General features: G+C 72.2%; 45 protein-coding genes (2 of these 45 cut by a window edge). 29 read left to right on the forward strand and 16 right to left on the reverse strand.

Annotated elements, in window-relative coordinates:
• A protein-coding gene (locus AB0K07_RS13285; RefSeq protein ID WP_363754456.1) for a DUF4873 domain-containing protein crosses the window boundary here: on the reverse strand, nt 1–185 show its 5' portion. The gene continues 88 nt to the left of window position 1, outside the view; only the first 185 of its 273 coding nucleotides appear in the window; its start codon is at nt 183–185; its stop codon lies beyond the left edge, outside the window.
• Complete coding sequence (locus AB0K07_RS13290; protein ID WP_363754458.1) at nt 182–910, reverse strand: TetR/AcrR family transcriptional regulator; 729 nt, start codon at nt 908–910, stop codon at nt 182–184. Before AB0K07_RS13290 ends, AB0K07_RS13285 begins: the two co-directional genes overlap by 4 nt.
• A 48-nt stretch (nt 911–958) precedes the next feature.
• On the opposite strand from AB0K07_RS13290, the gene AB0K07_RS13295 reads away from it, so the two are divergent.
• Complete coding sequence (locus AB0K07_RS13295; protein WP_363754460.1) at nt 959–1,855, forward strand: diiron oxygenase; 897 nt, start codon at nt 959–961, stop codon at nt 1,853–1,855.
• Between the two features lie 53 nt (nt 1,856–1,908).
• Here the strand turns inward: AB0K07_RS13295 and AB0K07_RS13300 are convergent, their stop codons facing one another.
• Nucleotides 1,909–2,460 carry a winged helix-turn-helix domain-containing protein gene (locus tag AB0K07_RS13300; protein ID WP_363754463.1) on the reverse strand — a complete coding sequence of 184 codons (552 nt, stop codon included), beginning with the start codon at nt 2,458–2,460 and terminating at the stop codon, nt 1,909–1,911.
• Nucleotides 2,461–2,783: 323 nt separating this feature from the next.
• On the opposite strand from AB0K07_RS13300, the gene AB0K07_RS13305 reads away from it, so the two are divergent.
• The gene (locus AB0K07_RS13305) at nt 2,784–7,154 is read left to right on the forward strand and encodes a S8 family serine peptidase (RefSeq protein WP_363754466.1); all 4,371 of its coding nucleotides are present in this window, start codon (nt 2,784–2,786) and stop codon (nt 7,152–7,154) included.
• A gap of 74 nt (nt 7,155–7,228) precedes the next feature.
• Here AB0K07_RS13305 and AB0K07_RS13310 read toward each other — a convergent pair whose 3' ends face one another.
• Nucleotides 7,229–7,744 (reverse strand): winged helix-turn-helix domain-containing protein, encoded by a 516-nt coding sequence (locus tag AB0K07_RS13310; protein ID WP_363754469.1) that lies wholly within the window; start codon nt 7,742–7,744, stop codon nt 7,229–7,231.
• Between the two features lie 346 nt (nt 7,745–8,090).
• Between AB0K07_RS13310 and AB0K07_RS13315 the strand changes: the two genes are divergently transcribed.
• From AB0K07_RS13315 to AB0K07_RS13330, 4 genes are all read left to right on the forward strand, one after another.
• Nucleotides 8,091–9,077 (forward strand): phosphatase PAP2 family protein, encoded by a 987-nt coding sequence (locus AB0K07_RS13315; protein WP_363754472.1) that lies wholly within the window; start codon nt 8,091–8,093, stop codon nt 9,075–9,077.
• A 61-nt stretch (nt 9,078–9,138) separates the two neighbouring features.
• On the forward strand, nt 9,139–9,834 hold the full coding sequence (locus AB0K07_RS13320; protein WP_363754475.1) for a response regulator transcription factor: 696 nt from the start codon (nt 9,139–9,141) through the stop codon (nt 9,832–9,834).
• A 29-nt stretch (nt 9,835–9,863) separates the two neighbouring features.
• The gene (locus AB0K07_RS13325; RefSeq protein WP_363754625.1) at nt 9,864–11,297 is read left to right on the forward strand and encodes a HAMP domain-containing sensor histidine kinase; all 1,434 of its coding nucleotides are present in this window, start codon (nt 9,864–9,866) and stop codon (nt 11,295–11,297) included.
• Nucleotides 11,294–11,800: a hypothetical protein gene (locus AB0K07_RS13330; RefSeq protein WP_363754628.1), complete on the forward strand. Its 507-nt coding sequence runs from the start codon at nt 11,294–11,296 to the stop codon at nt 11,798–11,800. Before AB0K07_RS13325 ends, AB0K07_RS13330 begins: the two co-directional genes overlap by 4 nt.
• A 15-nt stretch (nt 11,801–11,815) precedes the next feature.
• Here the strand turns inward: AB0K07_RS13330 and AB0K07_RS13335 are convergent, their stop codons facing one another.
• From AB0K07_RS13335 to AB0K07_RS13345, 3 genes are read right to left on the reverse strand one after another with little or no spacing between them, the layout of a single operon-like run.
• Nucleotides 11,816–12,838, reverse strand: a complete 1,023-nt coding sequence (locus AB0K07_RS13335) for a D-alanine--D-alanine ligase family protein (protein ID WP_363754631.1) — start codon at nt 12,836–12,838, stop codon at nt 11,816–11,818.
• Nucleotides 12,835–13,977, reverse strand: coding sequence for an alanine racemase (alr, locus tag AB0K07_RS13340; RefSeq protein ID WP_363754634.1), 1,143 nt, complete (start codon nt 13,975–13,977; stop codon nt 12,835–12,837). The genes AB0K07_RS13335 and alr overlap by 4 nt, the downstream gene beginning before the upstream one ends.
• Nucleotides 13,974–15,125, reverse strand: coding sequence for an acyltransferase (locus tag AB0K07_RS13345; RefSeq protein ID WP_363754637.1), 1,152 nt, complete (start codon nt 15,123–15,125; stop codon nt 13,974–13,976). The genes alr and AB0K07_RS13345 overlap by 4 nt, the downstream gene beginning before the upstream one ends.
• Before the next feature lie 174 nt (nt 15,126–15,299).
• On the opposite strand from AB0K07_RS13345, the gene AB0K07_RS13350 reads away from it, so the two are divergent.
• Entirely contained in the window at nt 15,300–16,175 is an 876-nt protein-coding gene (locus AB0K07_RS13350) for an LLM class F420-dependent oxidoreductase (RefSeq protein WP_363754641.1), read from the forward strand.
• Between the two features lie 448 nt (nt 16,176–16,623).
• Here the strand turns inward: AB0K07_RS13350 and AB0K07_RS13355 are convergent, their stop codons facing one another.
• Nucleotides 16,624–18,885 (reverse strand): catalase, encoded by a 2,262-nt coding sequence (locus AB0K07_RS13355; protein WP_363754644.1) that lies wholly within the window; start codon nt 18,883–18,885, stop codon nt 16,624–16,626.
• Nucleotides 18,886–19,142: 257 nt separating this feature from the next.
• Here AB0K07_RS13355 and AB0K07_RS13360 point away from each other — a divergent pair, with 257 nt between their 5' ends.
• The 11 genes from AB0K07_RS13360 to AB0K07_RS13410 all read left to right on the forward strand — a co-directional run bounded on the left by AB0K07_RS13360 (nt 19,143) and on the right by AB0K07_RS13410 (nt 32,052).
• Nucleotides 19,143–20,042, forward strand: coding sequence for an alpha/beta hydrolase (locus tag AB0K07_RS13360; protein WP_363754647.1), 900 nt, complete (start codon nt 19,143–19,145; stop codon nt 20,040–20,042).
• Nucleotides 20,043–20,180: 138 nt separating this feature from the next.
• Nucleotides 20,181–20,969: an ATP-binding cassette domain-containing protein gene (locus AB0K07_RS13365; RefSeq protein ID WP_363754650.1), complete on the forward strand. Its 789-nt coding sequence runs from the start codon at nt 20,181–20,183 to the stop codon at nt 20,967–20,969.
• A 178-nt stretch (nt 20,970–21,147) separates the two neighbouring features.
• Nucleotides 21,148–21,870, forward strand: a complete 723-nt coding sequence (locus AB0K07_RS13370; RefSeq protein ID WP_363754653.1) for an ABC transporter ATP-binding protein — start codon at nt 21,148–21,150, stop codon at nt 21,868–21,870.
• Between the two features lie 30 nt (nt 21,871–21,900).
• A complete protein-coding gene (locus tag AB0K07_RS13375) occupies nt 21,901–22,779 on the forward strand; it encodes a branched-chain amino acid ABC transporter permease (protein WP_363754656.1) in 879 nt (292 codons plus the stop codon).
• Nucleotides 22,776–23,885, forward strand: coding sequence for a branched-chain amino acid ABC transporter permease (locus tag AB0K07_RS13380; RefSeq protein ID WP_363754659.1), 1,110 nt, complete (start codon nt 22,776–22,778; stop codon nt 23,883–23,885). Before AB0K07_RS13375 ends, AB0K07_RS13380 begins: the two co-directional genes overlap by 4 nt.
• A gap of 85 nt (nt 23,886–23,970) precedes the next feature.
• A complete protein-coding gene (locus AB0K07_RS13385; protein WP_363754662.1) occupies nt 23,971–25,257 on the forward strand; it encodes an ABC transporter substrate-binding protein in 1,287 nt (428 codons plus the stop codon).
• A gap of 197 nt (nt 25,258–25,454) precedes the next feature.
• Nucleotides 25,455–26,222, forward strand: a complete 768-nt coding sequence (locus tag AB0K07_RS13390; protein WP_363754665.1) for an SDR family oxidoreductase — start codon at nt 25,455–25,457, stop codon at nt 26,220–26,222.
• Between the two features lie 61 nt (nt 26,223–26,283).
• On the forward strand, nt 26,284–26,919 hold the full coding sequence (locus AB0K07_RS13395) for a TetR/AcrR family transcriptional regulator (protein WP_363754668.1): 636 nt from the start codon (nt 26,284–26,286) through the stop codon (nt 26,917–26,919).
• Nucleotides 26,920–26,993: 74 nt separating this feature from the next.
• Nucleotides 26,994–29,762: an AAA family ATPase gene (locus AB0K07_RS13400; protein WP_363754671.1), complete on the forward strand. Its 2,769-nt coding sequence runs from the start codon at nt 26,994–26,996 to the stop codon at nt 29,760–29,762.
• 60 nt (nt 29,763–29,822) lie between these two features.
• Nucleotides 29,823–30,971 (forward strand): acyl-CoA dehydrogenase family protein, encoded by a 1,149-nt coding sequence (locus AB0K07_RS13405; RefSeq protein WP_363754674.1) that lies wholly within the window; start codon nt 29,823–29,825, stop codon nt 30,969–30,971.
• 76 nt (nt 30,972–31,047) lie between these two features.
• Nucleotides 31,048–32,052: a hypothetical protein gene (locus tag AB0K07_RS13410; protein WP_363754677.1), complete on the forward strand. Its 1,005-nt coding sequence runs from the start codon at nt 31,048–31,050 to the stop codon at nt 32,050–32,052.
• A 33-nt stretch (nt 32,053–32,085) separates the two neighbouring features.
• On the opposite strand, the gene AB0K07_RS13415 is transcribed toward AB0K07_RS13410, so the two are convergent.
• Together AB0K07_RS13415 and AB0K07_RS13420 are read right to left on the reverse strand one after the other, a co-directional pair.
• The gene (locus tag AB0K07_RS13415; protein WP_363754680.1) at nt 32,086–33,090 is read right to left on the reverse strand and encodes an acetylxylan esterase; all 1,005 of its coding nucleotides are present in this window, start codon (nt 33,088–33,090) and stop codon (nt 32,086–32,088) included.
• Nucleotides 33,091–33,094: 4 nt separating this feature from the next.
• A complete protein-coding gene (locus AB0K07_RS13420; RefSeq protein ID WP_363754683.1) occupies nt 33,095–34,132 on the reverse strand; it encodes a substrate-binding domain-containing protein in 1,038 nt (345 codons plus the stop codon).
• A 246-nt stretch (nt 34,133–34,378) separates the two neighbouring features.
• On the opposite strand from AB0K07_RS13420, the gene AB0K07_RS13425 reads away from it, so the two are divergent.
• The 9 genes from AB0K07_RS13425 (at nt 34,379) to AB0K07_RS13465 (ending at nt 47,381) form a co-directional block, all read left to right on the forward strand.
• On the forward strand, nt 34,379–35,374 hold the full coding sequence (locus AB0K07_RS13425; RefSeq protein WP_363754686.1) for an ABC transporter permease subunit: 996 nt from the start codon (nt 34,379–34,381) through the stop codon (nt 35,372–35,374).
• Nucleotides 35,371–36,279, forward strand: coding sequence for a carbohydrate ABC transporter permease (locus AB0K07_RS13430; protein WP_363754689.1), 909 nt, complete (start codon nt 35,371–35,373; stop codon nt 36,277–36,279). The genes AB0K07_RS13425 and AB0K07_RS13430 overlap by 4 nt, the downstream gene beginning before the upstream one ends.
• Before the next feature lie 52 nt (nt 36,280–36,331).
• Nucleotides 36,332–37,969, forward strand: a complete 1,638-nt coding sequence (locus AB0K07_RS13435) for an extracellular solute-binding protein (protein ID WP_363754691.1) — start codon at nt 36,332–36,334, stop codon at nt 37,967–37,969.
• A 114-nt stretch (nt 37,970–38,083) separates the two neighbouring features.
• Nucleotides 38,084–39,625, forward strand: a complete 1,542-nt coding sequence (locus AB0K07_RS13440) for a xylan 1,4-beta-xylosidase (protein ID WP_363754694.1) — start codon at nt 38,084–38,086, stop codon at nt 39,623–39,625.
• Nucleotides 39,622–40,311, forward strand: coding sequence for a hypothetical protein (locus AB0K07_RS13445; protein ID WP_363754696.1), 690 nt, complete (start codon nt 39,622–39,624; stop codon nt 40,309–40,311). Before AB0K07_RS13440 ends, AB0K07_RS13445 begins: the two co-directional genes overlap by 4 nt.
• Complete coding sequence (locus tag AB0K07_RS13450; RefSeq protein ID WP_363754698.1) at nt 40,308–42,341, forward strand: beta-galactosidase; 2,034 nt, start codon at nt 40,308–40,310, stop codon at nt 42,339–42,341. Before AB0K07_RS13445 ends, AB0K07_RS13450 begins: the two co-directional genes overlap by 4 nt.
• On the forward strand, nt 42,338–44,422 hold the full coding sequence (locus AB0K07_RS13455) for an alpha-glucuronidase (protein ID WP_363754700.1): 2,085 nt from the start codon (nt 42,338–42,340) through the stop codon (nt 44,420–44,422). The genes AB0K07_RS13450 and AB0K07_RS13455 overlap by 4 nt, the downstream gene beginning before the upstream one ends.
• 247 nt (nt 44,423–44,669) lie before the next feature.
• Complete coding sequence (locus tag AB0K07_RS13460; protein ID WP_363754702.1) at nt 44,670–45,977, forward strand: PHB depolymerase family esterase; 1,308 nt, start codon at nt 44,670–44,672, stop codon at nt 45,975–45,977.
• Between the two features lie 33 nt (nt 45,978–46,010).
• Nucleotides 46,011–47,381 carry an endo-1,4-beta-xylanase gene (locus AB0K07_RS13465; RefSeq protein ID WP_363754704.1) on the forward strand — a complete coding sequence of 457 codons (1,371 nt, stop codon included), beginning with the start codon at nt 46,011–46,013 and terminating at the stop codon, nt 47,379–47,381.
• Nucleotides 47,382–47,487: 106 nt separating this feature from the next.
• Here AB0K07_RS13465 and AB0K07_RS13470 read toward each other — a convergent pair whose 3' ends face one another.
• From AB0K07_RS13470 to AB0K07_RS13495, 6 genes are all read right to left on the reverse strand, one after another.
• Entirely contained in the window at nt 47,488–48,990 is a 1,503-nt protein-coding gene (locus AB0K07_RS13470) for a hypothetical protein (protein ID WP_363754706.1), read from the reverse strand.
• A 20-nt stretch (nt 48,991–49,010) separates the two neighbouring features.
• Nucleotides 49,011–49,589 carry a hypothetical protein gene (locus AB0K07_RS13475; protein ID WP_363754708.1) on the reverse strand — a complete coding sequence of 193 codons (579 nt, stop codon included), beginning with the start codon at nt 49,587–49,589 and terminating at the stop codon, nt 49,011–49,013.
• Nucleotides 49,590–49,620: 31 nt separating this feature from the next.
• On the reverse strand, nt 49,621–50,145 hold the full coding sequence (locus AB0K07_RS13480; protein WP_363754710.1) for a hypothetical protein: 525 nt from the start codon (nt 50,143–50,145) through the stop codon (nt 49,621–49,623).
• Nucleotides 50,142–50,417: a hypothetical protein gene (locus tag AB0K07_RS13485; RefSeq protein WP_363754712.1), complete on the reverse strand. Its 276-nt coding sequence runs from the start codon at nt 50,415–50,417 to the stop codon at nt 50,142–50,144. Before AB0K07_RS13485 ends, AB0K07_RS13480 begins: the two co-directional genes overlap by 4 nt.
• Before the next feature lie 47 nt (nt 50,418–50,464).
• On the reverse strand, nt 50,465–53,215 hold the full coding sequence (locus AB0K07_RS13490; protein WP_363754714.1) for an AAA family ATPase: 2,751 nt from the start codon (nt 53,213–53,215) through the stop codon (nt 50,465–50,467).
• A gap of 105 nt (nt 53,216–53,320) precedes the next feature.
• The gene (locus AB0K07_RS13495; protein ID WP_363754716.1) at nt 53,321–55,723 is read right to left on the reverse strand and encodes a beta-galactosidase; all 2,403 of its coding nucleotides are present in this window, start codon (nt 55,721–55,723) and stop codon (nt 53,321–53,323) included.
• A gap of 119 nt (nt 55,724–55,842) precedes the next feature.
• Here AB0K07_RS13495 and AB0K07_RS13500 point away from each other — a divergent pair, with 119 nt between their 5' ends.
• Both AB0K07_RS13500 and AB0K07_RS13505 read left to right on the forward strand, forming a co-directional pair.
• Nucleotides 55,843–56,874 (forward strand): LacI family DNA-binding transcriptional regulator, encoded by a 1,032-nt coding sequence (locus AB0K07_RS13500; RefSeq protein ID WP_363754718.1) that lies wholly within the window; start codon nt 55,843–55,845, stop codon nt 56,872–56,874.
• Nucleotides 56,871–57,671, forward strand: partial view of an ABC transporter substrate-binding protein gene (locus AB0K07_RS13505; protein ID WP_363754720.1) — the start only. 873 nt of this gene lie beyond the right edge of the window; the window shows 801 of its 1,674 coding nt (coding positions 1–801); it begins with the start codon at nt 56,871–56,873; its stop codon lies off the right edge, out of view. The genes AB0K07_RS13500 and AB0K07_RS13505 overlap by 4 nt, the downstream gene beginning before the upstream one ends.

The following is a 57,671-nucleotide window of genomic DNA, read 5'->3' on the forward strand; positions in this document are numbered from 1 at the left end:
GGCCGGGTCCGGTCCGCGATGCGCAGCTCGACGTCGCGTTGGCCGGAGCGCAGCAGGCGGGCCACCTGCGGGTCGGGCTCGATCCGCCCAGCCCAGTGGTATCGGCCGTCGACGGGCTCCCACCGCCCACTGAGGTGCACCCGGACAGCGGTGCCCGCGACACTCGCGGCGCCGTGATAGCTCATGGCGCGATCCGTTCGTGGGCGCGGGTCAGCTCGTGCGGCAGGTCGGCGCTGGCCCGTACCCCCTCGATTCCGCTCCACAGCAGGGCGGTGAGGTAGTCGGTGAGGGCGGCCCGGGTGATCGGCTGGCCGTGCGTGGTCCACCAGTCGCCGACCGCCTGCACGAAGCCCACCAGGCCGTACGCCCACGGCTCGGCGGGGCCGGCGTCCAGGCCCAGCGCGCGCAGCCGGTCGCCGATCACCCGGGCCAGCCCGGCGGCGACCTGCTGGCTGGTCCCGGCGACCACCTGGTGGATGCCCGGATGACCGGACTGGTGCATCAGGAACCGGTAGAGCGTGGGCTGCGCCTCGATCACACCGAGGTACGCGTCGATCGTCGCCTGCACCAGGCCACGTTCCTCGCGGACCTGTTCGACCGCGGGCGCCACGGTGTCGATGATCCGGGCCGCGACCACCTCGCTGACGGCGACCCAGAGCTGCGATTTGTCGGCGAAGTAGCGGTAGAGGACCGGTTTGCTGACGCCCGCGGTGGCGGCCACCTGGTCCATGTCGACGTCCGGCCCGTACCGCAGCAACGCCTGGACGGCGGCCCCGACCAGGTCGCGCCGTCGTTGCTCACGATGGTCGGCCCACCGGTCCCGGCGGCCGTTGCCCTTCGCCTTCCGGCCCTCCTCAGGGGCCGGGGCCGCCGGACCGGATCCATTGACATCCTTGAGCGGCGATTGCATGCTACTACTCGTAACAGTTACCCGACGTCACGTCAATATGGAGGAGCCATGGACGCGGGATCGGCGGAATCCGAGCGGGCGGCGGTCGCCGAGCGACTGCTCACGTCCTCGCTACGCACCAGCTACGACCCCGTCGTCGAAATCGACTGGGACGCGCCGCCCGTCCCGGGCGCCTACTGGCTCCCGCCGCACCGCAGCAGCCTCTACGGCACCCCGATCTGGGCCCGGCTCACCGAGGAGCAGCGCGTCGAGCTCACCAAGCACGAGGTGGCCAGCGCGGCCAGCGCCGGGCTGTGGTTCGAGACGATCCTCATGCAGATGCTGATCCGGGAGTACTACGACGCCGACCCGACCAGCCGGCACGCCCAGTACGCGCTGACCGAGGTCGCCGACGAGTGCCGACACTCCATCATGTTCGGTCGGCTGATCGAGGCGATGGGCTGTCCGGTCTACCGGGCCAGCCCGGGCGACCACCTGCTCGGGCGCTTCCTCAAGGCCACCGCCAGCGGCCCCCGGATGTACGCCGCGATCCTCATCGCCGAGGAGATCCTCGACGCGTTCCAGCGCGAGATCATGGCCGACGAGTCGCTCCAGCCGCTCATCCGGATGGTCTCGCGCATCCACGTGGTGGAGGAGGCGCGACACGTCCGGTTCGCCCGCGAGGAGCTGGCGCACCAGGTCGCGGCGTCCGGCCCGCTGGGCATGGCGTACGCCCGGCTGCTGATCGGTCGCGCCGCCAACACGATCGCCAACCGCCTGGTCCATCCGGACGCGTACGCGGCGGTGGGCATCCCGCCAGCGGTCGGCCGGGCCGCCGCCCGGGCCAACCCGCACTGGCGTGCCACCCTGCGCTGGTCGGCGGAGCGGGTGCACACCCACCTGGCGGGCGTGGGCCTGGTGGCCGGGCCCGGACGTCTGCTGTGGGCCCGTGCCGGGCTGATCTGACCGCTCGTCGGCCGGTGGGCCACCGGGGGCGCTGCCCACATCAGGCAGCCGGGTCAGGCCCGCCCGATCCGTGGGTCCTGGCGGTCGGTCAGCCGCAATCCCACGCCGCGCACCGCCTCGATCGTGGCGACGGTGCCGAGGTCGTGCAGCTTGCGTCGCAGCCGCTTCACCAACGACTGCACGTCCGCCTTGCGCTCGCGCCCTTCGTCGCGCCAGACCGACCGGTGCAGCTCGGCGTAGCTCCAGACCCGGATCGGCTCGGTCGTCAGGCAGATCAGCAGGTCGTGCTCCAGCCGGGTCAGGTCGATCTCGCGGTCCTCGCAGCGGGCGGTGGACCGGGTCGAGTCGATGACCAGGGCGGAATCCGTCGCGGGCGCGGGCGTCGGCTGGGGCGGCGTCCCGGCCGGCTGCTGTGGAGCCGGGATCAGTCGACGCAGCTCGTCGAGGTCGGCCACCAGCAGCAGCGGCGCGATGCCCTCGAGGCGCTCCGCGAGCCGGATCCGCTCGGTCGGCGACGAGGTCACCGCGATCAGCAGTGGGAACGGCTCGTCAACCGCATCGGGCCCGTCCAACCCCGCTTCGTCGTCCTCGGCCACAGCACCCACCCGGGATCCATGGGCATCATTCTGCCCAACTCTCGTCATGGTCCTGACAGTGTTTGGCAAGCGTGCCGCCAGCCTGGCAACCGTTAGCGACAAGTTGCTCACGGCAAGTTCTTGATCGTCCTTTCTTCTAGATCATAGTGTCCACTCGGGCAACCGGCGTGACCCGCGCGGTGCATGGGGAGGCATGAAGGGGTTCGTCCGTTCGTACCATCGGGACGAATCTTCCGCACCCTCACCATGGCCCATTTTCACCCTGGGTCGTTCTGAGGGAGGCAGCACCGATGTTCAGACGTCCACAATGGAGGCGCACAGCCAGATCATTGGTGAGCGCTGGTGCGGCGATGATCCTCGCCGCGACATGTCTGGCGAGTATCAGCTCGGGCGCGCAGGCGGCGCCCGGCGCGACGGGGGCCGGCGCCGCTGCGGGGGACAAGATCCGACCGGAACTGGCGAAGCAGCTCCAGGCCAAGAGCGAAGGGGACTTCTGGATCCGGTTCAAGGACCGGGCGGACCTGAGCAAGGCCAGTGCCATCAAGGACTGGTCGAAGCGTGGCACGGCGGTCGCCGACGCGCTCCGCAAGTCCGCCGCCGAGAGCCAGGGCAAGGTCCGGGCCGAACTCGACGGCGCGGGCGCGAAGTACCAGACCTTCTGGGCGACCAACGCCATCAAGGTGAGCAGCGGCTCGCTGCAGATGGCGCAGAAGTTCGCCGCCCACGCTGAGGTCGAGGGTCTCTACGCGCCGGTCACGTACAAGGTGCCCGAGGTCACCAAGGGCACCGACGAGAAGACCGTGAACGCCCTCGAGTGGGGCATCGCGAACATCAACGCCGACGACGTCTGGTCCCAGTACGGCGTCACCGGCGAGGGCATCACCATCGCGAACATCGACACCGGGGTCCAGTTCGACCACCCCGCGCTGGTCGGCTCCTACCGGGGCAACAACGGCGACGGCACGTTCGACCACAACTACAACTGGTTCAACGCCGCCGGGACCTGCGCGACCGCACCCTGTGACACCAACGGCCACGGTACGCACACGATGGGCACCATGGCCGGCTCCGACGGCGCGAACCAGATCGGTGTCGCCCCCGGGGTCACGTGGATCGCGGCAAACGGTTGCTGCCCCAGCGACGAGGCTCTGATCACCTCCGGGCAGTGGATGCTCGAGCCGACGGACCTCAACGGCCAGAACCCGGACGCCAGTAAGCGGCCGAACATCATCAACAACTCGTGGGGCAGCCAGAACCCGTCCAACGAGCCCTTCATGGAGGACGTGACGTTGGCCTGGGCCGCGTCCGGGATCTTCGGGGTCTGGTCCAACGGCAACAGCGGGTCGGCATGCCAGAGCAGTGGCTCACCGGGCAGCCTGGTCAGCAACTACTCCACCGGTGCGTACGACATCAACAACAACATCGCCGGCTTCTCGGGCCGGGGCGCCGGGCAGAACGGCGAGATCAAGCCCAACATCTCGGCACCGGGCGTGAACGTCCGGTCGAGCATCCCGGGCAACTCCTACGCCAGCTTCAACGGCACGTCGATGGCCGCCCCGCACCTCGCGGGTGCGATCGCGCTGCTGTACTCGGCGGCCCCGTCGCTGGTCGGTGAGATCGACGCGACCCGTGCGCTGCTCAACCGCGCCGCGATCGACAAGGCCGACGACCAGTGCGGCGGCTCCCCGGCGGACAACAACGTCTACGGCGAGGGCCGGTTGGACGCCCTCGCGCTGCTCAACGCCGCCCCGACCGGCGACACCGGCACCCTGGCCGGCACGGTCACCGACGCGGCCACCGGCGCCCCGATCGCCGGTGCGACCCTGACCCTCACCGGCCCGACCGGGCGCGAGGTGACCACCGGCCCCGACGGGAAGTACTCGACGACCCTGCCGATCGGTGCCTACCAGGTCGCCGTGGCGGCATTCGGTTACGGCAGCACGACGAAGCCGGCGACCGTCACCGACGGCGCGACCACCACGCTCAACGTCGCGTTGACGGCGGTGCCGAGCGTCAACGTCACCGGTGCGGTCACCGACGGCTCCGGACACGGCTGGCCCTTGTACGCCAAGGTCACCGTGACGGGTGTGTCCGGCGTGTACGACTACACCACGCCGGCGAACGGCCGCTACAGCATCAAGCTGCCGGCCGGGCAGACCTACACCCTGAAGTACGAGTCGCAGTACCCGGGCTACCAGAGCGTCACCAAGGAGGTCGTGGTCGGGGCGGGCAACGTCACCGCCAACGTCGCGGTGCCGGTGGACACCACCACCTGCACGACGGCGCCGGGTTACACGTTCGGCTCCGACGGTGAGTACGAGACCTTCGACGGCACGACCGTCCCGGCCGGCTGGTCGGTGGTGGACAACAAGGGCAACGGTCAGGTCTGGAAGTTCACCGACGACGGCAACCGGGGCAACCTGACCGGCGGCAGCGGCAACTTCGCGATGATCGACAGCGACGCGTACGGTGCCGGTGGAAGCCAGGACACCTCCCTGGTCAGCCCGGTGGTCAACCTGACCAGTGTCACGGCCCCGGTCATCCGGTTCAACCAGGACTTCAACCAGCTGGCCGACGACACCGGCGACGTCGATCTCAGCATCGACGGCGGTGCCACCTGGACGAACGTGCTCCGGCAGGAGACCGACGTCCGGGGGCCGAAGGTCACCGAGATCCCGATCCCGCAGGCGGCCGGCAAGGCGCAGGTCCAGGTGCGGTTCCACTACTACGACGCCTCGTACGAGTGGTGGTGGGAGGTCGACAACGTCCTGATCGGCAGCCAGGTCACCTGCGTGCCGGTCGATGGCGGCCTGGTCGTCGGCAACGTCCGCGACAAGAACGACAACAGCTACGTCAACGGCGCGACCGTCACCAGCGACGACCGGCCCGCCGAGAAGGCCGTCACCGTGGCGACCCCGGACGACCCGGGGCTGGCCGACGGTTTCTACTGGCTCTACTCGACGCTGACCGGCACGCACAAGTTCACCGCGAAGGCCGGCAACTACGTCAGCCAGAGCAAGCAGGTCGACGTGGAGGCCGACTGGGCGACGACCGCGAACTTCCAGCTCGCGGCCGGCCGGCTGTCGGTGACGCCGACCCAGCTGAGCGCCACCGTGCAGATGCCCACCGGCAAGGCCAGCAAGACGTTCACGGTGACCAACACCGGTGGGGCGCCGGTCGACGTCGAGTTCAGTGAGCGCGACAACGGGTTCGAACTCCTCCGGGCCGACGGGTCCACGGTGACCCGGCAGCAGGTGCTCGGCGCCACCGGCGCACCGGAGCAGCGGCTGACCGTTCCGACGTCGTTCGCCGCGAAGGCGTCCGGCAAGGCTGCCACGGCGACCCCCGCCGCGGTCGGCCCGCAGGCCGCCCCGTGGACGGACATCACCGACTACCCGACCAACATCATGGACAACCGGGTGGTGACCCTGGACGGCAAGGTCTACTCGATCGGTGGTGGCGACGGGTCGAGTTCGACCACGAAGAACTACGCCTACGACGCGGTTGCCCAGACCTGGACGCCGATCGCCGACCTTCCCGGCGCCCGCAACGCCCTGGCCGTGGGCGTCGTCGACGGGAAGATCATCGCGACCGGCGGCTGGGCGGACGGCGGTCCGGACGCCGCCACCTGGTCGTACGACCCGGCGGCGAACACCTGGACCGAGCTGGCCGACAACCCGGCGCCGCGAGCCGCCGCCGGGCAGGCGGTCGTCGACGGCAAGCTGTACGCCATCGGTGGCTGCACCACGGCCGCCTGTACGCCGATGTCGAACAGCGTCGTCCGGTACGACCCGGGCACCAACACCTGGGAGACGATGGCCAACTACCCGAAGTCGGTGGCCTTCGCCTCCTGCGGCGGGATCGACGGCACGGTCTACTGCACCGGCGGCAACGACGGGGCCGCCGCGCAGAAGGCCAGCTACGCCTTCGACCCGGGTGCCAACACCTGGACCGCCATCGCCGATGCGCCGGCCGACAACTGGGCCAGCTCGTTCGCTGTCGCCAGCGGCAAGCTCCTCGTCGTCGGTGGTTCGCAGGGTGGGGCCATCAGCAACGCCGGCTTCGCCTACGACCCGGCCACCAGCTCGTGGTCCAACCTGCCGAACGCCAACACCGCGCGGTACCGCGGTGGCGCGGCGTGCGGCTTCTACAAGATCGGCGGATCGTCCGGCAGCTTCAACGCGGCACCGGACAGCGAGGCGCTGCCCGGGTTCGAGGGTTGCGCCGAGGCGGCTGCCGATGTCAGCTGGATGACGATCGACAAGTCGGCGGTCACCCTGGCGCCGGGCGCGAAGGTCACGGTCACCGTCGGGATGACGGCGAACGTGGACCAGCCGGGTACGTACTCCGGCTCGGTCGGCATCAAGGAGAACACGCCGTACACGGTGGCGCCGGTTGAGGTGACCATGACCGCGACGCCTCCGAAGACGTGGGGCAAGCTCATGGGCACGGTGACCGGGACGAGCTGCCAGGGCGCGACCTCGCCGATCGCCGGCGCGGTGGTCCAGGTCGACTCGTGGGCGATGTCGTGGACCTTCGCCACCGACACCGAGGGCAGGTACGCCTACTGGGTGGACCGTCGGAACAACCCGCTCACGATGATCGTCGCCAAGGACGGCTGGAAGCCGCAGACCCGTCAGACGAAGATCAACACCACCACGCCCACGGTGGAGAACTTCGGGTTGTCGCCCATTCGGTGCTGACCTTCTGACCGGTACCTGACAGATCCGGCCCGCCTGGTTGCTGACCAGGCGGGCCGGACCCTGGTCGTCGGCGGTCAGACCGGGGCGAGCCGGAAGCCCACGCCGCGGACGGAGTGGATCGTCGCCGCCGCGTTCAACCAGGCGAGTTTGCGGCGTACCCGGCGGACCACGGAGTGCATGTCCGACCCGCGGCCGAGGTGCCGGTTGCCCCACACCTCGAGGTGCAGTCGCTCGTAGGTCCAGACCTGACCGGGTGCGCCGACCAGGCAGAGCAGGACGTCATGCTCCAGCCGGGTCAGGTCGATCTCCCGATCACGCCAACGCAGCACCCGGCGGTCGGAATCGACGGCCAGATCGGGTGGTGGTGACGTCTGCGAACTCTGCGCCGCATCGGCGATCACGCTCGGGGCGGTGGGAACCACCGTGTCGGCGGGCGGCACGTCGACCACCCCGAGAAACTCCCGCGCCTGGTCGACATTCGAGACGATCAGGAAGGCGTCACTCCCGCCGAGCAGCCGGGCCAGCTGTCTGCGTTCGGCCGGCGAGGACGCGATGCCGATGACGAGGGAGGCGACCGGAATCCCCTGCATTTCCCCAACCCCTTCCGGTTCCCCAGCTCACTCCGGATGGTTTTCGCGCTGCCGACCGAAACATTGATTGATCGGCGTCCTGACCTTAGTGGTATTGCGTCTCGGCAGGGTAAAACATAGTTGCATGCAAGCATATGAATGACCCTTCACGCTTCCCGTAAGCCATTCGCGGGGACTTGGCCGGGTTTGCTGGGGAATTTGTGGTCATCGACGCGTTGCGTCAGCCGCCGGTTGCCCGGTGCGCCGACACCGGTCCATCCGTTCTTCGCAGCCGGGGCGGAAACTGTGACACAACGAAGACAATCCGCGGACGGTGTCCGGACGTGACGCGCCCACCATGGCCGGTATGTCCCTCGGATCGTCGTACCACATCGGGCGGTCGGCAGCCGGCGCGCAGCCGGCGCGACCGCTGCCACCCCTGCGCGTGGCCGCGCCGCTGGGCCGACTGCTGCTCGGCGCGGCACTGGGCCACCTGCTCGCCCTGTGCCTCACCTACGTCGTCTTCGTGCGGACCTACCCCGGTCAGTGGCTGGACGGACTGCTCCTGCCGCGCGCCGAGCGGGGTGGGGGCTACGAGCAGCAGACCGTCCTGGTGGGTCCGGCCAGAACCGTGCTGGCCACCTTCGGCAGCCCGACGTTGCTGGCCGCCCTGCTCGGCGCGGTGCTGGTGGTGGGGCTGCTCTGCCGGCGGCTGCTGGCGGGACTGGTGGGCGTCGGCATGGTCCTCTGCGCGGTGCTGGTCGCCGGCGCGGTGAAGTCGGCGCTTGCCCGACCGGATCTCCAGATCCAGAGTTCCAGCACCCACAACAGCTTCCCCAGTGGTCACGTCGCGGCCGCGACGGCCCTGCTGCTGGCGTTCATGCTGGTCCTGCCGGGGTGGGCACGACGCTGGCTGGCGGTGCCGGGTGCCGCCGGCGTCTCCGTGATCGCCTCGGCCACCATGGTCGCCGGTTGGCACCGGTTCAGCGACGCGCTCGGCGGCGTCCTGCTGGCTGTGGCGCTGTTCTGCCTGGCGGCGGCACCGCTGGCGAATCGGCGCGGCGACGCCGGTCGGGGCGGCGCCAACACCACGTGGCGCCGGCTGGTCGAGGGGGCTCTGGCGCTGGCCGTGCTGCTCTGGGCGCTTCTGGTGGTGGTGCCCGGTCTGGCGGCGTCGGTGCAGGGCGGGCTGCTGGTCGCCATCGTGGCGGCGACCGGGTCGACGATGCTGGCGGTGGGCGCGGTGGTGTTCCTGGTACGGACAGCGGATTTCGACGTCCCGACCCGTCTGCGGCACCACAAGCAGCCGCATCCGGCGACGGACAGCCGGGACGGCGGGGCGGCGTGGGGTTGATACCCGACGCCTCGGACATCGATCGAAAGCTAAATCTATTCATGATGGGATACTTGGCGACATGTCCCAGGTCCTGCTGATCGAAGATCACCAGACGGTGCGCGACGGGTTGCAGCTGGCCCTCACCCGACAGGGCCACGCGGTCGATGCCGTCGCAACCGGTGAGCAGGGGTTGGAACGGTTGCGAGCGGCCTCGGCCGACGTTGTGGTCCTCGATCTCATGCTGCCCGGGATGGACGGGTTCGAGGTCTGTCGCCGGATCCGGCAGCTCGGCGACCTGCCGATCATCATGCTCACCGCCCGCAACGACGACATGGACGTGGTGGCGGGCCTGGAGGCCGGCGCCGACGACTACGTGGTCAAGCCCGTGCAGGCACGGGTGCTCGAGGCGCGCATCCGGGCGGTGCTGCGGCGGACCGGTGGCGAGTCGCGGCGCACCGGCGGCGAGCGGCCCGGCCTCGAACAGCACGGCGCCCTCACCATCGACCGGGCTGCCCTGGTGGTCAGCAAGGGTGGGCTACCGGTCGGCCTCGCACCGACGGAGCTGCGCCTGCTGCTCGAACTCGCGCAGACACCGGGTCAGGTGCTGAGCCGCCAGCAACTGCTGGAGGCCGTGTGGGAGCACGGTTACCTGGGCGACTCGCGGCTCGTGGACGCCTGCGTGCAGCGGCTGCGCGCCAAGATCGAGGACGACTCGTCGGCGCCGGTCTTCATCCAGACCGTCCGCGGCTTCGGGTACCGGTTCGGGCCGCTGTGACACCCTTGCGCTGGGCCGGAGGCCGCGCGGTGGGCCTGCGGGTCCGGCTGCTGCTGGCCTTCGCGTTGCTGGGAGTGGCCACCACCGCCGTGGTGGCCAGCGGAAGCTACTTCCAGGCCCGGACGGTCATCCTCCAGCAGGCGCAGGACGCGGCGGTGGCCTCGCTGACCGATCAGCTCACGACGATCTACCCGGTACGCCGGCTCCCGCCGTCCCAGGACGACCTCGACCGGTTGGCCCAGCGTCTCTCCGACCGGGAGGGATACGCGGTGATCCTCTACCGCGACATGCGGGCACAGGGGGCGCAGGTGCCCGAACCCGTCACCCCGGAGCTGCGGGAGGCGGTCGGCAACGGCGTCATCGCCTGGCAACGCGTCTCGCGCGACGGGGAACCCGTGCTGCTGATCGGTACCCAGCTGATGATCGACCGACCCGACGGCACCCCCGTGCCGTCCGGCCTCGAGGTCTACTCGGTGCGCAGCCTCGCCCCCGAGCAGCAGAGCATCGACCGGCTCGCCACCCTGGCGTGGCTGACCGGCGGGCTCTCCCTGGTCCTTGCGGTCCTGCTGGCCCTGCTGGCCGCCCGGGGCGTGTTGCGGCCGGTCCGTGAGCTGGGCCGGGCCGCGCGCCGGCTCGGCGAGGGCGACCTGACCACGCGGCTGACGGTCCGGGGCGCCGACGAACTGGCCGACGTGGCACGGACCTTCAACGACACGGCGGGGACACTGGAGCGGCAGGTCGGTGAGCTGCGGCGGATGGAGGCCGACGCGCGACGCTTCGTGGCCGACGTGTCGCACGAACTCCGTACGCCGCTGGCCGCGATGACGGCGGTCACCGACGTGCTGGACGAGGAGGCGGACCGGCTGCCCGGCGATGCCGGCCAGGCCGCCCGGCTCGTCAGTCAGGAGACGCAGAGCCTCACCCGACTCGTCAACGATCTCATCGAGGTCAGCAGATTCGACTCCGGCACGGCGCGGCTCGGCCTCGACACCGTCGACGTGGCCGCGGCGGTGACCGCGACCCTGCGGGTTCGGGGCTGGGTGAACCGGGTGCGGGCGGACCTGCCGCCCGGGATCTCCGCCCGGCTGGATCCCCGCCGGTTGGACGTCATCGTCGCCAACCTGGTCGGCAACGCGTTCCGGCACGGCGCCGAGCCGGTGTCCGTACGCCTGCGCGCCGACCCGGACTGGATCACCATCGAGGTCCGCGACCAGGGGCCCGGGCTGGACCCGGAGGTGCTGCCGCACGTCTTCGAGCGCTTCTACAAGGCGGACACCGCCCGGACCCGCTCGGAGGGCAGTGGGCTCGGCCTCGCCATCGCGTGGGAGAACGCGCGCCTGCACCGGCACGCCGGGCAGACCGGAAGTCTCCTCGCGGGCAACGATCCAGCCGGCGGTGCCGTGTTCACACTCCGGCTGCCCCGGATGGCCACCGGCACGCCGGACGCCGGGGGCCCACGGTGACCGGCCGCCGGTCGGCTCGGGCGTTGCTCGCCGGCGTGCTCCTGCTCACGCTGCTCGCGACGGGCTGCGGGGTCCGGCCCAGCGGCGTCATCACCGGCCGCTCCGCGACGACAGGCCCGGCCGTGGGTGCCGGCCTCTACCTGCTCTCGGACGGACGACTCGCGCTGGTCATCCGCGAGACCAAGGGGAACATCGTCTCGCCCGAGCAGACACTCGACGCGCTGGCGGCGGGTCCGGACGAATCGGAGCGGCGCCAGGGCCTCGTCAGCGAGGTGCCCGCCGGCCTCGTCGCGGCCTCCCCGGTGACGGCGACGGCCGACGGATCCGGCCTCACCGTCACGATGACGGGGGCGGTGCTGCCGCTGTCCGCCGCCGCGGCCGACCAGATCATCTGCACCGTGGCCGAAGCGATCGCGCTCACCGGCGGGGGAGACGGCTTCGCCCCGGTCACCATCGCCGGGCCGGACGGTGCCCGGCCGCCCCGGTCCTGTCCGGTCAAATGACCGGGGCGACGGCCCTCACACCAGGTCGACCGCCCGTGCCGGTCGGGGCAACCCGCCGGAGCGGACCCGACCCTGGTCGGCCAGCGCGCCGGAGATGAGGATGTCGAGCAGGGCGGCGAAACCGATCCCCGCCTGCTGCCAGATCTGGGGGAACTGCGACGCGGTGGTGAATCCGGGGAAGGTGTTCACCTCGTTCACGATGGGCTCGGCGGACCCCTGCGTGGGCAGGAAGAAGTCGACCCGCAGCAGCCCGCGGCAGTCGAGGGCGTGGAAGGCGCGGATCGCGCGGTCCTGGAGCACCTCGGTGGTGGCCGGGTCGAGCGGGGCGGGGATCTGGAAGACGGCGCCGCCGTCGTACTTCGCGTCGTAGTCGAAGAAGCCGGCGCCGGTCACCCTGATCTCCAGGGGCGGACCGGCCTGCACGCGCCCGTCGGGATGCTGGAGGACGGCCACGTCGATCTCCCGTCCGCGCGCCCCCTGCTCGACCAGCACCTTCGGGTCGACCTCGCGGGCCTCCCGCAGCGCGGCGGGAAGCAGCGCCCAGTCGGTCACCTTGACCACGCCCAGGCTGGAGCCGGCCCGGGCGGGCTTGACGAACACCGGCAGGCCCAGTCGTTGCCGGTCGGCCGGGGACAGATCCTCGTCGGGTCGCAGGGTCACCCCGGGGCTGACCCGCAGGCCCTCCGCGGCGAGCAGCCGCTTGGTGACGCCCTTGTCCATGCCGGCCGCGCTGGCGAAGACGCCGTTGCCGACGTACGGCACGCCGAGCCATTCCAGCAGCGACGCGATCGTGCCGTCCTCCCCGTACGGACCGTGCAGGGCCGGGAACACCACGTCCTGGGCGCGCAACACGCGCAGCGCCAGGGGAAGTGGCATCGGCCGGCCGTCGACGTGCCACCCGCCGTCGCGACCGATGAGCACCTCGGTGACCTGGTACCTCTCCCGGTCGAGGCCCGCGAGGATGCTCGCCGCCGAACGGCGGGACACCTCGTGCTCGCCGCTCTGCCCGCCGTACAGCACTGCCAGTCGGGTCGTCATGACTCGTCCGCCCTTTCGTGGAGGTGGTCGCGGGCCACGCGGGCCCCGACACCGGTCAAGATCTCGTGCGGGTTGGTGCCGGCCCACCGCGCCCACTCGGCGACCGTCGGCTGGGCGCGGTCGGCCCCGGCGGGGCCGAACACCACGACCGGGTCGCCGATCGCCACGGGAAGGTCGCCCGCGTCGACCACGCACTGATCCATGGCGATGCGGCCGACGACCGGGCAACGCCGACCGCCGAGCGACACCTCGGCGCGGCCCTCGGCCGCCCGGGTCAGGCCGTCGGCGTAGCCGAGCGGCAGCAGGGCCAGGGTGGTCGGCGCGCCGGTCACGTACCCGGGTCCGTAGGAGACGCCGGTGCCGGCCGGTACCCGCTTCACGTTGACCACGGTCGTGCGCAGCGTCATCGCGGCGCGCAGGCCGAACGCGCCGGACCCGGTCCCGCCGAACGGGTCGACGCCGTACAGCGCGAGCCCGATCCGGCAGAGGTCGTAGCGGGTCCCGGGTGCCGCCAGCGCGGCAGCCGAGTTGGCCAGGTGCACCAGGTCGGGGTCGAGTCCGGCGGACCGGGCCACCCGCAGCGCCCCCTCGAACATCGCCACCTGCGGTGCCAGCGCGGGGCTGCCCGGCACGTCGGCGTCGGCCAGGTGCGACCACACCCCGCGCACCCGGACCCCGCCCTCCACCTCGTACTTGCGGGCCCAGCCGACCAGCTCGGGCCAGTCGTCCCCGGCCGCCCCGTTGCGGGACAGCCCGGTGTCCGCCTTGAGCTGCACGGTCGCGGGCAGGCCGAGCCGGTGGGCGGCGTCGGCGATCGCGTGCAGGTGGGGCGTGGTCGACACGCCGATGTCGACGCCCGCGACGATCAACTCGTGGAAGTCGTCGTCGGGGCGGTGCAACCAGCTCAGCGTGGGTGCGGTGATGCCCGCCCCGCGCAGGGCCAGTGCCTCGGACGCCGAGGTCACCCCCAGCCAGTCGGCGCCGGCACGCAGCGCGGCCCGTGCGACCGGCACGGCGCCGTGGCCGAACCCGTCCGCCTTCACCACGGCCATCAGCGGGGTGCCGGCGACCGACGCGACGGTCCGCACGTTGCCGGCGATCGCACCGAGGTCGACCACCGCCTCGGCCAACGCGCTCATCGGGCCGCCTCCACCCGGCGGGGACCGGGAAGGGTGAACAACCAGCGTGCGTGCAGCGCCAGGAGCCCGCGGTGGATGGCCAGGCTCATGCCGATCACGAGCCCGGTCAGCAGGATCGGGTAGCCGAGCACGAGCAGGGCCTGGCCGACCCCGTCCAGCCCGGAGACCGGCCCGAGCAGCAGCCGGTGCAGCACCGCCAGCACCGGCATGTGGATGACGTAGACGGGCAGCGTGCCGCGGCCGAGCGTGGCGAGCCGGTCGGTGGGGGCGGGCCGCCGGGCCAGCCGGGCGGCGGCGGTGATGCCGAACGCGACCGCCACCACGGAGACCACGGGCCACACGCCGAACCACCGCTGCGCGCCGGCCGCCGCCATCGCGGTGAGGACGAGGACGTACGCGCCCGAGGTCAGCGCGAGCCGGCGTCCGGTGGCGGTGGCCGCCCACCGTTCGATCTGGGGCCGCAGGTACAGGCCGGCGAGAAAGAAGATCAGGTTCTGGTAGAGGCCGGCGCGGTTGCCCGGCGTGTCGACCAGGCCGGCCGCCGCGACGGCGGACAGCGCCGCGGCGGGCACCAGGACCAGCACGCGGGGAGCCCTGCGGACGGCCTTGGCGAGCGCGAAGTAGAGCGCCAGGGCGTACAGGTACCAGAGGTTGGACGGCGTGATGGTGAGCTGTTCCAGCAGGGAGAGGACGGACGTGGCCCGGTCGGTCGGGAGGTCCGGGGCCGCGGCGAGGACCACGGTGTGGATCAGCAGCCAGACGGCGTACAGGTAGAGGAACCCGGCGATCCGGCTGCGGGCCACGACCCGCCAGGGCCGCTGGACGGCATTCGCCGCGAAGACACCGGAGATGGTGAAGAACAGCGGCATCCGCAGCGGCAGGAACTGCTCACCCACCGTTCCCCACAGGCCCGGCACCGGTACGCCGACGTGCCAGTCGATCTGCAGGTAGTCCTTGACGACGACGTGCCACAGGACGACCAGGATGATGCACGCGCCCTTCGCGGCGTCGGCCCACTGCGCCCGGTGTGGCCGTGCCGGGGTGGAGCCGGACGGTGTCCGTTGCCTCCGGTGTCGGAACCGGACGCGCGTCACGTCGAGCTCGTGCTCGGCGGGCCGGGCGTCGGTGGATGTCGGCTGTGGGATCACCCGACCGAAGGTGTCAGTCGGATATCCCCGCGTGATCCGCGCAGTGTCATGAACCCGTAATGGATGTCGGCGGGAACGGTCCGCCGCGATCACGCGGACCCGGGCTCGCGGCCTCGTCGATCGCCGGGCCGTTGCCGCGGAGGGCCACTAGGCTCGGTGCGGAGGTGGCGAGGAATGAAGCTCGGACTGCACTACTGGAGTTACTCGACCCCGGCCGAGCCGGCGGCGATCGCACCGACCCTGGCCGAGGCGGCGACCACCGCCGAGCAGGCCGGCGTCGCGTCGTTCACGGTGATGGACCACTTCTTCCAGATGGAGGCGGTGGCCCCGGCCGAGGAGCCGATGCTGGAGGCGTACACCACGCTGGGTTTCGTCGCGGCGAAGACACAGCGGATGACGCTGGGCGTGCTGGTCACCGGCGTGATGTACCGGTACCCGGGGCTGCTCGCCAAGACGGTGACGACCCTCGACGTGCTCTCCGGCGGCCGGGCCCGGCTCGGTATCGGCGCGTCCTGGTACGAGCGGGAGCAGCGCGGGCTCGGCGTCCCCGTCGTGCCGATGGCCGAGCGGTTCGAGCGGCTGGAGGAGACGCTCGGCATCGTCCGGCAGATGTGGAGTGACGACAACGGGCCGTTCACCGGCCGGCACTACCAGCTCGCCGAGACGATCAACTCGCCGCAGCCGTTGAGCCGTCCGCACCCGCCCATCATGATCGGCGGCGGCGGTGAGAAGAAGACCCTGCTCCTGGTCGCCCGGTACGCCGACGCCTGCAACCTGTTCGGCACGGCCGCCGGGTCGGGCGAGGTGGCGCGCAAGTTGGACGTGTTGCGCGAGCACTGCGCCGCCGAGGGCCGGGACTACGACACCATCGAGAAGACGGTGGTCGCCCACCGGTCACCGCTGACCGACGTCGACGCGTTCCTCGCCGAGGTGACCGGGTACGCCGCGCTCGGGGTCACCGAGGTGCAGGTGACGCCGGACCGGCACCCGGTGGAGTTCGCCCGACGGCTCGGCGACGAGGTGCTGCCGCGGTTGGCCGACATCGGCTGACCGGGTCGTGGCGGCAGGAGCGGCCACTGTGCACGGAAGGCGAATTCGGGCCGGATTCCCGGTGCGCTCAGCGGCAGCCGCACAGCGCCGGAAAGACCGGAGAGTGGCAGTTTCGGGTCGCACAATGGGCGGCGTCGCCCGTCGAAAACTGTTGTCGCGGCCGGCCAGGTAGCACTCTCCGAGTGCGGCAGATGTTGCCCCTCCTTGTTACTGATCGGTATGAAGCCCTGGAACTCCCGGGGCAGGGCGGAATGGGTCGAGTGTGGAAGCACGCGATCGGATGCTCCAGCGGGACGTGGCAATCAAGGAAATCGTTCCACCGCCTGGTTTGACCGATGAGGCGCGACAGGAATTGCATGCTCGCGCACGACACCGCCTGGTGAACCGCGCCGACGAGGGCTGATCTCCGGGCGAACCGGAGAGCAGCCCTCGTCAGCGGCCGGTCGTGTCAGGCGACCGAGGCGGGGAACCGTTCCCACACCCGGTGTGCGGCCATCAACTGCTGCACCGAGGTCAGGGCCTCGGCTCCGGAGCCGGCCGAGACGACGCCGGGAGTGCCGGCCACGCCTGCCTGCTCCAGCACGCTGACGCCGCCGTTCCAGGCGCCGACCGCCTTGGCGTGCCGCCAGCACTCTTGGACGAGCAGCAGCACGCGGGGATCCACCGAGGCCCGGTTCGTCGTACCCGCCTTCTCGTCGCGAGCGGGAATGGCGTCCGGGGCGGGCGCCGGTGCGCCGGCCAGCAGGAGCGCGTCGAACTCGACAGATCGACCGGTGGCGAAGGTGCGCTGCACGGGCAGGTGACCCACCATGCCGCCGTGCGGGGCGATGAGGAGCGGCACCATCCCGGCCTCGAAGACGGCTTCGCGTACCTGGTCGACGCCGTCGAGGTCGGTGTCGGGGTCGACGACGATCCCGACCGTCCGGCCGTCGGCCGGCCATTCCCTGCCGACCTGCGACAACGCGGGGCTGGGCGTGACGTCGGCGAGCGGCACGGTCGGCGCCGGTGCGGGCAGGCCCAGACCGGTGGCGACCTGCGCGCACAGCACCGGGTCGATGTTGGCGAGGCACTGGAGCTGGCGTTCCTTGATCGCCTGGTGGTAGCACTTGCCGAGCTCGAAGGTGTAGGCGCGGATGATGTGCTCCTTCTCGACCGGCGACATGCTCAGCCAGAACAGGCGGGCCTGGCTGAAGTGGTCGTCGAACGAGACGGGGTTCGCGCGGACCTTCGGCGCCTCCGCGACCGTCACCGGCACGTCGAGGAACGCGTGTTCCTCGTCGCCCGCCGGGAAGGGGTTGCCGCCGTCGAGCGAGTTCGGCCGGTACGGCGCGACCCCCGCGTGGACGGCGTGCTGGTGGAAGCCGTCGCGAAGCATGTCGTTGACCGCGGCGTGCGGGCGATTGATCGGGATCTGGGAGAAGTTCGGCCCGCCCAGCCGGGTGAGCTGCGTGTCTACGTACGAGAACAGCCGGCCCTGGAGCAGCGGGTCGTTCGTGACGTCGATGCCCGGCGGCAGGTGGCCGAGGTGGAAGGCGACCTGCTCGGTCTCCGCGAAGAAGTTCGTCGGCGTCCGGTTGAGCGTCAGCTTGCCGACGGGCTGCACCGCCGCCAGCTCCTCCGGCACGATCTTCGTCGCGTCCAGCAGATCGATGCCGGCGAAGGTCTCCTCGGGCGTGTCGGGGAAGACCTGGATGCCGAGCTCCCACTCGGGGAACGCGCCGGCCTCGATCGCGTCGTAGAGATCCCGGCGGTGGAAGTCCGGGTCCATGCCGCTCAGCATCTGTGCCTCCTCCCAGGTCAGGGAGTGCACGCCGAGCTTGGGCTTCCAGTGGAACTTGGCCAGCGCCGTCGCACCGGCCTCGTTGACGAGGCGGAAGGTGTGGACGCCGAAGCCCTCCATCGTCCGGTACGACCGCGGGATGCCCCGGTCGGACATGTTCCAGAGCGCGTGGTGCTGCGCCTCGGTGTGCAGCGAGACGAAGTCCCAGAAGGTGTCGTGCGCGCTCTGTGCCTGCGGGATCTCCCGGTCCGGGTGCGGCTTGGCGGCGTGGATGATGTCGGGGAACTTGATGGCGTCCTGGATGAAGAAGACCGGCATGTTGTTGCCGACCAGGTCGAAGGTGCCCTCGTCGGTGTAGAACTTCGTCGCGAAGCCGCGGGTGTCGCGAACCGTGTCGGCGGAACCCCGGGAGCCGAGGACCGTGGAGAACCGGACGAAGACCTCGGTCTCCCGTCCCTTCTTCAGGAAGCCCGCCCTCGTGACCCCTTCCGCGGTGCCGTAGGCGGTGAACACCCCGTGCGCGCCGGCACCGCGGGCGTGCACCACGCGCTCAGGAATGCGCTCGTGGTCGAAGTGCGTGATCTTCTCGCGCAGGTGGTGATCCTGGAGCAGGACCGGCCCGCGGGGTCCGGCTTTGAGTGAGTGGTCGGTGTCGCGGAGCCGCGCTCCCTGTGCGGTGGTGAGGAAGGCGCCCTGCTGACCGTTCGCGGTCGTCGGCGCGCCGGTCTCCGCGCCGGTCGGCGTACGGGTCTGCGGTGCTCCCTGCTCCCTCTTCGGCGGAAGCGGATCGTGCGGCGTCGTCGGCTCCTCGACGGTCGGCGGCGCGCTGCCCGGTGCGCCAGGAACGTCCGGCGTCAGGATGTCGGCGATCTTCTCTGAGGCTGTCTTCACGGCGTTCTTGACCGCCTCGGCGGGCTTGCTGGAATCCACTGGGTGAACCTCTCCATGGAGCGTTTGCGAGCAGGTTCTCGACCCTCTACCCCTGGTCAGAGGGTCAAAACGCGGCGAATGCCCGCACCCCGGTCACCGGGGCGAGGCGCCGAAAGGTGCACACCGCGTCGTGGTGGTCGCGTCGGGCTTGTTGGCGGGCCGACGGCCGGGACTGGTGATTTCACCGATGCGGTGACCGGGTGGGCACGCCAAAACTGACGCACGTCGATATCCCTCGACTCTAGGGAGTGCCCGACGTGTCGTCACCAACCACCACCCGTCCCCGTACCAAGGCTGGCCGAGCCGCCCGGCTCGTGCTGGCCGCCGCCCTGGTCGCCGGCGGCATCCTGGCCGGTCCCTCCGGCGCCGCTCAGGCGGCGAACCCGTACGAGCGCGGTCCCGCCCCGACCACCGCGATCCTGGAGGCGAGCCGCGGCCCGTTCGCCACGTCCTCGCAGAACGTGTCCTCGCTCAGCGTCACCGGCTTCGGCGGTGGCGTCATCTACTACCCGACCAGCACCAGCGAGGGCACCTTCGGCGCCATCGCGATCTCGCCGGGCTACACCGCCGCCTGGTCCAGCATCAGCTGGCTCGGGCCGCGGATCGCCTCGCACGGTTTCGTGGTGATCGGCATCGAGACCAACAGCCGGCTGGACCAGCCGGACAGCCGAGGCCGGCAACTGCTCGCCGCGTTGGACTACCTGGTCGAGCGCAGCTCGGTGCGCAGCCGGATCGACGGCAGTCGACTCGCGGTGGCCGGCCACTCGATGGGTGGCGGCGGGAGCCTGGAGGCGGCCTCGGCGCGGCCGTCGTTGCAGGCCGCGGTGCCACTCGCACCGTGGAACACCGACAAGAGCTGGTCGGAGCTCCGGGTGCCCACACTGATCATCGGTGGTGAGAGCGACACCGTGGCGCCGGTCTCGTCGCACTCGGTGCCGTTCTACACCAGCATTCCGGCGTCCGCCGAGAAGGCGTACCTGGAGTTGAACGGCGCGAGCCACTTCTTCCCGCAGACGGTGAACACGCCGACCGCGCGGCAGATGGTGGCCTGGCTGAAGCGGTTCGTCGACGACGACACCCGCTACGAGCAGTTCCTCTGCCCCGGCCCGAGCGGCTCGCAGATCGAGGAGTACCGCAACACCTGCCCCAGTTCCTGAGCGGGATCCCGGGGCGGTCGCCGCTGGCGGCCGCCCCGTCCGCCTGCGGGCGGAAGGGGCATCGAAGGTCTTGACGCGGTACCCGAGAAACGTACACTGCGAGTGTAAATAACACCCGCCACGACAGAGGGATGGGTGATGGAGCGCGGTCTCGAACTGCACCACATCGGCGTACGTTTCGGCGGCCTCACCGCCCTCGACGACGTCTCGCTGCGGGTGCCACCCAACCGGGTGGTGGGCGTGATCGGGCCCAACGGCGCGGGCAAGACCACGCTGTTCAACGTGATCTGCGGCTTCGTCACGCCGGAGACGGGTTCGCTCACCCTCGACGGCCGGTCGCTGCGGCCACGCCCGCACCGGCTGACCCGGCTCGGCATCGCCCGCACCCTGCAGGGCACCGGGCTCTTCGCCGGGCTGACCGTGCTGGAGAACGTGATGACCGGCGCCTCGCACACCGCCCGTGCGGGCTTCGTCCCGGCGCTGCTCGGGTTGCCGGCCAGCGACCGGGACGAGCGCCGGCTGCGTCGGCACGCGCTGGGCATCCTCGACGACCTGGGCATCGCCGGGCACGCCGACGCCGCGCCGACCACGCTGCCCTTCGCCGTACGCCAGCGGGTCGCCCTGGCCCGCGCGCTCGCCGCCCGGCCCCGGCTGCTGCTGCTCGACGAACCCGCCGGTGGCCTCGGCGCCGACGACATCAGCGAGCTGGCGGAGCTGGTCCGGCAGCTGCCCCGGCGGGACGACGACCCCTGCGCGGTGCTGCTGGTCGAGCACCACATGGACCTGGTGATGGCCGTCTGCGACGAGATCGTGGTGCTGGACTTCGGTCGGGTGATCGCCGCCGGCACGCCGGACGAGATCCGCGACGACCCGGCGGTCACCGACGCCTATCTCGGCGCGGCAGTCGACGAAGCCGGTGCCGCGTGAGCGCGAGGAGTGAGCCGGGTTTGCGAGCCCCGCAGTCGCGAACGAACGGTGGCTCGGTGAGCGCGAGGAGTGAGCCGGGTTTGCGAGCCCCGCAGTCGCGAACGAATGGTGGCTCGGTGAGCGCGAGGAGTGAGCCGGGTTTGCGAGCCCCGCAGTCGCGAACGAAAGGTGGCGCCGCGTGAGCGCGCCCGACCTGCTCGTGGTGCGCGGGCTGGTGGCCGGCTACGGTGCGGCGCCCGTGCTCCAGGCCGTCGACCTCACCGTCCCGGCCGGCACCATCGCTGCGGTCGTCGGCGCGAACGGCGCCGGGAAGACCACCCTGCTGCGGGCGCTCTCCGGCATGATCCGTCCGGCCGCCGGCCAGGTCGTCCTCGCCGGGGAGGACCTGCGCGGCACGCCCGTGGAGCAGTTCGTCCGGCGCGGCATGGCGCACGTGCCGGAGGGGCGCGGCGTCATCAACGAGCTCACCGTCGACGAGAACCTGCGGCTCGGCGGGTTGTGGCGCCGCGACCGGGCCGACGCCGGTCGCGCCCTCGACGAGGTCTACCAGCTCTTCGAGCCGCTGGCTCGGCGCCGCCGGCACCTTGGCCACCAGCTGTCCGGTGGCGAGCGGCAGATGCTGGCGCTCGGGCGGGCGTTGGTCGGCCGGCCCCGCCTGCTGCTGCTCGACGAGCCGTCGCTCGGCCTGGCGCCGCGGGTGGTCGCCCGGACCATGGCCCTGCTCCGCCAGCTGCGCGACCAGACCGGCCTGACCGTGCTGCTGGTCGAGCAGAACGTGCGCAGCGCTCTCGCCGTCGCCGACCAGGGCGTGGTGATGTCCCTCGGCCGGGTGGTGACCGCCGCCCCGGCCGCCACGCTCCGCGACGACGTCGACCTCCGGCACGCGTACCTCGGTTTCTGACCACCACCTCGTCCCCAGGAGGGAGGACTGTTGGACCGCTTCGTCTTCCTCACCGTCGACGGCCTGTCCCGGGGCGCGGTGTACGCCGCGTTCGCGCTGGCCCTGGTGCTCATCTGGCGGGCGGCGCGGGTCGTCAACTTCGCCCAGGGGGCGATGGCCGTCGCCGCCGCGTACGTCGCCTACACCGTGTCCGCGCAGACCGGCTCGTACTGGCTCGGCTTCGTGGTCGCGATCGTCGCCGGGCTGCTGCTCGGTGCGCTGGTGGACCGCGCCGTGATGCGCTTCGTGGACCACACGTCGCCGCTCAACCCGGTGATCGTCGCGCTCGGGCTGGTGCTGCTGATCCAGGCCGTCCTGGGCATGGTGTACGGCAGTGAGTTCCGGCCCGCCGAGGCGCCGTTCAGCCGGTCCGCGCTCAGCGTGGGCGGGGTGGCCGTGCTCTCGCCGTACGACCTGTTCGTCTTCGCGGCGATCGGGGTGGTGGTGAGCGGCCTGGCCTGGATGTTCGCCCGGACCCCGGTCGGGCTGCGGATGCGCGCGGCGGCCTTCGCCCCGGAGGTGTCCCGCCTGCTCGGGGTCAACGTCGGCGGCATGCTGACCCTCGGCTGGGCGCTGGCCTCCGGCGTGGGCGCGCTGGCCGCCATGCTGGTCATCCCCACCGAACTCGGCCTGCACCCGCACGCGATGGACCTGGTCTTCGTCTCGGCGTTCACCGCGGCGGTGGTCGGCGGGCTGGACAGTCCACCGGGGGCTGTCGTCGGCGGGCTCGTGGTGGGTCTGCTGCTCTCCTACGTCAGCGGTTACGCCGGCAGCGATCTCACCCCGCTGGCGGTGCTGGTCCTGCTGCTGGCGGTGCTGCTGGTCCGGCCCGGTGGGCTGTTCGCCCCGGTCGCGGCGAGGCGGGTGTGAGCGCGACCCGGGCGGCCCCGCCGCAGACGCACCGGCCGGCGGACGCCGAGCGTCCGGTCGACCGGCGACGCGGCTCCACCCTGCTGCGTCACCTCACCTTCGCGCTCGCCGCCGGGCTGCTGCTGGTCGCGGTCAGCTACGCCGTCGAGCCGTTCCGCAACTTCCAGCTCGCCACCGTGGCCGCCTACCTCTGCGCCACCGCCGGGCTGACCGTCCTCACCGGGCTCAACGGCCAACTGTCGCTCGGGCACGGCGCGTTGATGGCGACCGGCGCGTACACCGTGGCCCTCTGCCAGAACGCGTTCGCCGACCGGGGGATGACCGGTGGTTGGCTGTTGCCGGTCTCGCTCGGCGCGGCGATCCTGAGCACGGTCGCGGTCGGCGCGGTGGTCGGCGTCGCCGCGGCCCGGCTACGCGGCCCCTACCTGGCCGGGGTCACCCTCGCCGTGGCCGTCGTCGTGCCGGCGCTGGCCGTCACCTTCGACGGTGTCTTCAACGGTGAGCAGGGGTTGTCGGTGCCGGTGGAGCCGCCGCCGGTGTCGCTCGGCCCCTACTTCCCCTATGAGCGGTGGCAGCTCTGGCTCGCCGGCGCCGCCACCCTGCTCGCCCTGCTGCTGCTGGCCAACCTGATCCGCAGCCGGTACGGGCGCACCTTCCGGGCGGTCCGCGACGACGAGGTGGCCGCACGCCTCGCCGGGATCCACGTGGCCCGTACCCAGGTCCTCGCGTTCGTGGTCAGTGCCGCCACCGCCGGTCTCGGCGGCGCGTTGTTCGCGGTGCTGGCGCAGAGCGTCTCGCCCGGGGCGTTCTCGCTGACGCTGTCGCTCTTCCTGTTGATGGCCGTGGTGATCGGCGGTCTGGGTCGTCTCGCCGGCGCCCTGTGGGGGGCCGTCCTGCTGGTCGCCCTGCCCGATCTCACCCACTCCGTGACCGAGCTGCTCACCCTCTCGCCCGCGGTGGCGCAGCGGATGGAGGGCAACCTCCCGCTGGCGATCTTCGGAATCACGCTGGTCGTCGTCATGATCGCCGCGCCCGGCGGCGTGCAGGGTCTGCTGTCACGCCTCGGCCGGGCCCTGCTGGCCCGGTGGCGGGCCCGGCGGTCCTGAGCTGTCCCCTGTCCGGCTTCGGCCGGGCGCCCCACCACCAGAGAAGTTCGATTGAGAACCGGACCGAGAAAGGTCGGTGTTTCCGATGCGCCGTACGGCACGACGCGGTCTCGCGATCGCCAGCACCATCGCCCTGCTGATCACCGCCGCCGGTTGCGGCGGCGACGACGGCTCCGGTCCCGGCGGGGGATCGGTGCCGGGCGTCACCGCCACCGAGATCGTCGTCGGCACCCACATGCCGCTCACCGGACCGGCCTCGGCCGGCTACTCGAAGATCGCCCCGGCGACGAAGGCGTACTTCGACTATGTCAACGCCAACGGCGGCGTGCACGGTCGGAAGATCACCTACAAGATCATGGACGACGGCTACAACCCGGCGAACACCCAGCAGGTGGTGCGTCAGCTCGTCCTCCAGGACAAGGTCTTCGCCATCCTCAACGGCCTCGGCACGCCGACGCACACCGGCGTGCTCGACTTCCTGAAGAGCAACCGGGTGCCCGACCTGTTCGTCGCCTCCGGCAGCCGCAGCTGGGACCAGCCCGACAAGTATCCCGGTACGTTCGGCTTCAACCCGGACTACACCATCGAGGGCAAGATCCTCGCCAACCACGCCAAGGCGAACCTGGCCGGCCAGAAGCTCTGCTTCCTCGGCCAGGACGACGACTTCGGCCGGGACAGCCTCGTCGGCGTCGAGAAGGTGCTCGGCGCGTCGGCGGTGGCGGTCAAGCAGACGTACGTCACCAGCAACACGAACGTGGCGCCGCAGATCGGCGCGTTCAAGGCGGCCGGTTGCCAGGTGGTCGTGCTCGCCACCGTGCCGGGCTTCACCGCGCTCAGCATCGGCACGGCCGCGCGGCTGGGCTTCAAGCCACAGTGGCTGGTCTCCAACGTCGGCGCCGACCACCCGACGCTGGCCAAGCAGCTCGGCGCCGCCGCCCCGCTGCTGGAGGGCATGGTCGGCACCAACTACCTGCCGATGCAGAACGACACCACGAACCCGTGGATCCAGCTCTTCACGAGGATCAACAAGTCGCACAACGGGGACGCGCCGTTCGACGGCAACACCGTCTACGGCATGTCGGTCGGCTACCTGTTCGTGCAGGCGCTGCTGGCCGCGGGCAAGGACCTCACCCGGGAGAAGGTGCTCGAGGCGGTGCAGAAGGGCGGCTTCCAGGGCCCGGGGCTGGTGCCGCTGCGCTTCTCCGCGACCGACCACTCCGGTTACGGCGGGCAGCGCCTCACCCGGGTGAGCGGGGGAGTGCAGAGCTACTTCGGGCCGGCGTACGAGACCGACGAGGCGGACGGGCCGGTCAACGAGTACGCGGCCACGCCGGTGGCGCCTCCGGCGAACGGGGTGCCGACCGTCTCCTGACGACCCGTACACCCGGCGGTCGACCGGGCGTGGCCGCGCGGCGCACCGCCGTGACCACGCCCGGTCGTACCGCTGCCCGCTGGCGTGACCGCCCCTGATCGGCCGCCGGCCGCTGTCGCGCGAGTGCGGGCGGCCCGAGGGCCGGCGCGGCGGTGGGGCGTTGACCGACACCGATCGGTGGTCCTACTATCTGCACTGTGAATGCAGATTCAGGTCGGCTCGCGGGTCGGGTCGCCATCGTCACCGGTGCGAGTCGGGGAATCGGTCTGGCCATCGCCCAGCGGCTGGTGGCCGAGGGCGCGCGGGTGGGTCTGACCGCCCGGCGTCCCGAGGCGCTGGCCGATGCGGTGGCCGCCCTCGGCGGCCCGGCGTACGCCGTGGCGGTGCCCGGCCGGGCCGACGACGCCGCGCACCGCGCCGCGGCGGTGCGCCAGGTCGGAGCGGCGTTCGGGCCGGTGGACCTCCTGGTCAACAACACCGGCATCAACCCGGTGCACGGCCCGCTGCTCGGGCTGGACCTGGCGGCGGCGCGCAAGATCCTCGACGTCAACCTGGTCGCCGCGCTCGGCTGGGTGCAGGAGGTCTGTGCCGCCGGCATGGCCGACCGGGGTGGCTGCGTGGTCAACGTGTCGTCGATCGCCGGCCTCGGCCCGTCGCCGGGCATCGCCTTCTACGGCGTGAGCAAGGCCGCGCTCAACCACCTCACCGCCAGCCTCGCCGTGGAGCTGGGGCCGACCGTCCGGGTCAACGCGGTCGCCCCCGGAGTGGTCAAGACCCGCTTCGCCGCCGCGCTGTACGAGGGCCGGGAGGACGAGGTCGCCGCGCGGTACCCGCTCGGGCGGCTCGGCCTGCCCCAGGACGTGGCCGGCGCGGTCGCCTTCCTCGCCTCCGCCGACGCCGCCTGGATCACCGGGCAGACCCTCGTCTGCGACGGCGGCGTCACGCTGACCGGCCGGGCCGGATGACGACGGCCGGGGTGTCGTCGATCATCGCCTGTCTAGACTCGGCGGTGCGTCGGGAGAGGCCATGGCGGTGAAGGGGCGGGGGCGGATGGACGGGGTCGAGGTCCCGGGCCGGGTCGACGGGCGGACCGCCCGTGCCGAGCGCACCCGTGTGGCCATCGTCGAGGCGCACCTCGCGCTCATCTCCGAGGGTGACCTCCGGCCGACCGGGGAGCGCATCGCCGAGCGGGCCGGCATCTCGCTGCGGACGCTGTGGACCAACTTCAAGGACATGGAGACGCTCTTCGAGGCGAGCGGCGCGGAGGTGCTGCGCCAGCAGGACGCCGCCTACCGGCCGATCTCGCCGGGGCTGCCGCTGGCGAAGCGGATCGACGCGTACTGCCGGCAACGGGCCCGGCTGCTCCAGCTCATCGCGCCGTCGGCGCGGGCCGCGCAGATGCGCGAGCCGGTCTCCGACCAGCTGCACCGCAACCGTCTCAAGCACATCGACCGCGTCCGGGACGAGGTCGAGCAGCTCTTCGCCGCCGAGCTGACGCAGGCCGGGCAGGGCCGGGAGCAGCTGCTCAACGCGCTGGTGGCGGCCAGCATGTGGCCGGCCTGGTCGATGCTGCGCGACGGACTGGGGCTGGGCGTGGACCAGGCCCGCGCGGTGATGGCCCGCACGGTGGACGCCCTGCTGGCCCAGGTGGCGGCCGGCTGACGCCGGCTGTCGACCACCCTCTTTCCATCCGGTTACCGATAGGTGACACTGAATGCATGGTTACTGCATCACGAGTGCAAATAACCGTGCTGCGCGGCCGGGATGACGAGTGCCGGGCCGTCCGGAGCCTGCTCGACGGGGTGACCGACGCCGGTGGTGCCCTGCTGCTGCGCGGAGAGCCGGGATCGGGCCGCTCCGCGCTGGTCGGCTACGCCCACCGGTACGCCACGACCTGCACCGTGCTCGCCGCGACCGGGGTGGCCGAGGAGTCCGCGCTGCCGTACGCCGGCCTGCAACGCCTGCTCGATCCGGTGCTCGACCGGGCCACCGCCCTGCCCGAGCAGCAGTGGCACCTGCTGCGGCGCGTGCTGGACGGCGAGGGCTGCCCGACCGACCGGCAGCTGGCCCTGTCGATGGCCGTACTCGGGCTGCTCGCGGCCGCTTCCCGGGACCGCCCACTGCTCGCCACCATGGACGACGTCGACCGGGGGGATCCGCCGACCGCGCGGGTGCTTGCCTGCGTGGCCCGCAGGCTGCGGCAGGTGCCGGTCGCCGTCCTGCTCACCGCGGACGTCACCGCGACGGTGGACGGGATACCGGCGCACCGGCTCCGGCCACTTGACGAGCGGGAGAGCGTCGCCCTCCTCACCGACCGGCTGCCCGAGCGCCCCGCCCCGCCCGTCGCGGCCACGCTCGCGGTGGTCGGGGGCGGCAACCCGCAGGCCCTGGTGGACCTCGCCGACGCGCTCACCCCCGGGCAGGGGCGGGGCGAGGAGCCGCTGCCCACCGCGCCACCGGCGGACGGCGCCCTGGGTCGGGCCTACCGGGCCCGGCTGGACCCGTTGCCACCGGAAACCCGACGGATGCTGCTGCTCGCCGCGCTGGACGAGGACGGGGAGCCGTCCACCCTGATCCGGGCGGCGGCGGCCGCCGGCACCGCCGTCGAGGCGCTCGCCCCGGCGGAGGTCGCGGGCCTGATCCGCGTCGAGCCGCACGGCGTCACGTTCCCCCAGCCGCTGGCCCGAGCGATGGTCGCGGCCAGCGCGCCACTCGCGGAGCGCCGCGCGGCCCACCGGCTCCTCGCCAGCGTGCTCGACTCGGACGGGCAGCGGCTGCGCCGGGCGATGCATCTCGCCGCCGCGACGGCGGGTACCGACCCGGCTCTCGCCGACGAGCTGGAACAGGCGGCGGCCGGTGGGGAGGGCGGTTGGGGCAGCGCCTCCGCGGCGCTGCGTCGGGCCGCCGAACTCAGTGACCACCCGGCCCACGTCTCCGCCCGCCTGCTGGCCGCCGCCCGGTACGCCTGGGCCGCGGGCCGACCCGGTCAGGCCCGGCTGCTGCTCGACCGCCTCCGCGCCGTCCCGGCGGACCGGACCGTCACCGGCCGCGCCGACCTCCTGCGCGGCGAGCTGGAGCTGCGCTGTGACAACGCCTCGGTCGCGTCGGCAACCCTGCTCAGCGCGGCCGGGGCGGTGGCCGGCACCGACCGCGCCCTCGCGCTGGCCGCGTTGGTCCGGGCCGGCGAGGCCGTCTGCTTCGCCGGCGACCAGTACCGGTACGCCGAGGTCGGTCGTCGGGCGTGGGCGTTGCGGCGGCCGAACGACCCACCGGCGATCGAGCTGATGAGCTTCCTGGTCGCCGGGGTGGCGGCCACCCTGCGGGGCGACCATGAGCGGGCCGGCCCCGCGCTGCGCCGCGCCGTCGTGCTGGGTGGCCGGCTGACCGGGCCGGCGCTGACCCCGACCGCGCTCACCTGCGCGGCGGCGGCCGGTCTGGTGGTCGCCGTGGACGGCGCGGCGCACCGGCTCGCCGAGCGCGCCGTCGGGTTGGCCCGGGCCCGGGGCGAGCTGTCCATGCTGTCCCGGGCGCTGGAGCTGCGGGCGGTCGCCGAGTACTGGCTGGGCTGGCACGAGGCGGCCGCGGAGACCTCCCGCGACGGGCTGCGGGTGGCCCGCGCCGCCGGTCAGGTCAACTGCGCCAACGTCCACCTGGGCATGCTCGCCGTGCTGGCCGCCGTCCGGGCCGACCGGGACACCAGCCTGCGGCGGATCCGGGAGATCGGCGAGGCGCCGACGCCGGGCAGCCGACCACACGCGCTCGCCGGCTGGGCGCTGGCGGTGCTCGACCTGGTCGACGGGCGGCACGCCGAGGCGGCAGCCCGACTGGCGTCGCTGGCCCGGCTCGGCACCGGCCGGGGTCAGGTCCTCGTTCAGGTGATGGCCACTCCGTACCTGGTGGAGGCGGCGGCCCACCTGGCGCACCGACCGGCGGCGACGGCCGCGCTCGCGGTGTTCGACCGGTGGGCCAGCAGCACCGCGAGCCCGTTGCGCCGGGCCCTCTCCGCCCGGTGCCACGCGCTGCTCGCGCCGCGGGGCAGCGCCGAGGCGGAGCGGGAGTTCCACACCGCGCTGCGGCTGCACCCGACCGAGGCCGGCACGTTCGAGCGGGCCCGCACGGAGCTGCTCTTCGGTCAGGAGCTGCGCCGCAGGAGGCGCCCGCGTGACGCCCGCGCGCACCTGCACCAGGCCCGCGAGACGTTCACCCTGCTCGGGGCGAGCTGCTGGGCCGAGCAGGCCACCGCGGAGCTGCGCGCGGCCGGGGAGTCGGTCGGCCCGCCGGACCTGCCCGCCGCACGGCTGCTGACCGGGCAGCAACTACGGATCGCCCAACTGGTCGCGGAGGGGGCCACCAACCGGGAGATCGCCGCCCGGATGTTCCTGTCCACCCGCACGGTCGACCACCACCTGCGCAACGTGTTCCACCGGCTCGGCATCCGTTCCCGCACCGAGCTGGCCCGCGCGTTCGCCGCCGACCGGCAGGTTGGGCTGACGTCGGAGCGGTGAGCGTCGGCCGGTCACCGCCCGCTCTGGACGACGAAAACTATCACCGCTAGTTTAAGCGTCATGGAGCTCACCCTCACCGCCGAGCAGGCGGCGGTCCGCCAACTCGCGGCCGAGTTCGTCGACCGGGAGCTGGTGCCGCACGCGGCAGCCTGGGACCGGCGCGAGTGGGTCGACCCGGCCGTCGTCGGAATGCTCGGCGACCTCGGCTTCCTGGGGCTGACCATCGCCGAGGCCGACGGCGGCTCCGGCGGTGACCACCTCGCGTACTGCCTGGTTCTGGAGGAGCTGGGCCGGGGAGATTCGGCGGTGCGGGGCATCGTGTCGGTCTCGCTCGGCCTGGTCGCCAAGTCCATCGCCGCACACGGATCGGCCGCGCAGCGGGCCGAGTGGCTGCCCCGGCTCTGTTCCGGCGCCGCACTGGGCTGCTTCGCGCTGACCGAGCCGGACAGCGGCTCCGACGCCGCCGCGCTGCGCACCCGCGCGGTGCGCGACGGCGCCGACTGGGTGCTCACCGGCACGAAGACGTTCATCACCAACGGCACCACCGCCGACGTCGCGCTGGTCTTCGCCCGCACCGGTGGCCCCGGGCACCGTGGCATCACCGCGTTCCTGGTGCCCAGCGGGAGCCCGGGGCTGACCCGACGGGAGATCCACGGCAAGCTCGGCCTGCGCGGGCAGGCCACCGGCGAGCTGCGCTTCGACGAGGTACGGGTGCCCGACGCGGCACGCCTCGGCTCCGAGGGCACCGGCTTCCGGCTGGCGCTGGCCACCCTCGCCAAGGGCCGGATGTCGGTCGCCGCAGGCTGCGTCGGCATCGCCCAGGGCTGCCTGGACGCCGCGGTCGGCTACGCCGGGCAGCGCACCCAGTTCGGCAAGCCGATCGCCGGGCACCAGCTCGTCCAGCAGCTGCTCGCCGCCATCGCGGTGGACACCGCGGCGGCCCGGCTCCTGGTGTGGCAGGTCGCCGACCTGATCGACCGCGGTCAGCCGTTCGCGACCGAGGCGTCGATGGCCAAGCTCTTCGCGAGCGAGGCCGCCGTCCGGGCCGCCAACAACGCGGTCCAGGTGTTCGGGGGATACGGCTACATCGACGAGTACCCGGTCGGCAAGTACCTCCGTGACGCCCGGGTCGCCACCCTCTACGAGGGCACCAGCCAGATCCAGCAGCTCCTCATCGGGCGCGCGCTCACCGGTGTCAACGCCTTCTAGCGCGACCCGACGCTTGCGCGGCCGTGGAAGCATCGAGCGCATCCGCTGTCCCGGCCACCACTGGGGAGGATCCCCGATGCATCGTCTCGCTCGACGTACGCTGGCGGCCGGCGCCACCGTCGGCCTGCTGGCCACCGCGGCTGTCGTCGCCGCGTCGCCCGCCACCGCTTTCCCCCGTCCACCAGCGCCCTCGTGCACCATCCAGACGCTGCCGCAGCCGCCGAACATGTACCGCACGGAGGCGTACGCCATCGACCCCACCGGTCGGTACGTCGCCGGCGGAGCGCTACGGGTGTTCGACGAGAGCCCGACAGAGGCGTTCCTGCTGATCTGGGACCGGGGCCGACTGAGGACCGTGCCCTGGCCGAACGGCGACGGTGTCGTCGACGTCAACGCCCGCGGCGTGGTGATCGGCAACGGGAACGCCGACGGTCGGACCCAGCCGTGGAGCTACCGGGACGGCGTCTTCACTCTCCTGCCGACCCCGTGGGAGCAGGTCTACGTCTCGGCGATCAACACCGCTGGTGACGTGGTCGGATACCGCTACGACGACGCGACCGGAGGATTCGTCGCGCTGCGGTGGCCGGCGTCCCGGCCGGGAACCGTCGAGGAGCTGGACGCCCCGCCCGGAGCGCTGGCGCTGGGCGTCACCCGCGATGGCAGCATCGTGGGCACCGCTTCCGGCCCGGAGTACTACACGGGCTGGGCTCGGCACCCGGACGGCCGGTACTCCGAGCTGACCGTGCCCGGCGCCCGGTCCACCCAGGTCGTCGCGGCCGAGGGTCGCTGGGCGGTGGGCCGGGCCGACCTGAGCGATGGTGACCAGCTCGCGGTCCGCTGGAACCTGCGCACCGGCGCGTACACCGAGCTGGACCGGCAGGTGTACGTGCTGGAGGACGTCAACGCGGGCGGGGTGGCCGTCGGTGGCGACCGCGTGGTTCGTGGTGCCACCTCCCGCCAGTTGCCGGGCGGTGGTGACCGGCTGACCGTGGCCAGCCGGGCGATCGCCGACGACGGGACCATCGTGGGCTTCCGCAACAGTGCCGGCACGGTGACCGCGGTGCGATGGACCGCCTGCTGAGCTGAACGTGTCCGTCGGGCACGCCCGCGCAGGTCAGTCCCGGCCGAGCACCGCGCCGAGCCAGCGCAGCTGGCGCCGGACGTGGACAGCCTCCCCGCCCTCGTGCCCGTTGAACGGGTAGACGTGCATCTCCCGCTCGGGCGGGAGCGGTCGGCCTGTCGCCGAACCGTAGTGGTTGTAGGCGGCGAAGCCGGTGCTCGGCGGGCAGACGGTGTCGCGCAGGCCGATCCCGAAGTGCGCCGGGGCCGTCGCCCGCCGGGCGAAGGTCACCGCGTCGACATAGGACAGCGTGCGCCGGACCGCCTCCTCGGCCTCGCGGTGCACCGCCAGGTACCGGGCGATCTCGCCGTACGGCGAGGCCTCGGTCAGCCCGATGGCCCGTTGGACGTCGCAGAGGAACGGCGCCGTGGCCACCACCGCCGCGAGGTCACCGACGAGGCCGGCCACCGCGAGGGCGAGGCCGCCGCCCTGGCTGTTGCCGGCCACGGCGACCCGGCTCGCGTCGACCCCCGGAAGGGCCCGGGCCGCGTCGACGGCCCGGACCGCGTCGGTGATGAGGCGCCGGTAGTGGTAGTCGCGCGGGTCCAGGATTCCCCAGGTCGCCGGCCAGGGGCCGCCCGGAGCGCCGTGCCGATCCGGGGTGTCGCCGGCGCCGTACTGCCCCGCCTGGCCCCGGTTGTCCATCAGCAGGTGCGCGTACCCGGCCACCGGCCAGGTCAGCCGCTCGTGTGGCAGGCCGCGGCCACGCCCGTAGCCGGCGTACTCGACCACGATCGGCAGTGGCGTCCGGACCCCCGAAGGGCGGGTGTACCAGGCCCGCACCGGGTCGCCGTCGAAGCCGGCGTACGTCACGTCCCAGGTGTCGACCAGCCGCAGGTCGGTGGGTTCCGACCGGACCTCGACGAGCACCGGCCGGTCGGCCGCCTCGGCGAGGGTGTCGCGCCAGAACCGGTCGAAGTCGTCGGGTTCGACGACGGTGGGCGCGTACCGCTGGAGCTGCTCGAGGGTGGGGTCGGGGTGGGGCACGGGTCCTCGCATGACGTCAGCGCGGGTGGGCGGGGGGTGCGGTGCTCTCGCGGACGACCAGCTCGGTCACCAGGTCGATCCGGCTGGTCGCCGGCTCGACGCCCCGCGCCAGCCCGAGCAGCATCTGGGTGGCGATGCCGGCCATGTCGTGCAACGGCTGGTTGATCGTGGTCAGGGCGGGGTCCGTCCAGGCGGCGACCGGCAGGTTGTCGTACCCGATCACCGACAGGTCCTCGGGCACCCGCAGGCCGCACTGCCGGGCGGCACGCAGCACTCCCATGGCCTGGATGTCCGAGCCGGCGAAGATCGCGGTCGGACGGTCCGGACGGCGCAGCAGCCGCAGACCGTGGTCGTGCCCGGCGGTCGCGGAGAAGCTGCCGTAGCGGACCAGCTCGCGGTCGACCGCGACCCCGGCCTCGTCGTGAGCGGACTGGAAGCCGGCCGCCCGGGCCCGGCTGCAGAGCACGTCGGGTGGCCCGGAGATGACCGCGATCCGCCGGTGCCCCAGCTCCAGCAGGTGCCGGGTGGCGAGCAGGCCGCCGTTCCAGTTGCTCGACCCGACGGTGGGCACCGACGCCGAGGTGGCGCTGTCGGTGTCGACGACGACGAACGGGATCCCCAGGCGCCGTAGCTGCTGCTGCTGAGCCTCGGCCAGGTGACAGAGGACGAACAGCAGGCCCAGCGGTCGGTCGGTGAGCAGCGCGTCCAGCCACCGTGCCGGCGGACGGTGCGCGCCGTCGAGCTGGGAGACGGCGAGCCGGATGCCCGCGTCGCTGGTCACCGCCTCGACACCGCGCAGGATCTCCATGGCCCATCCGGCGTCGAACTCGTGGAACACGAGGTCGATACGGCCGTCGCCGGACGGCGGCTTCCGGCCCCGGCGCTGGTACCGGTGGCGGTCGAGGCTCGCCTCGACGCGCGCTCTGGTGCCGGGGGCGACATCCGTGCGTCCGTTGAGGACCTTGGAGACGGTGGCGACGGACACGCCGACGTCGTTGGCGATCGTCGCGATGGTGGTGGAGGCGGGTGGGTCGAGCGGGCGGTGCTCCGTCATCGCAGCCTCTGCAACATCCGAAAGTTTCGGGAGACCTTAACACGATCGGGTGCTCCCGCCAGCCGGCACTGAGCGCAGGAAGTGAATGACGGGGGTCGAGTTGAGACCCTTGACACACATCGATGGCGGACTTAGGTTGCCGAAAAGGTTACGCAGGTTTCCGGAAAGTTTCGGATCGTGTACCGCTCGCCATGCAACCGGTCCCCGCGCGGACGCGGATGTGGCCCGAGCTGAAGGGGTCTGGGCATGAGAGGTCCGGTGTCGGTCGACAGCCGCGTGTCGTCCCGCGACGTCGCGCCGGCGGAGACCACCATCCGCGCCCCGCTCGCGCCGCGCCGTCGCCGCACCTGGCGACAGGCGCTGCGCCGGGACTGGCAGCTCTACTCGCTGGCCGTGCTGCCGCTGCTGTTCTTCCTGGTCTTCCGGTATCTGCCGATGATCGGGAACATCATCGCGTTCCGGCGGTTCAAGCCGGGCGGCAGCATCTTCGGTGAGTACTGGGTCGGCCTGCGGTACTTCCGGATGTTCTTCACCGACCCGACCTTCTGGGAAGTGTTCACGAACACCCTGGTGCTCGGGGCGTTGACCCTGCTGTTCTGCTTCCCGTTGCCGATCGTGCTGGCGCTGCTGCTCAACGAGGTACGCGCCCGCCGGTTCAAGCGGTTCGTCCAGTCCGTGTCCTACCTGCCGCACTTCCTGTCGATCGTGATCGTGGCGGCGATGGTCATGCAGTTGACCTCGGTCGACGGCACGGCCAACCAGATCGTCCGGCTGTTCGGCGGCGACGCGGTGGCGTTCCTGCAACAACCGGGGTGGTTCCGCACCATCTACGTCTCGTCCGAGGTCTGGCAGACCGTCGGCTGGGGCACGATCCTCTACCTCGCCGCCCTCACCACCATCGACGAGGACCTGTACGAGGCCGCCCGGATCGACGGCGCCAGCCGGCTGCGGCAGACCTGGCACGTGACGTTGCCCGGGATCCGGCCGACGATGGTGACCCTGCTCATCCTCAACATCGGCAGCTTCATGGCGGTCGGGTTCGAGAAGATCCTGCTGCTCTACAACCCGCTGACGTACCCGACCGCGGACGTGATCTCCACCTACCTGTTCCGGATGGGCTTCCAGTCCAGCAACTTCAGCTACGCCGCTGCCATCGGTCTCTTCGAGGCGGTGATCGGGCTGGTCCTGGTCCTGTCGGCGAACCTCATCTCCCGTCGCACGGTGGGCACGAGCCTGTGGTGACCCTCGGCACGAAGAGCGACGCCCCGAAGACCCGCGGGCCGGTGGACAGCCGGGGCTACCGGGTCTTCCGGATCGTCAACACGATCGTCCTGATCGGCGTCGTGGTCGTGACGCTGTACCCGTTCCTCAACATCGTGGCCCGCTCGCTCAGCGACGAGGCGTACATCATCGCCGGGAAGGTGAGCCTCGTCCCGCGCGGGTTCGACGTGACCGCGTACAAGCTGGTGATGTCCGACGCGATGTTCTGGACGAACTACCGCAACACGGTGGTGTACACGGTGGTGGCCACGCTCATCTCGATCGTGCTGACCACGTGTTACGCGTACGTGCTGTCGAAGCCGCAGCTGAAGGGGCGGGGCGTCCTCGTCGGGGTCGCGCTGTTCACCATGTTCTTCTCCGGCGGTCTGATCCCCAACTACGTGCTGGTCACCAGTCTGGGGATGAAGAACACCATCTGGGCCGTGGTGCTCCCCAACGCCATCAGCGTGTTCAACCTGCTGGTCATGAAGGCGTTCTTCGAGAGCCTGCCGACAGAGCTGGAGGAGGCGGCGGCGGTCGACGGGCTGAACACGTACGGCATCCTGCTGCGGATCGTGCTCCCGTTGTCGAAGGCGATCATCGCCACGATGGTGCTCTTCTACGCGGTCTCCTTCTGGAACTCGTGGTTCACCGCGTTCCTCTACTTCGACCGGCAGGATCTGCTCCCGGTCACCGTGTACCTGCGCAACCTCATCGCGGGCGCCACCAGCGCCGAGTCGGCCGCCGCAGACGCCGACAAGGTCCAGGCGGCGGCCACCCTCCAGGCCGTGACGATCGTGCTCACCACCCTGCCCATCCTGGCGGTCTACCCCTTCGTCCAGCGGTACTTCGTCCGCGGCGTGATGCTCGGCGCGGTCAAGGGATGACGCCACCAACTCGCTCCGACCGCCCCCTCATCCACGACCGAAAGGACGAGCCATGCTCCACAAGACGTGGCGCCCCGTGGCGTCAGTCGCCGCGGGCCTGCTCGCGCTCAGCCTTGTCACCGCCTGTTCCGAGGATCCGTCCGAGTCGACGGACCTCTCGGAGAACCGGGCCGGCGCGATGGCCACCTACGGCGTCGGCGACCAGTTCAAGGCCACCGAGGCGCTGTCCTTCTCCACGCTCTACAACAACCACACGTTCTACCCGCTCAAGGAGGACTGGCTGTTCTGGTCCGAGCTCACCAAGCGGACCAACGTCACCATCGAGCCGGTCGCCGTTCCGCTGAGCGACTACGAGCAGAAACGCAGCCTGCTGATCGGCGCCGGTGACGCCCCACTGATCATCCCGAAGACGTACCACCCGCAGGAGAACGCCTTCGTCTCCTCCGGGGCGATCCTGCCGGTGAGCGACTACCTCGATCTGATGCCCAACTTCAAGGACAAGATCGCGAAGTGGAACCTCAAGCCGGAGATCGACAACCTGCGGCAGTCCGACGGTAAGTTCTACCTGCTGCCCGGGCTCCACGAGAAGCCCACGCAGGACTACACGGTGCTGGTGCGCTCCGACATTCTCGCGGAGCTGAACCTGTCGGTCCCGAAGACCTGGGACGAGCTGTACACCGTGCTCAAGGCGATGAAGGCGAAGTACCCGAACGTCTACCCGTACTCCGACCTCTTCAGCAAGCCCACGCCGACCGGCGCGCTGCTGAACATCCTCGGCGCCTCGTACGGCACCCAGGCGGGGTGGGACTACCAGCACGCCACCTGGGACCCGGCGGCGAGAAAGTTCAACTACACCGGCGCGTCCGAGCAGTACAAGCAGATGCTCACGTACCTGCACAAGCTCGTCGCGGAGGGCCTGCTCGACCCGGAGAGCTTCACCCAGACCGACGACCAGGCACGGCAGAAGCTCGCCAACGGGAAGTCCTTCGTGGTCACCGGCAACGCGCAGACCCTGGTCAACAACCACCGGCCCGACCTGGCCAAGACCCTACCGAACGCGAAGATGACCAAGATCCCGCTGCCGGTCGGCCCGGCCGGTGAGATCAATCCCGCGCCCCGGCTGGAGAACGGGATCATGATCTCCTCGAAGGCGCGGGAGAGCAAGAACTTCGTGGCCATGATGCAGTTCGTCGACTGGTTGTGGTATTCCGACGCGGGCCAGGAGTTCGCCCGGTGGGGCGTCGAGGGCACGACCTTCACCAAGGACGCGGCCGGCAAGCGTTCCGTCACCGCCGACGTCGACGTCCTCGGGCTCAACCCGAAGGGCACGAAGCACCTGCAGAAGGAATTCGGCTTCTACAACGGCGTCTTCGCCTACGGCGGCACCCCCGACCTGGTCCGTGGCTTCTTCTCCCCGGAGGAGCTGGAGTTCCAGAAGGTGATGGACGCCCGCACGCCGAGGCTGGTGGCCCCGCCCTACCCGTTCACCGATGAGGAACGCGAGCAGGTGTCGCTCTGGGAGACCCCGCTGAAGGACTTCGTCTCCCAGAACACGCTGAAGTTCGCCCTCGGGCAGCGGCCCCTCACCGAGTGGGACGCGTACGTGGCCGAGCTGAAGGCCAAGAACTCCGAGCAGTACATCGACCTGGTCAACAAGGCGTACGAACGGTTCCAGAAGAACAACGGCTGATCAGCGGGAGGTCCGGTCGGGCGGTGCATCCGCGGCCCGACCGGACCCTCCGGCCCCGGCCGGCGCGGCGAACCCGACCCGCCCGGCCCCGGGTAGGACGACCAGAGGACAGCAATGCGCATCACCGCTCCCGACCAGCCCACCGGCCGCCTCACCGACGCCTGGCGGCGCTGCGTCGGCACCGGCCGCTTCGAGTTGGCCCTGCGCCGCGACTACCAGGACTCGCTGGCCCTCATCCAACGCGACATCGGTTTCCGGCACATCCGCGGGCACGGGCTGCTCAGCGACGGAATCGGCGTGCACCGCCCGTACGACCACGCGGGCGAGCGCCGGGTGCACCACTCGTTCACGTACGTCGACCAGGTCGTCGACGCCTATCTCGACCTCGGTGTCCGGCCGTTCGTCGAGTTGGGGTTCATGCCCTCGGGCCTGGCGTCCGGCGACCAGACGGTGTTCTGGTGGCGGGGCAACGTCACGCCGCCCCGGTCCTTCACCGAGTGGGCGGACCTGGTCCGCGCCACGATCGCCCACCTGGTCGACCGCTACGGTCTCGACGAGGTCCGCGGCTGGCCGATCGAGGTGTGGAACGAGCCGAACCTGGTGCCGTTCTGGCAGGGCGCCGACCGGGACGCGTACCACCGCCTGTACGAGGTGAGCGCGCACGCGGTCAAGGAGGTCGACGCGTCGTTGCAGGTCGGCGGCCCGGCGATCTCACCCGGGGCGGACGAGTGGCTGGTGCCCTTCGCCGAGTTCGTCACCGACCGCCAGGTGCCGGTCGACTTCGTCAGCCGCCACGCGTACACCTCGGGGCCGGCCCGGCACGTGCCGTTCGGCACCCACCAGACCCTCGCCCCGGCGGCCGAGCTGCTGACCCAGTTCGCCGCACCGCGCCGGCACCTGGCCGGCACCGCGCTGGCGGAGCTGCCGGTGCACATCACCGAGTTCAACTCCTCCTACCGGCCGGACAACCCGATCCACGACACGGCGTTCCACGCCGCGTACCTCGCGCCGGTGCTGGCCGCCGGCGGCGACCTGGTCGATTCCTTCTCGTACTGGACCTTCAGCGACATGTTCGAGGAGGTGGGGGTGCCGACCGCGCTGTTCCACGGCGGCTTCGGGCTGCTCACCCACCGGCAGATCAAGAAACCCACCTACCACCTGTACGCCTTCATGGCGCGCCTCGGCGGCGAGGTGCTGGCGCGCGGCGACGACCACCTGGTCACCCGGCACCCCGACGGCCGGGTCGCCGTGCTGGCCTGGGCCCCGGTGGACGTCACCGGCCGGTCACCGGTGCCCGACCGGCACCCGCTGGCCCTGTCGATCCCGCTCGGCCAGCCCGGTACGACGTCGGCGTTCCTGCTCCGTTCGTCGGTGAGCGAGGAGGCGGGCAACGCGTGGGCGGCCTGGGGCGAGATGGGGCGTCCCCGCTCACCCCGGGCCCGCCAGCTCGACGCCCTGCGGGAGGCCGCCGAGCCGGCCCGTACCCACCGTGCCCTGCCGGTCGCCGCCGGGCGGGTCGAGGTGGACCTCACCCTCGCCCGGCACGAGGTCACCCTTCTGGAGCTGAGCCCGGTGGTGGACGAGACCCCACCGTGGTGGGACGACGACCGCCTGCTCGGCCTGCCGGCCGGAGTCGACCTGAGGGAGCAGCCGTGAGCAATGCCGCGCACACCTGGCGACAGTTCGGCGACGGGCCACTGTCGCGCGCCGCCGCCCGCGTCTACACCCTGCTCGCGGTCGAGCTGCTGTTCCTGCTCACCACCCTGCCCGGCCTGCTCCCGCTGCTCCTGCTGCGCCGTGACCCGAGCAATCTGCCGCTGGCCGCGGCGCTCCTGGTGCCGGTCGGCCCGGCGGTCTGCGCCGCTCTGTACGCCCTGCGCCACCAGCGCCCCGACGTGACGGACCTGCGGCCCGCCGCCGTGTTTCGGCGGGGCTACCGGGCCAACCTGCCGGGCGCGCTGCGGGTCTGGGTGCCGACGCTGCTGTGGCTGACCGTGCTCGCGGTGAACCTCGCCCACCTCGGCGCGGCCGCCGTCCCCGGTTGGTGGTCGGTGCCGCTGGTCCTGGTCGCCGTGGGGGTGACCCTCTGCGCCGCCAACGCGCTGGTGATCACCTCGCTGTTCGACTTCCGCACCCGGGACGTGCTCCGGCTGGCCGTGCACTTCCTCGTGCGTACCCCCGGTGTCACCGTCGGCAACGCACTGCTGCTGGCCGCAGCGGCCGGGATCACGGCGGTCTTCTCCGAGGCGGTGCTCGTGATGCTCGGCTCGGTCCTGGTCCTGGCGTTCCTGCGCACCGCCGACCCGATGATCCACCTGATCCGGAAGGAGTTCACCGCATGAGCCTGCCCCGCACCGCGAAGGTGCCCTTCGGTGGCGACTACAACCCGGAACAGTGGCCCGAGGACGTGTGGAAGCAGGACTACCGGCTCTTCGACGCGGCGCGGATCGACCTGGTCACGGTGGGCGTCTTCGACTGGGCGCTCACGCAGCCGGCCGAGGACGTGTACGACTTCTCGCTGCTGGACCGGATCGTGGCGCGGGCCGGCGCGGAGGGGCGTGGCATCTGCCTGGCGACCGGCACGGGCGCCCACCCGCCCTGGCTCGCGCGGGCTTACCCGGAGGTGACCCGGACCGACTTCGAGGGCCGCAGGCACCGTTTCGGGCAACGGCACAACTCGTGCCCCAGCTCGCCGGTGTTCCGTCGGCTCTCCACCGAACTCGCCCGCCGGGTCGCGCGCCGCTACGCCGACGACCCGGCGGTCGTCGCCTGGCACGTCGGCAACGAGTACGGCGGCGCCTGCTACTGCGCGCTCTGCGCGGCCGGGTTCCGCGACTGGCTGCGCCACCGCTACGGCACCCTCGACGCGCTGAACGCCGCCTGGTATACCACCTTCTGGTCGCACACCTTCAGCGACTGGGAGCAGATCGAGCCGCCGTCGGCGCTGACCGAGCACTGGCGCGGGCCGGACCACACCGCCTTCCAGGGCATCACCCTGGACTACCTGCGGTTCTCCTCCGACGCCATGCAGAGCAACTTCTCCGACGAGAAGGCCGCCATCCGCGAGTCCAGCCCGGACCTGCCGGTGACCACCAACTTCATGGGCATGTACCGGCCGATCGACTACCACCGCTGGGCCCCGCACCTGGACTTCGCCTCCTGGGACAACTACCCGCCGGACGACGAGTCGGCGGCCCGGATGGCGCTGACCCACGACCTGATGCGCGGGCTCAAGGACGGCCAGCCGTTCTGGCTGATGGAACAGACCCCGAGCGTCACCGCCTGCCGCGACGTCAACCCCCTGAAACGGCCGGGCCTGATGCGGCTGTGGAGCTGGCAGGCGGTGGCGCACGGCGCCGACGCGGTGCTGTTCTTCCAGCTGCGCGCCTCCCGTGGGGCCAGCGAGAAGTACCACGGCGCCGTCATCGGCCACGCCGGGCGCTCCGACACCCGGGTCTTCCGGGAGGTGGCCGAGCTGGGGGCGGAGCTGCAACGCCTCGGCCCGTCCTCGCTGGGCGCGCGGACCCCGGCCCGGGTGGCGCTGCTGTTCGACTGGGACAGCTGGTGGGCGCTGGAGATCTCCGACGGCCCGTCCCGGCTGGTCCGCTACCAGCAGGTCGTGCTGGCGTACCACCGGGCGCTCTGGGACGCCGGGGTCGACCTGGACGTGGTCGCGGTGACCGCCGACCTGTCCGGCTACGACGTGGTCGTCGCACCGGCCCTGCACATGCTCAAGGGGGACCTGCCGGAGCGTCTGGAGGCGGTGGCCGCGCGCGGCGGCTCGGTGCTGACCACGTACCTGTCGGGACGGGTGGACGAGAACGACCAGGCCTTCCTGCTGGACGTGCCCGGCCCGCTCGGGCAGCTCATGGGGATCCGGGTCGACGAGTGGGACGCCCGCGGCCCGGAGGTGGTCAACCCCGTCCGCCTCGGCGCCGGCGCCGACCGGCTCGACGTCGAGGCGCGGCTGCTCTTCGAGCTGGTCATCCCGCAGGGCGCGGAGGTGCTCGGCACCTACCAGGCCGACTTCTACGCCGGCACCCCGGCGGTGACCCGCAACGTCCACGGCGACGGGCACGGCTGGTACGTCGGCGCCGGGCTGGACCAGGCCGGGGTGTCCTGGGTGGTCCGGCAGGTGTTGGCCCGGCACGACCTGTTCGGGCCCTACCCGCACGTGCCGGACCTGGAGTCCGCCGTCCGGGTCGCGCCGGACGGGACGCGGCTGCTGTTCCTGCTCAACCACCGCGCCGAGCAGGTCGAGGTGACCGCCCGGACCGGCGGTCTCGACCTGCTCACCGGTGACCGGGCGGAGACCGGGCAGCCGCTGCGGCTGCCGGCGTACGGGGTCGTGGTGCTGCGGGAGAACCGGTGAGCGCCGAGGAGACGCGGGCGCACCCCGCCTGGCTGCCGCCGGAGGCGTTCCGGGCGCTGGGCGCGCGCCGCGTGCTCGTGCACGGCGACGGGTCGATCGTCGACACCGTCCTCGACGAGGTCGCCCGCGCCTGCGCGCGGTACGGCGGGCGGGTGTGGCATTCCCCGTCCTGGGACGTGGCCGTCGACCTGGTGCTCGCGCTCCGCGGCGCCGACGAGCTGCCCAGCCCGTCGGCGGAGTCGGCACGGGCGGCGGGGGAGGCGGCGCTGGTGGCGGCCGGCAGCGGCGCGGTGCTCGGTGACGAGGGGTTCCTGCTGGCGCGGGCGGGCGAGGTGACCGCCGTGCTGGCCGACGCGCCCGCCGGCCTGCTGTACGGGCTGTTCCACCTGGTCCGGCTCGGTCCGGCGGCCTTCGAGTCGACCCGTCCACCCGAGCGGCACCGGCCCGCGTTGCGCCGCCGGATGCTGAACCACTGGGACAACGTGGCCGTGCACCCGGTCATGGGCCAGGTGGAACGGGGCTACGCCGGCGGCTCGATCTTCTGGCGGGACGGCCGGCCGCGCGGCGACCTGGCCCGGGTCCGGGAGTACGCCCGCCTGCTGGCGGCCTGCGGGATCAACGCGATATCGGTGAACAACGTCAACGTCGGCCGGACGGAGGCGCGGCTGCTCACCGACCGGCTCGGCGACGTGGCCGACATCGCGGACGTGCTGCGCCCGTACGGCATCCGGGTGCACCTGTCGGTCACCTTCGCCGCGCCGGTGGTCCTCGGCGGCCTGCCGACCGCCGACCCGGTGGACGAGGCGGTGCGGGCCTGGTGGTCCGCGAAGACCCGGCAGGTGTACGAGCGCATCCCGGACTTCGGCGGCTACGTGGTGAAGGCCGACTCCGAGGGGCAACCGGGCCCGTTCACCTACGGGCGCGACCACGCCGACGGGGCGAACCTGCTCGCCGGGGCCCTCGCCCCGCACGGGGGAGTGGTGCACTGGCGGGCGTTCGTCTACAACCATCACCAGGACTGGCGGGACCGGTCCACCGACCGGGCACGGGCCGCGTACGACCACTTCGTCCCGCTCGACGGGCGGTTCGCCGCCAACGTGGTCCTCCAGGTGAAGTTCGGTCCGGTGGACTTCCAGGTACGCGAGCCGGTCTCCCCGGTGCTCGCCGCGATGCCGGCCACCCGGCTGGCGGTGGAGTTGCAGGTCACCCAGGAGTACACCGGCCAGCAGCGACACGTGTGCCACCTCGGCCCGTGGTGGAGCGAGGTGCTGCGGTTCGCGCCGTGGGGGCCGGGCGGGCGGACGGTCGCCGACGTGGCCGCGGGGGAGGCGGGGTCGGGTGGTGGCCTGGTCGCCGTCGCGAACGTGGGCGACGACGTCTTCTGGACCGGGCACCCGCTGGCGCAGGCCAATCTGTACACCGTCGGCCGGCTCGCCTGGGATCCCCGGCTGGATCCCCGGGCGGTCCTCGACGAGTGGATCGCGCTGACCTTCCCGCCCTCGGCGATCGCCGACCCGAAGCTGGTCGGGCGGACGCTGCACGACGTCATGGACGGCTCCTGGCGCACCTACGAGCGGTACACCGCCCCGCTGGGTGTCGGCTTCATGGTCCATCCCGGTGACCACTACGGACCCGACGTGGACGGGTACGAGTACACCCGGTGGGGCACGTACCACTTCGCCGATCGCGACGGCGTCGGCGTGGACCGCAGCCGCGCGTCGGGCACCGGCTTCGCCGGTCAGTACCCGCCGTACTGGGCCCACGTGTACGAGTCGCCCGAGCGGTGCCCGGACGAACTGCTGCTCTTCTTCCACCACGTCCCGTACGGGCACGTCCTGCACAGCGGCTCCACGGTCATCCAGCACATCTACGACGCCCACTTCGCGGGCGTCGAGGAGGTGGAGGCGATGCGGGGGCGGTGGCGGACGCTGAAGGGTTTGATCGACCCGGCCGTGTACGAGCGGGTCGAGCGGCGCCTCGACGAGCAGGTGCGCAGCGCCACCGAGTGGCGGGACCAGATCAACACCTACTTCTTCCGCAAGTCCGGGGTGCCGGACGCGCACGGGCGTCGCATCTACTGACTCCGGCAGCTTCCGGAAGCGTCCCGATAACGCGGCACCCGAGCGATTCCGCGGCTGGTTCCGTCGGCGTGCGTCGATGCCAGGTCACAGCCCGATCCAGGCCGCCGAAAGGCTTCCGGAAGCCTTGACAATCGAGGCGCCTCGATTGAAGCTGGCAGGGTCACGCGAGCCGCGGTCAGGGTCGGGCGAAGGGCAGTCCTCGACTTACTCCCCTTCCATGCGCCATTTTCCCGAGGAATCGCGAACGATGACACTCAGGACAAGACTGCTCGGCGTCGCCATGGCGGCCGTGACGCTGGCCGCCGCCACGTTGACCCTCGCCGTGCCCGCGTCGGCGGCGACGCTGACACAGGTGACCGGCTTCGGCGCCAACCCCGCCAATCTCCAGATGCACCTGTACGTCCCGGACCGGGTGGCGTCCCGGCCGGCGATCCTGCTCGCCCTGCACTACTGCACCGGATCGGGCCCGGCGTTCCACTCCGGCACGCAGTACGCGTCGCTGGCCGACCGGTACGGGTTCATCGTGATCTACCCGTCGGTGACCCGTAGCAGCCTGTGCTGGGACGTGGCCTCTCCGCAGGCCCTGCGCCGTGGCGGCGGCAGCGACCCGGTCGGGCTCATGTCGATGGTCGACTACGTGCGGCAGCGGTACGCCGCCGACCCCGCACGGATCTTCGCCACCGGCACCTCGTCCGGCGCCATGATGACGAACGTCCTGCTGGGCGACTATCCGGACGTGTTCGCGGCCGGCGCGTCCTTCGCCGGGGTGCCGTTCGGCTGCTTCGCCACCGGGGGAAGCTCCGAGTGGAACAGCCAGTGCGCGAACGGCCAGCTCATCAGGACGCCGCAGCAGTGGGGCGACCTGGTCCGGGAGGCCTACCCCGGCTACACCGGTCGTCGCCCGAGGATGCAGATCTGGCACGGCACCAACGATGAGACGCTGCGCTACCCGAACTTCGGGGAGCAGGTCAAGCAGTGGACCAACGTGCACGGGCTGAGCCAGACCCCGACGTACACCGACTCGCCGCAGTCGGGCTACACCCGCACCCGCTACGGCAGCAGTGGCCCGACGGCCCCGGTCGAGGCGATCAGCATGCAGGGCGTCTCGCACAACCTGCCGGTCGACGCCGCGCAGGTGATCCGCTTCTTCGGGCTGGACACCACCCCGCCCACCACGCCGCCGCCGACGACCCCGCCGCCGACCACTCCGCCCCCGACGACCCCGCCGCCGACCGGCGGTGGCTGCCGGATCGGGTACGCGGTCAGCGCCTGGAACACCGGTCTCACCGCGAGCGTCACCATCACCAACACCGGCGCGACCGCGCTGAACGGGTGGGCCCTGACCTTCACGCTGCCCACCGGCCAGCGCATCACCAACGGCTGGAACGCGCAGTTCAGCCCCGCGAGCGGTGCCGTGACCGCCCGCAACGTCTCCTACAACGCCGCCATCGCCCCGAACGCGTCGGTCGACATCGGCTTCCAGGCCACCCATGAGGGCGGCGCCGGCGAGCCCCCGTCGTTCGCGCTGAACGGTGTCGCCTGCTCGGTCTCCTGACTCCCCGACACCACCACCAGAAGGAGTTGCACGATGAGAAACGCGAAGTGGAGGGTGGCGTCGAGAGCCGCCCTCTCCGTGGCCGGCGCGGGCGCCCTCGCCGCCGGCATGGCGACGGTCCTGGCGGCGCCCGCCACCGCCGGCACCACGCTCGGTGCGTCCGCCGCCGAGCAGGGCCGGTACTTCGGCGCCGCGGTGGCCGCCAACAAGTTGAGCGACAGCGCCTACACCACGATCCTGAACCGCGAGTTCAACTCGGTGACGCCCGAGAACGAGATGAAGATCGACGCCACCGAGCCGCAGCAGGGCCAGTTCAGCTACGGCGCGGCGGACCAGATCGTCAACCACGCGCGCAGCCGCGGGATGCAGGTGCGGGGTCACACCCTGGCCTGGCACTCCCAGCAGCCGGGCTGGATGCAGAACATGAGTGGCACCGCGCTGCGCCAGGCGATGCTCAACCACGTCACCCAGGTGGCGACCCACTTCCGGGGTCAGGTGGTGGCATGGGACGTGGTAAACGAGGCGTTCGCCGACGGCGGCTCCGGCGCGCGCCGCGACTCCAACCTCCAGCGCACCGGCAACGACTGGATCGAGGCCGCGTTCCGGGCCGCCCGGGCGGCGGACCCCGGCGCAAAGCTCTGCTACAACGACTACAACACCGACGACTGGTCGCACGCCAAGACCCAGGCCGTGTACACGATGGTGCGGGACTTCAAGCAGCGTGGCGTGCCGATCGACTGCGTCGGGTTCCAGTCGCACTTCAACAGCGGCTCGCCGTACCCGAGCAACTACCGCACCACGCTGTCCAGCTTCGCGGCGCTGGGCGTGGACGTGCAGATCACCGAGTTGGACATCGAGGGGGCCTCGGCCACCACGTACCGCAACGTCGTGCAGGACTGTCTGGCCGTGGCCCGCTGCAACGGCATCACCGTCTGGGGCATCCGGGACAGCGACTCGTGGCGGGCCTCGCAGACCCCGCTGCTGTTCACCAGCGGCGGCGCCAAGAAGCCGGCGTACGACGCGGTCCTCGCCGCGCTGAACAACGGCTCGACTCCGCCGCCCACCACCCCGCCGCCCACCACCCCTCCGCCGACCACCCCGCCGCCCGGGCCGGGTGGCTGCACCGCGACGGTCGCGGTGAACCAGTGGACGGGTGGCTTCGTGGCGACGGTGAAGGTGACGGCCGGGTCGTCGGCCATCAACTCCTGGACGGTGACGCTCCCGTTGCCGTCCGGCGCGACGGTCACCAACGCCTGGAACGTCAACCGCAGCGGTGACAGCGGCACGACACGCTGGACGAACGTGGCCTACAACGGTCGGGTCGGCGCCGGCCAGTCCACCGAGTTCGGATTCCAGGCCACCGGCACCGCCGGCGGCCTGACCCCGGCCTGCGCCGCGGGCTGACGCCCCATCGGCCGGTGTGGAGGATGCCCCGAATCCTCCACACCGGCCGCCCGGTGCCGGCCGGCCCCCGTCGGTCAGGCGCTGCTCAGCGCTCCGGCCGGGGCCGTCAGGCCCGGCAGATCTTGACGTCGGGCTGGATGTCCAGCTTGTTGAACACGTTGTCCACCCGACCGATGCCCGCCTTCTCCTCGATGGAACCCGCGTTGATCAGCTCCAGGAAGGCGTTGACCACCTTCACCAGGCCGGCGGGGATGCGGTAGCCGACGCCGTACTCCAGGAACAGGCCGAGCTGGGTGCTGCGGCACAGCGCGACCGGCGCGCCCAGGGCGGAGCCGACGGTCAACCCCACCGTGGCGGTGACCGTGGCGTACAGGCCGGCGGTGAACCCGAACGCACCCAGGCCGGCCCGGAAGGCGGCCTGATAGTGGACGATGATCCCACTGACGCCGACCGACGGGCCGTAGATGGAGTCGGTGATGCTGTTGCGGACGGTGAGGTTCCACGGCTTCGTGACGCCGAAGGCGCCGTCGGCGTAGCCGAACCCTAGTGAGCCGCCCAGCGACCACTCGCCGGCCGCCTTGATGTTGCCGTCCCTGGCGCTGAATGCCGTCTGCACGCCGATGAGCTGATTGGCGGTGACGGAGAACGGAACGCCGAGGAGCTCGCCGACGGGCACGCTGAAGTCCAGCGGGATCGGGAGGCGCTTGTTGACGTTCTGCCCCTGGTCGGTCGCACCCGCGATCTCGATGCGCAGCCCGGCCATGCCGTCGATCCGCAGCTCCGCCCGGCGGATCGCCCCACCCCGCAGCTCCAGGTGGAACCGGGCTGACGGGCTCTTCATCAGCAGGGTCACCGTGCCGGCGATGCGGATCCCGCCGCCGTCGTAGCTGAACCGCGCGCCGACCCCGCCCGAACAACAGATCGGGGTGACCGCGAACCCGGCGACCCCTCGTGTGCCCGCCGGTCGTACCGTCCCGTCCGGACGCGTGCCGGCCGCTCGCCGCGACCGGGTGGCCGACGCGGGCCGGCCCCCGGTCGCCACCATCGCCGCGGTCGCGGCGGACGGCACGCCGGCGACCGGTGTCGTCGATCCGCCGCCACCGGCCCCGGCCTCGACGTCGTACTCGGCCCAGAACGGCGTGCCCGCGTCGTAGCGGGTCGGACTCTCCAGGGAGACCGGGCGGTCGGTGGCGAAGGTGCCGTCGCGGATCACCTCGGTGATGTCCACCGGCCCCAGCGTCACCGCCAGGTCGTCCCCCTCGCGGCGGACGTCGAGCACCCTGCCGACCGCCCGTCCGGTGAGGAACATGACCTTCCCCGGGGCGAGCCGGTCGGCGCCGCTGGCGCCGGGGTCGATGCGCCAGGTGAGCGCGTCCTCGGAGAGCCCGCGCACCGACCCGCCACCGCCGCCAACGAACACCACGTCCGGCTGGTAGGTCACCTTCTCGTCGGGCGCGGGCGCCGCCCCGTACCGCTGGTCCGCGCCGCCGCCGGGCGGACCGGGTGGCGTCGGGTCCGCCGCATGCCGATCGCAGGCCGCGAGCAGCGACAGGGTCACCCCGAGCAGCACCGCCACCGCTCGGCGACGCCGGGATCGGGCTGCCACCATGTCCGTCCTCCTCGGCCGGCTCAGAGCCGGCCGGCGGCCGTACGGGCCACGGCTTCCAGGGCCGAGCGGTACGTCGCCGGGTCCTCGCTGCGCACCAGCCGGACGCAGGCCCACACGCCGGCCTTGCTGACGAAGACCGTCCCGTCCTCGGCGTACGCCTCGTCGCCCGCCCCGCTGATCGGGGTCAGCTTGTGCCCGAGTTCGCGGTCGATGTCGAGGAACTTCTTCGCGCCGTCGCCGACGTACACCTCCACCTGCGCCGTCGGGCCGGTGACCGGGCCGGTGTAGGTGCAGGTGTCCCGGTCCGCCGCCGCCTTCTCCAGCGGGTCCTCCAGTGGGGTGCCGGCCAGCTTCTCGGCCTCGGTCTTGGTGACCAGGGCGCAGGCGTCGACGGCCGGCGCGGCAGGCGACTCCTCAGCCGACGCGGCGGCCGACGGGTCGCCCTGCCCGGTGGCCGCGACGCTCGGCCCGGCACCGGCCACCGGGGCGGCCGGGCCGTCGTCCGTACCGCAGCCGCCGACGGCGGTGAGCGTCAGCACCGCGGCCGCGGCGGCGAGGATCTGGCCGCGTCGCCGCCGGCCGGTTGCGAGGTGGGTCATCGTGGCTCCACTTCCGGTCGTGGGTTCGGCATCACAGCGGGAGGGCGTCGAGCACCTTGCGCAGCGTCGGCTCGTATCCGCCGGAGCTGGCACCGATGCGCTCGAAGCTGCTCAGGATCACGGTGAAGCTGCCCTTGTCACTGATCACGACGGCCTCGCCCCCGATGTCCTTGACGGCGAGGTACGCCTTGCGGCCCTTGTCGACGTCCTTCACCTCTCGGTACGCGGCCGTCGCCTGCTGGCGCTGGTAGTCGTAGGTGGCTTCACCGGCGATCGGGGAGGCGGTGGTGACGGTGAGCGCGGCGACGCCCCGGCCGTCGCCGAACAGGCAGGTGCCCTGGTCCTCCATCGGCTGGCCGACGATCTCGGAGACCTCCGCGGCGGTGAAGGGGCACTCCGGCCGGGGCACGTCGGGCAGGTCGCCGCCGGCGTCCACCTCGACGCCGGCCCCGGCGGCCGGGTCGGCGCCGCCGGTGTCGTCGGGGCCGCAGGCGACCAGGGGGAGCAGCAGCAGCAGGGAACACCACACGGGTGCGATCAGACGGCGCACAGTCATGCTTCCTTCGTCAGATCCGGGTTGTCGGGGCCGTTTCGCGGTGGATGGATCCACCGGGCCGGGATCAGCCGGTCGACCCTCCATGCCGCGGCTGCGGCGGCCGCGGCCACCACCTCCGCGTCCGGGCCCTCGACCAGCGCGATCACGACGTCGTCGGTCGGCAACCGGACGGCCGCGACCAGCCGGCAGCCCGGGGTGCCGAAGGCCGGCATCTCCTCGTCCGCGCCGGGGGAGCGGTCGTACTGCTCCAGTGCGAACAGGTAGCCGGCCATGACATCGAGGCTAGGTTCCGGCGGGCGGCGAGGAATCGGGCGTTTCCCTATGCTTGCGCGTCGGCCCTGGTCATCGCGGCACCCAGCTCCGCGCGGGTGGAGATGCCGAGCTTGCGGTAGACCCGAGCGAGGTTCGCCTCGACGGTCTTCGGGCTGACGAACAGTTCGTCGGCGATGGCCCGGTTGGTCCGCCCGCGCGCCGCGAGCTGGGCCACCCGCTCCTCGGTGGCGGTGAGGTGCCGGGGCGTCGGCGGGCGGCCACCGACGCGGGCCAACTCGGCCCGCGCGCGGTCCGCGAACGCGGCCGCGCCGATCGCGGTGAACTCCGCGACCGCCGCCTCCAACGCCTGCCGGGCCGGCAGCTTGCGGCGGGCCCGCCGGTGCACGATCCCGGCCACGAACAGGCAGCGGGCGCGGTCCAGCGGCAGCACATCGGGCGGTACGGCGTCCCGTGCGGCCGTGAGCGCGTCGAGCGCCGCGCCAGCGTCGACCCCGGTGGCGCTGTCCAGCAGCGCGCGGGCCCGGGCGGAGCCCAGCATCGTCCACGGACGCGGCAACCGACGGTGTCGGGCGGTCAGCCGGTCCAGCACGGTCGCCGCCAGGTCGAGGTCGCCCGTACCGACGCACGCCTCGATCCAGTCCGGCTCGAACCGCATGGCCAGCGGCTCCACCAGCCCATTCGCGTCGATCGTCGCCGCCAGGTCGGTGTAGGCGGCGGCCGCCTCCGCCATCCGGCCCGCCGAGAGCGCCACGAACCCGGCCAACTGCTGGTGGATCCGTCGGCACCAGTCGTCGTCCAGGTCGTCGGCGAGCCGCAGGCCGGACTCGGCCACCCGGGTCGCGTCGGCCAGCCGACCCCGGTGCGCGTCGAGCAGCGCGGCCAGCCAGGTCTCACCGACCAGGCCCGTGCCGAGCTGGTCACCCAGCTCCCGGGCCGCGGTGATGTGCCGTTCGGCGTCGTCCCACCGCCCGGCCAGCAACTCGGCCTCACCGAGGTGGGACAGCAGCTCGTGTTGCAGCGGCTCGTCGCCCCGGGCCTCGGCCCGGCTCAGCATCCGGTGCAGCCGCTGCCGGGCCCGCTCCGCGTCGTCGATCGACTTCCACCAGATCGCGGGCACCGTGCTCGCCAGCCACGCCGGTTCGTCGCCCTCCAGCGTGAGGGCCCGGTCCAGCAGGTCGGTACGCGGCGGCCGCCCGAGCCGTACCTCCTGGAAGAAGAGCAGGACCAGGGCGGCGGCGAGCAGGTCGTGGTCGCCGTCGCGTCCGTCCAGCAGCGCGGCGGCGGCCTCGGCGTGCTCCCGGGCCGACTCGGTGTGGTCCTCGAAGACGGCTAGGTGGGCATGGATGCGGCCGGCCAGGGCCGAGCCGGGTGGGGCCGCCGCCAGCGCCCGGGTGCCGTTGTCCACCGCCACCCGGCTGGCTTCACCGCCGGTCCAGGCGAGGATGGCGCGCAGCAGCAGCGACTCGGCCCGTACCTCGCCGGTGAACTCGGCCGCGACGGCGTCCGCCGCCTGCCGGGCTGCGGGGAAGTCGCCGCTGTCGAACCGGCAGCGAGCCGCCGCGAGTCGCCGCTGGCCCAGGCGGACCGGGTCATCGACCGGGGTGAGCTGGCTTGCGCGGTCGTGCAACTCCGCGGCGAGTTCGGGTGCGCCCCGGCTGTGCCAGCGTGCCGCGGCGGCGGCGAGGGTGTCCGCGACCACCGGGTCCGGGTCCGTCACGCAGAGCGCGAGGTGTCGGGCCCGCTCGTCCGGATCGGCGAGCAGGTCGGCGAGCTGGCGGTGCAGCCGGCGGCGGACCCCCGGCGGGATGCCGGCCCGGACGGCCGCCGCGTACACCGGGTGGGTGAACCGCACGCCGCTCGGCGTCACCACGATCAGCCCGGCCTCCTCGGGCGCGTCCAGCGCGGCGCTCGACACCCCCGCCGCCGCCAGGTCGGCCAGGGTGGGCACGGTCAGCAGCGCGGCCAGCCGCACCGCCGTACGACCGGCCAGAGGCAGACCGGCGAGGACGTCCGCGAGAAGGTGGTGCATGGACGCGGCCACCGGCAGGTCGTCGCCGGGTGCGGGCTGGCGGGGCAGGCGTTGCACCGCGCGGACCACCTCGATGGCCAGCAGCGGATTGCCCTCCGCCTCCCGGACCACCCGGACCAGCATCGGCCGGCTGAGCGTGACGCCGAGCTGCCCGCGCAGGACGTGGTGCAGCGCGCCGACGTCCAGTGGAGGCACCTCGACCCGGCCGACCGGGCCGCCGCCCTGGCCCTCGTCGAGACCGAGCGGTACGTCGTCGGGTGTGCCCTGGTCACGCCGCCGGCTGACCAGGGTGGCCAGGCCGGTCACCCGGCGCAGCGCGTACCGCAACGCGCGTTCGCTGGGCCGGTCCAGCCAGGGCGCGTCGTCGACCGCGAGGAGCACCGTCGGGTGGGTGTCCGCCGCCGCGGCGGCCTCCAGCAGCGACCGGGTGGCCGCCCCGACCACCCGTACGTCGACCGCCTCGTGGGCGTCGCCGGAGAGGAGCACCACCTCGGCGGCGACCCGCTGGGGCGGAGGCAGCGTGGCGACCCGGTCGGCGAGCGGGCGGAGCAGGTCGGCCAGGGCCGCGTACGGAAGCTCGGACTCGGCCTCGGTGGGCGCGCAGCTCAGCACCAGCCACCCGGCCTGTGCCGCCTGTGCGACCAGGGCCCGCCACAGCTTGGTCTTGCCGATGCCGGGGGGCCCTTCCAGCAGCACCGGGCCCGGTCGGCTCAGCAGCTGCCAGGCCCGGTCGAACACCTCGTCCCGCCCGACGATGGCGCGTCGCATGGGGGGATTCTGGCACCCGACGATGTGGACGGGACATCCCGCCAACGGGTGAACGGGTACGGCCGCGGCGGGCGCCTCGGCCCCTCCGCAGCCGTCCCGAGGCGGTCAGCCGAGGCCGATCCGCACCGGCTCGTCGGTCGGCCCGCCGGGCAGGCGCACCGTCACCCGGCCGTCCGCCGCCGCGACCGTGCCCCGGCTCGTGGTGACCGGCCGTTCGGTGGCCAGCACCACCACGTCGTCGCCCTGGGTGGGGCGCAGCAGCACCGCGTCGTCGTCGGCACGGACCAGCTCGCAGGTCGTCTCCACCAGCGTCGCGTCGCCGACCCGGATCCCGTACGGCAGGATCAGGCCGGTGCGGGCGGGCACCCGGAGCCGACGGCCGCCCAGCACCGGTGTGCCGTGCCAGCCCAGCGTGACCGTCACGGCCGACGGCGCGACGTTGACCAGGTGCAGCAGCCGTTGCCCGGCCGGGTCGACGGTGGAGGTCGCCACCAGGCCGGGCGCGTCCGCCCGGGGGTCGAGTCGGGGCCGTACGCCCAGCCGGCGCAGGGCACCGCGCCAGAAGTCGAGGTCGCAGGGCACGTCGGCGGCGACCACCACGGCCCGGCCGGCGCCGTGCCGGACCTCGACGGCGCACGGCTCGCCGGAGCCGACCTCGGTGAGGATCGGCTCGGCGTCGGTACCGGCGAGGTGCTGCGCGTAGCCGACCCGCACCTCGGGCCGGCCGGACGCCCAGTCGTGCCCGACGATGGACGGGAAGTAGTGCGGCCCGCCCTCGACCCGTCCGGTGGCCCGGAGCCCCAGCGCGTCGGCGAGCAGCGTGCAGGGGGTGCCGTCGTGATCGCGCTCCGGCAGCACCCCGTGCAGCAGCAGCCCGCCGCCGGCGTGCAGGTGCGCGACCAGTCGTTGCTGCACGTCCCGCCCCAGCGTCGCGGCGCTGGCCAGGGCGATCACACCGGTGGTGGGGCCGGGCGACTGCAGATCCAGCGCCGGGAAGGAGAAACCGGCCAGCAGCAGCGCCCGGGCCAGCACGTCGCGCGGGCCCATGCCCCGGAACCGTTCGAGGTCGGCGACCTGCTCGGCTCGGGACGGCGAGGCCGGGTGGTGGTACTCGGTGAGGTAGTGGTCGGGGACGAAGCCGAGCGCCAGCCCGTCGTTTTCCTCGTCGGAGTCGGCGAGCAGGTCGGCGACGCCGCGTACCGCGTGCAGCGCGCGTTTCGCCGCGTCGAAGGTCGGGTTGAGCAGCCCCTCCGGGCCGACCGGCGCGGCGAATCCGTGCCGCTCGCCGGTGAAGGCGATCCGGTCGTTGCCGTCGCCCACCGGCTGGGCCAGCGGCGGGTTGTGTCCGCCCGCGAAGAGGTAGAGGTTGAGCAGGCGGTTGCCCTGTGCCACACAGAGCCGGGTCTTCAGCTCGACCGCCTCCGGCGGGTAGAGCGTCGACAGGTCCTCGCCGTAGTCACCGTTGCCGGCCTCGAACTCGAGCGAGGTCAGCGGCTGGTCGGCGTCGTGCACGGCGGCCAGGAACGCGTTGCCGACGTACAGGTCGGCGACGTTCGTGACGGTCAGGTCGCCGAGGTAGTAGTCGGAGCCGGAGGTCACCTGCGGCTGACCCCGGTAGGACTCGAAGAGCTGGCTGATGCCGATCGGGAAGGTCCGGCCGCGTCCGCCTCCGGTGCCGTGCACGTTGATCAGGAACGGCACGTCGCGCACTCCGTGTCGCTCGGCGCTGGCGCGCAGCTCGGCCACGTAGCGGCGGTACCGGTCGCGCATGTAGCGGCCCAGGTCGTCGTGCACCGCCAGGGACCGCTGTTCGGTCGGGGTGCGCAGCGCCGCCGCCCAGGCAGCCGGGTCGCCCGCGTCAGCGCCGAGCCGGTCGGCGGCGGCGTCCTTGCCGTACCGGTCGATCGCCCAACGTCGCAGGTCCTCACACAGCAGGTCGGTGAGGTCGGGGGAGTTGGTGACCCAGGAGAGCATGCCGATCTCGTTGTCCAGCTGGACGGCGATCACCGGCCCACCCCGACCGGCCAGCCGCTCGGCGATCACCGGCATCACCTCGGCGTACCAGCCGTCGGCGGCGGCGAGGAACTCCGGGGCGAGGTAGTCGATGGTGCGGGTCGTGATCGGTGCGCCGTCCCAGGTGGTCGGCAGCAGGTGCGGGTGCTCGTCGTACACCCGGTAGGGGATGCCCTCGTTCTTGACCTCGGCCATGATGAACGGCCCGGGCCGGACGACCGCGTGCAGTCCGCGTTCGTGGGCCAGGTCCAGGAAGCCGGCCAGGTCCCGCTGCTCGTGGGTACGCCCCGTGAGGTCCACGGTGCCGTCCGGCAGCTCGTGCCAGAGCCACGGCACGTACGTGGCCACCGTGTCGGCGCCGCACTCGCGGAGCCGGTCGAGGCGGTCGGCCCAGTCCGCTCTGGACAGCCGGAAGTAGTGCACCTCCCCGGCGAGCAGCAGGCGGGGCCGACCGTCGATGACGATCCTGCGGTTCTGGAGCAACACTTCGGACATAAGACCTGTCTCATCCTCTCGGCGGGCATCTCGGGCTGTGCTCTTGTGATCTGCCACGAGCCTGCTTATGGTGCCTGAAACCGGTTTCTGTTAACCGCACGTTACGGATCGAGGGGACCATGGGCAACAGTCGGATCACGGTTCGGGAGATCGCCCGCCTGGCCGGAGTGTCCGTGGCCACGGTCTCCCGGGTCTCCAACGGCACCGGCCAGGTGTCGGCTGACCTGCGGCAACGGGTCCTCGACGCGATCGAGCTGCACGGCTACCGACCCGACCATCTGGGCCGGGCGCTCGCCGCCCGCCGGCACGGCGCGCTCGGGCTGGTCTTCCCGGGCCTGTCCGGCCCCTACTTCAGCGAGCTCATCCAGGGCTTCGAGTCCGAGGCGGTGCCGGCCCGGGCCAGCGTGCACATCCTCTGCACCCACCTGCGGGAGGACGCCGACGCCCAGGTGCTGGAGATGGCCCGGCGGGTCGACGGCATCGCGGTCATGGGCGGCACCATCTCGGAGGCCGTGCTGCTCCAGCTCGCCGACCTGGTCCCGGTGGTCGTCCTGGCCGGGCCCGGGCGCGACGCGGTCCCGTCCGTGGGTGTGGACAACTGCGCGGCGATGGGTGGCCTGACCAGACACCTGCTCGCCGAGCACGGCCTGCGCGACCTGGCCTTCGTGGGCACCCCGGAGGGGTCACCCGACGTGAGCCAGCGCTGGGCCGGCTTCCTCGCCGCCCACCGGGAGCTGGGGCTCACCCCGCCCACCGAACCGGTCCGGGTGAGCATGCAACAACCGGACGGAGTGCTCGCCGCCGAGGAGCTGCTGCGTGACCGCCGGCCTCCGGAGGCGATCGTCTGCGCCAACGACGAGGTCGCGCTCGGCGCTCTCGTCGGCGCCCTCGGCCGGGGCCTGCGTGTGCCGCAGGACCTGGTCATCACCGGATTCGACGACGCGCCCATGGCCGCGCTCGTCTCCCCTCCACTCACCACCGTCCGGCAGCCGGTGCGGGAGCTGGCGGCCGAAGCCGCCCGGCTGCTCCTGCGCGCCGCCGACGGTCCCGGCGCCCCCGCGCCGGACAGCATCGTCCTCCCCACCGAGCTCGTCGTGCGCCGCAGTTGTGGCTGCTCGACCGCGACCCCCACTGGAGGTACCGGCAAGTGAAGAGATCCAAGCTCGTCCGGACTGCCGCGCTGGCGGCGGCGTTGGCACTGGCGGTAACCGGTTGCACCGGTACGGAGTCGGCATCCGGCCCCGGCACCGACGGTCGCATCGCGTTCCTCGACTACGGCGACTTCGGCGGTGGCAGCAACCCGCAGGCCAACTACAACCCCTACCTCGACGCCACCCGTCTCGGCGCCACCGAGTACGTCTTCGAGCAGCTGATCGCCTACGACAGCTACGGCTGCCAGGCCAAGCCCTGGCTCGCGACACAGTGGACGTGGACCGATCCGCAGACGCTGGTCTGGAAGCTGCGCGACGGGGTGACGTGGAACGACGGCAAGCCGTTCAGCGCCGAGGACGTCACGTTCACCTACGACATGCTCAAGCAGCACAAGGCGCTGGACACCAAGGGGATCTGGCGCTACCTCAGCGCGGTCGAGACGACCGACCCGCAGACCGTGACGATGCGGTTCACCCAGCCCGGCGCGGCGGCGTTCACCCTGTTCGGCGAGATCAAGATCGTGCCGAAGCACGTCTGGTCCGCCGTGGGTGACCCGGTCACCTTCACCAACGCCGAGAAGCCCGTCGGCACCGGCCCGTTCACGGTCAAGGCCTTCAACCCGCAGCAGCTCACGCTCGGCCGCAACGCCGACTACTGGCAGGCCGACAAGGTCAAGGTCGACGAGCTGCGGTTCCACAAGGCCGACGGCGGCGGTCAGATCGACCAGCTCAAGCTCAGCCGCGGCGAGTACGACACCAACGCCATGTTCGTGCCGGACATCAAGAAGGCGTACGTC

The organism is Micromonospora sp. NPDC049301, assembly GCF_040678715.1.
Classification (GTDB): Bacteria; Actinomycetota; Actinomycetes; order Mycobacteriales; family Micromonosporaceae; genus Micromonospora.

Bases quoted from the DNA above. Each gene is read 5' to 3' on its own strand.
- AB0K07_RS13485 (WP_363754712.1), bottom strand. From the start codon at position 50,417: ATGGCCGGCTACCTGTTCGCACTGGAGCAGTACGACCGCTCCCCCGGC.
- AB0K07_RS13420 (WP_363754683.1), bottom strand. From the start codon at position 34,132: ATGACGGAGCACCGCCCGCTCGACCCACCCGCCTCCACCACCATCGCG.
- AB0K07_RS13310 (WP_363754469.1), bottom strand. From the start codon at position 7,744: ATGCAGGGGATTCCGGTCGCCTCCCTCGTCATCGGCATCGCGTCCTCG.
- AB0K07_RS13290 (WP_363754458.1), bottom strand. From the start codon at position 910: ATGCAATCGCCGCTCAAGGATGTCAATGGATCCGGTCCGGCGGCCCCG.
- AB0K07_RS13350 (WP_363754641.1), top strand. From the start codon at position 15,300: ATGAAGCTCGGACTGCACTACTGGAGTTACTCGACCCCGGCCGAGCCG.
- AB0K07_RS13465 (WP_363754704.1), top strand. From the start codon at position 46,011: ATGAGAAACGCGAAGTGGAGGGTGGCGTCGAGAGCCGCCCTCTCCGTG.
- AB0K07_RS13460 (WP_363754702.1), top strand. From the start codon at position 44,670: ATGACACTCAGGACAAGACTGCTCGGCGTCGCCATGGCGGCCGTGACG.
- AB0K07_RS13425 (WP_363754686.1), top strand. From the start codon at position 34,379: ATGAGAGGTCCGGTGTCGGTCGACAGCCGCGTGTCGTCCCGCGACGTC.
- AB0K07_RS13385 (WP_363754662.1), top strand. From the start codon at position 23,971: ATGCGCCGTACGGCACGACGCGGTCTCGCGATCGCCAGCACCATCGCC.
- AB0K07_RS13440 (WP_363754694.1), top strand. From the start codon at position 38,084: ATGCGCATCACCGCTCCCGACCAGCCCACCGGCCGCCTCACCGACGCC.
- AB0K07_RS13335 (WP_363754631.1), bottom strand. From the start codon at position 12,838: ATGACGACCCGACTGGCAGTGCTGTACGGCGGGCAGAGCGGCGAGCAC.
- AB0K07_RS13320 (WP_363754475.1), top strand. From the start codon at position 9,139: ATGTCCCAGGTCCTGCTGATCGAAGATCACCAGACGGTGCGCGACGGG.
- AB0K07_RS13500 (WP_363754718.1), top strand. From the start codon at position 55,843: ATGGGCAACAGTCGGATCACGGTTCGGGAGATCGCCCGCCTGGCCGGA.
- AB0K07_RS13365 (WP_363754650.1), top strand. From the start codon at position 20,181: ATGGAGCGCGGTCTCGAACTGCACCACATCGGCGTACGTTTCGGCGGC.
- AB0K07_RS13450 (WP_363754698.1), top strand. From the start codon at position 40,308: ATGAGCCTGCCCCGCACCGCGAAGGTGCCCTTCGGTGGCGACTACAAC.
- AB0K07_RS13475 (WP_363754708.1), bottom strand. From the start codon at position 49,589: ATGACCCACCTCGCAACCGGCCGGCGGCGACGCGGCCAGATCCTCGCC.
- AB0K07_RS13410 (WP_363754677.1), top strand. From the start codon at position 31,048: ATGCATCGTCTCGCTCGACGTACGCTGGCGGCCGGCGCCACCGTCGGC.
- AB0K07_RS13470 (WP_363754706.1), bottom strand. From the start codon at position 48,990: ATGGTGGCAGCCCGATCCCGGCGTCGCCGAGCGGTGGCGGTGCTGCTC.
- AB0K07_RS13405 (WP_363754674.1), top strand. From the start codon at position 29,823: ATGGAGCTCACCCTCACCGCCGAGCAGGCGGCGGTCCGCCAACTCGCG.
- AB0K07_RS13480 (WP_363754710.1), bottom strand. From the start codon at position 50,145: ATGACTGTGCGCCGTCTGATCGCACCCGTGTGGTGTTCCCTGCTGCTG.
- AB0K07_RS13415 (WP_363754680.1), bottom strand. From the start codon at position 33,090: ATGCGAGGACCCGTGCCCCACCCCGACCCCACCCTCGAGCAGCTCCAG.
- AB0K07_RS13435 (WP_363754691.1), top strand. From the start codon at position 36,332: ATGCTCCACAAGACGTGGCGCCCCGTGGCGTCAGTCGCCGCGGGCCTG.
- AB0K07_RS13495 (WP_363754716.1), bottom strand. From the start codon at position 55,723: ATGTCCGAAGTGTTGCTCCAGAACCGCAGGATCGTCATCGACGGTCGG.
- AB0K07_RS13490 (WP_363754714.1), bottom strand. From the start codon at position 53,215: ATGCGACGCGCCATCGTCGGGCGGGACGAGGTGTTCGACCGGGCCTGG.
- alr (WP_363754634.1), bottom strand. From the start codon at position 13,977: ATGAGCGCGTTGGCCGAGGCGGTGGTCGACCTCGGTGCGATCGCCGGC.
- AB0K07_RS13315 (WP_363754472.1), top strand. From the start codon at position 8,091: ATGTCCCTCGGATCGTCGTACCACATCGGGCGGTCGGCAGCCGGCGCG.
- AB0K07_RS13395 (WP_363754668.1), top strand. From the start codon at position 26,284: ATGGCGGTGAAGGGGCGGGGGCGGATGGACGGGGTCGAGGTCCCGGGC.
- AB0K07_RS13295 (WP_363754460.1), top strand. From the start codon at position 959: ATGGACGCGGGATCGGCGGAATCCGAGCGGGCGGCGGTCGCCGAGCGA.